This window comes from Streptomyces sp. H39-S7, from assembly GCF_027158205.1.
Taxonomy (GTDB): domain Bacteria; phylum Actinomycetota; class Actinomycetes; order Streptomycetales; family Streptomycetaceae; genus Actinacidiphila.
The window spans coordinates 1-50,660 of record NZ_JAPVLU010000056.1 but is presented as its reverse complement, the minus strand read 5'-3'; the positions used below and the strand labels follow the sequence as shown (position 1 = coordinate 50,660).

The following is a 50,660-nucleotide window of genomic DNA, read 5'->3' as shown; positions in this document are numbered from 1 at the left end:
GAAGAAAGTCCAATCGCCGTCGACCGGCATCTCCTGGCCGAAGTTCCGATACCAGTTCGGCGAGGACCTGATCCAGGGCGCCAGCGCTTCCAGGTACTGCTCAAGCGTGGGGTTCTCCCACTCGTCGTCACGGTGGAGGAAATCCGCCCGCAGGTCGAGGATGTGCGCCACCAGAGCTTCCCTGCTGTCGACTTCATTGGCCGGATTCGCTGGCAGCTCCATCATGTCGGCACCGTACCGCGCCACCGACGCCAAGCGCATGCGACCCCGGAACCCGATGTTTCTCCGCCCGTTCGCACAGGGGCAGACCGCGCGTTGTACGTCCTCCGGCATCCCGAAAATCCGTCGCGCTCTGTCGTACCCGCTGTGGCATCTTGAGCAGCATGATCGAAGTGACTGACCCGCGTAACCCGGCGGCCGCGTAGGGGACATCTACGAAGACTGCTCCTTCCACCCAGTCCTCTGCACAGAGATCGACAATGACGGCGGCGTGGTACTCAGCGGCATCTCGCTCATCGACGGCAGCTTTCCTCGGTCGTGCGATGGCCAGTACTGTGCACCCATCCGCATCCGGGTCGAAGAGGTCATGACCATCAAACGTGACCTGGCGAGCTACGTCAGCCGGCGGCAGATCGAGCTGGGCAGAGCCGACAACGTATGAAGGCCGGCTGAGTCCATCGTCCATCGCACGTGCTTCCCAAGTCCGTTTTCCCTGCTCAGAGGCTGACTCGCCCGGGTTCACCGGCGTTCAGACCGGGTCGGGGCGTCAGGCGCGGCAGCGACGCGTACGCCCTCGAACCGAGCCGCACGGCGGCGAATGAGACGGAGAATGAGACGGCCGCAGAGGCGCTCACCAGTCCCGCCACTGGTCCGTGAGTTCATGCCGGCCAAGCCCGCGCCTGGCGGTCAGGGCCCTGACATCGACCCCGTGCTCGGTGAGGGCCTCATCGATGTAGGCACACAACCGCTCGCGCTCATCCGTCTCGAAGGCGCTTTCGTCGTGGTCCTCGTTCACGGCGTTCAGGGCCAGGACAACGCGCTCCACTACGGCGAAGATCTGCGCGTCGTCTCCTCCGGCGACCGTGGGCAACTCGGCCTCGAACGTGTCGAGGACGGCATCGGTCTCCAGCAAGAGCTTCTCAGGGAAAAGTTCGACCCTGTAAGCACACTCGGGATCAAGTATGCCAGCGCTCAGCTCCGCAGCCTCCTCGGCCACACCCCTGCGCCAGTGCGTCGTTGGTCTCTCAGTCATGAAGCGGACCGTATAGCGCAGGTCTGACAGCGATGCCCGCTCCCACAATCCAGCTCATGACTGCGACGCGCTGGCCGTGATCTCAAATCCGGAGGACTCATCCCAGGGAACCGCCTTCCAGAGGCTGACTACCGCGGCCCATATTCGATTCACCAGGGGCCAGTCAGGGTTGTTTCCGCTGAGGGTGACCATGGCCAGCAGATCGCATCCCCAGATGCCCTGCTCATCGTTGGGCGACGTGGCGATCACCGCTTCCGCTATCGCTGCAACCCCCACGTGTACTTCAAGCATGAGCAAGTCTGCGACTGATCCGTCACTGGCACTGTTCTTGGTGCCCAGCTTGGCGCGGCCACCGGATCGACGTACGGGCCTTGCCACTCGCCTACCAGAGGTTCGCCCGTCTCCAACAGATAGTCCAGCAGGCGATCAAGTGCCTCGTCTCCCTTCGCTTCTCCTGAGCGGCAGAAAAAGTTGAGCTGATAGGCCATCGGTCCCCCGTCGTTCGACGAATGCTCACGCATCGCAGTCTCCGCTCCATGGCGCTGAACGGCCGGCAGCTGCCTTCGGCAACCACAACGATGCACGCACGGCACCTGACATCGCGGTACCCAGAGGGGCGTTCCGTAGCAAATGGATGGAGACACGCGAGGCCCCCGTTCCCAGCGTTGCCGCTGGTGGCGGGGTCTTCTGACACCGTTCCAAGGTGCCGCTGGAGGGATTCGAACCTGTGCACCCGGCTCCGGAGGCCGGAGGCGTCCCAGCGGTTCTCGCACTTCAGGCGGCCTGCGTGGCTTTGGGTGCCCTGCCCCATCCCGCAAATACGCCGCTTCTGGGAGGATGCGATGTGATCACCCTCGACGTCAGTACCGCCGCCGACGAACGTGAGCTGCGGCCATGCTCAGGCAAGCCCTCGACCACTACCAGGCTGACTACTGCCCTGGCTTCGTATCCGAGTACATATAGCTGGCCTTCCACTCCGTCGACAGAACCTGGGCTTGGGAATCACAGGCCAAGCAAGCGGCTAGTGGGGCGCTGAGCTGCGGAAACGAGGTCGCGATCGGGGCCCAGGACGCAGGGTACCCAGGCCCACGATTGACCGTGGTTTACCGCCCCACCGGGCACGCAACGGGCACGGTGCGCAGCTACACGTATACCTTCGCGGCGCTCAACGCCCGCGCGAGGAAAGTCCAATCGTCGTCGATCGGCATCTCCTGGCCGAAGTTCCGGTACCAGTTCGGCGACGACTCGATCCAGGCCGCCAGCGCTTCCAGGTACTGCTCAAGCGTGGGAATCTCCCACTCGTCGCTGCGGTCGAGAAGATCCGCCCGCAGGTCGAGGATGTGAGCTACAAGAGCTTCCCTGCTGTCGACTTCATTGGCCGGGTTGACTGGCAGCTCCATCATGGCGGCACCGTACCGCGCCACCGGCGTAACCCGCGCACCCATCCGCATCCGGACCGAAGAGGTCATGGCCATTGAACGCGACCTGGGCGGGGTGGCTCCACCTCGGAGCCTTCGGGTCCGCGGAAGGCGCGATGACTACAGCCGCCACCGCTTCTCGCGCGACCTGGCTTCGGACGGCGATGTCTCCCGGACCAGATGGTACAAATTCTCGAAGTAGACCTGCCAACGGATGGGGTCTTGCAGAGAGGGACTTCGCCTCGCGCGCTCCGCGCGAATCAGCGGCTCCATCTTCTCCCAAATCAGGATGACGGAGCCGCCCAAGTACCCCGAGACGGGCTCCACGTCGACCACGTTGTGGGTGACCAGGGCGCCGACGTTGTCGTAGAACCAAGCCAGGTCACGCACGAGTTTCTGCTTGTCCGGCGGGAGGGCGTCGAGCCCCTGTGACAAATCGAAGGTATCGAGCTCTCGGTAGACGAAGGCTCGGGCCTCGGTGAGGTTGTCGTCTCGATGCTCACTGAAGAGCCCAATGACGACCGGCAACGTGTTGGAGTGGCGGGCCAGCGTTAGTTGCCGGAGGGACACCAGCACCGAGACGACCACGGCCGTGATGGATAACGCCAACGCTACTACGTTCACTCAGGTCCTCCATGGGCCATGGACGGGCCGCAGGCTCAGCTGTCTTCAACCGCGGGAGCCTGCACCTTGCCGCGCATGGCGGCACTCCCTTGCCCGCCGGGCGACAGCATCACGATGCCGTCGTTGCCCATGCCGCCCAAGAAGGCCTCTTGGATGACGTACGGGGCACCTGCTAGGACGAAACGCACTGAACCATCGTCGTACGCGGTCACGCGCACCTTGCGGCCGTCCGGCAAATCCATGTGCTCGTTGAACACACGCGTGCGCTTCTCCGACATGTACCCCCCTGGGTGCCACCAACATTGAGCAGTCACGGTACCCGCCCCCGTAGTTGAGCGGCACTCCTCGCGCCATCGGTCTGCGGAGAGTGCCGCGCGACAAGGGCGCGTCGCGTGCTGGGGGGGCGCGGGTCTGGCTCACGTTGCTTGTCGGGCGTAGGGGGCGGGATGTTCAGGAGTGCTCAAAAAGCGCTACTGGTGTTCGTGGCATTGGTATTGCTCGCGGTGACCAGCGGCTCTCCGGCCGGGGCGCTCTCGCGGACGGCACGGGTCCCTGCGTCGTTGCCAGCGGCTCTGCCGACCAGAGCGCTGGCGGATCTTCCGAAGCCGCAGAAGGCGATGTCCCCCGCCTACGGCGAACAACCATCGCGGTCGTCATGACGGGGCGGGACCAATGATGGAACTACGATCATGGGAATCCGGTCATCGAAGCCGTCGAGGCAGCGGCCGTCGCGCTGTGTCGGTCCCGGGTGGCTCTCGGAGCGGCCGGACCTGATCGTGGATCCGTGGCCGTCAACGGGAACCGGGAGCTGCTCGCCGGGCGTCCGGTGTGGATCTTCGGTGTCTACATGCCGGGCGCTCTGCGCCGCCCCTGGAGGCCGCTGGCCGACAAGGAGGGGCACAAGGTGATCCGCAAGGTCCAGTCGGCCTTGCACCCTGGCGGACACCGCCTGTGCCTGGCATCGCCACCCGTGATCAGTTGCCGTGCACGGAGACCCGGATGTTCGGGCTGATGCGGCTGCCGGTACGGCGACCAGCGGGACTGGGACGTGAGCGACTTCTTCGGCGATGACACCGCGGCAACCCTGACGTAGCGGGCCATTGGGGCCGAGGGGCCCTGTCGCGCGGGCCGCACGGCCCTCGCGGTGGCTCCCTGGGCGCGGGCACGCTGGCTGTATATGTCGGTGGTGACCGTTCGACTCACTTCGAGAGCCGAGTTCGGCCATCGCCGTACCAAGGAGCTGATCGCCATGACATCCACGACTACGACGATGCCGGACTATCCGGTGCGGGTGGATGCGGTGCTGGACGCGCCGCTGTCGCGCTGGCTGTGGCTGGTGAAGTGGGTGCTGGTCATCCCGCACTGGATCGTGCTGTTCTTCCTGTGGATCGCCTTCATCGTCGTCAGCGTGATCGCCTTCTTCGCCATCCTGTTCACCGAGCGCTATCCGCGAACGCTGTTCGACTTCAACGTGGGTGTGCTGCGCTGGAGTTGGCGGGTCGCTTACTACTCCTACGGTGCGCTCGCCACCGACCGCTACCCGCCCTTCAGCCTGGGCGAGGAGCCCGACTACCCGGCCCGGCTGGACATCGCCTACCCGGAGCGGCTGTCACGTGGGCAGGTGCTGGTGAAGTGGTGGCTGCTGGCCATCCCGCACTACATCATCATCGGCTTCTTCCTCGGCGGCGACCATTTCGGCTGGTGGTCCGGCGGGCTCATCGGCGTCCTCGCGATCTTCGCAGGCTTTTTCCTGGCGTTCACCGAGAAGTACCCGAAGGACCTCTTCGACCTGGTCATGGGCCTCAACCGCTGGGTTCTGCGGGTAGCCGCCTACACGGCTCTGATGACGGACGTCTACCCGCCGTTCCGGCTGGACATGGGCGGCCGTGAGCCGGATGCCCAGCCGTGATCGCCGCTCTGGCCACAGCGCTCCTGAACGTGCACGCGTGCTGATCTGAAGGCGACTGGTTCCACCCCTGGCTGACCGTCGGGGCGCTGCTCGATGCTCCCGTCGCCTTCGCCGCAGCCCAATCGCGGCCCAGCGCCCGTACCGACCCCTGACCCCCGCCACCCGGCCGTACCGGCCATAGTCGCCCCGGAGGCGAGCATGACCCATATGTCCACCACGGTCTCCGGTCCGGTAAGGCCGGCCGGCCTGACCGAGGAAGAGGCCGCCAAGCGGCTGGCGGACCACGGTCCGAACGAAATGGCCCGGCAGCGCCGAATTCCGCTGCGGTCGCGGATCGTCGCGCAGCTGCGCGACCCGTTGATCCTGGTCCTGCTGGCGGCGGTGGTGCTCACCGTGGCAACGGGAGACCATCCGGATGCGGTCGTGATAGCCCTGGTGGTCCTGGTCAACACCACCGTCGGGGTGATCCAGGAGATACGGGCCGACAACGCGGTCGCGGCGCTGACCGCGATGACCGCACCGACCGCGCGGGTGCTGCGTGGCGGCACCGAACGAGAGGTGCCCTCGGCGGCCGTGGTGCCGGACGACATCCTGGTGCTAGGTGAGGGCGACATCGTCCCTGCGGACGCGGCTCTGGTTCAGGCCTCTGCCCTGCTCGTCGACGAGTCCGCACTGACCGGCGAGTCTGTGCCGGTGGACAAGGACCCGGACGCCGCCGACCGGGACGCCGGACAGCTGCAGGCGGGGACCGTCGTCCTACGCGGCCGGGCGGTCGCCACCGTTACCGCCACCGGGGCCCACAGCGCGCTCGGCCGGATCGCCGCCTTGCTGCACCCGCGGTCGGAACTCACGCCGATGCAGCGCCGGTTGGCCGGCCTCGGGCGGGTGCTGGCTCTGGTCACGGTCGCTCTGTGCCTGGTCGTCTTCGCTCTCGGACTGATGCGTGGCCAGTCTCCGGAGATCATGGCCGTGACAGCGATCAGCCTGGTGGTAGCAGCCGTCCCGGAGTCCCTGCCCGCTGTCGTCACCCTTGGCCTGGCAATCGGCGCACGGCGAATGGCGGCCCGTAACGCGATCGTCCGCAGACTGCCCGCTGTGGAGACCCTCGGCTCGGTCACTGTGCTGGCAACCGACAAGACCGGCACCCTCACCGAGGGCCAGATGGTCGTGGAGCGAGTCTGGACCACTGAGGGCACAGCCACCTTCACCGGCAGGGGGTATGAGCCCGTCGGCCGGTTCCTCGCGGATCCGGACGTCAGTCGTGCCGCACGGACGCTGCTTACCGCAACAACGCTGTGCAACGACGCGTCACTGCGCCCGCCCGGAGACGGTGAGGACCGGTGGAACGCGCTCGGTGACCCCACTGAGGCGGCTCTGCTCGCTGCCGCTGCGAAGGCGGGATGTGACCGTGAGGAACTGCTGAGCACCCGTCCCCGTATCGGCGAGGCTCCCTTCGACAGTCTGCGCAAGCGCATGTCCACCTGGCACCGCTTGCCCACCGGGCAGATCGAGGTCTGTCTCAAGGGCGCACCGGAGGCGGTGCTGGACGGCACGCTCCTGGAGGAGAGCCCCGAGGTTCTGGATCTTGCCCGCCGGGAGGCCGACCGGCTGTCCGCCGAGGGCTTCCGGGTGCTGGCCGTGGCATCGGCCGTGCATGGCGGCCTGCCTACCGGGTACGAGGATGCGGAGTCCGGACTGCGGCTGCTCGGCCTGACAGCGCTCAGCGACCCGCCCAAGGAAGCCGCTGCGGCCACCATCGCGGCCTGTCGCCGCGCGGGCATCACCCCGGTGCTGATCACCGGTGACCATCCGGCAACCGCACGCGCCATTGCCACCCGGGTGGGCATCCTCGGCGCGGAAGGCGACGGTGCGGTGATCAGCGGCCGCGAAATGACCGACGGGCAGATACCTGATCTCACCCGGGTACGGGTGTTCGCCCGCACCACCCCGCAGCAGAAGCTGGACATCGTGCAGGCATGGCGGGCCCAGGGCGCGGTCACCGCGATGACCGGCGACGGTGTCAACGACAGCCCGGCGCTGCGGCAGGCCGACATCGGTGTGGCGATGGGCCGCCGGGGCACCGAGGTCGCCCGGCAGGCCGCCGACCTGGTACTGGCCGACGACGAACTGGCCACCGTGGTCTCGGCGGTGGAGGAGGGCCGCCGGGTCTACGACAACATCCGACGCTTCCTCCTCTACGCCCTGGCCGGCGGCGCAGCCGAGATCCTCGTCATGCTGCTCGGCCCACTGCTCGGGCTCGCCCTACCCCTGCTGGCAGGCCAGATCCTCTGGATCAACCTGCTCACCCACGGCCTGACCGGAGTCGCCATGGGCGCCGAACCGGTCTCCGAGAACGCCATGCTGCGGCCGCCTCGCCCGCCCCACCAGCATGTGCTCGGGGACGGGCTGTGGCAGCGGGTGCTTCGTCTGGCAGCACTGGTCACCGTTGCGAGCCTCGCGGCGGCCGAATGGGCCCGGCACTCCGGACAGCCGTGGCAGACCACCCTGTTTCTCGCTCTGCTGATCGCCCAGCTCGGCGTCGTACTCGGTCTGCGCGAGCGGCTGTTCACCCGGGAGAACCCCTTCCTGCCCGCGGCTGTTCTGGCCTCGGTCGCCCTGGGTGCTGCGGCGCTGTACCTGCCGTTCCTGCAGACCGTGCTGCAGACCTCACCGCCGGCCTGGTCCGGTCTCACGGCCGCCGTGGTCGCCGGTCTGGCCGGCTTCTGCGCCGCCCGCGTCGAGAACCGGTCCGCACGGATCGGTTCTCGACGCGGGCGGCGGTGACGGCGGAGCGGAGAGCACATGGATGGGGCAATGGGGAACTCCGGCGAACTGACAGACCTCCTGGTGGACGACCGGGATCGACGTTGGGACCGCGGTTCGGAGCGCGGCGCCGCCGGGAAGGACGGTCACCGCTGATCGAGCCCCATGGGCGTCCGTTCACTCACGGCCAGTAGAGTCGCGCCGCTGGTGGTTCGGTGACGTGGAAAGGGCAGCGTGACGGTTGCACACGAGGGCCGGGCAGACGGAGCCCGAGTAGGTCTGGCAACGATCGCCCGGGAGTGGGGCCGGATCGGTTGCATCGGGTTCGGCGGTCCACCGACGCATATCGCGCTGCTGCGGCAGTTGTGTGTCGAGAGCCGGAAATGGATCGCGGCCGAGGATTTCGAGGACGGGATCGCGGCGACCAATCTACTGCCGGGGCCGGCGTCCACGCAGCTGGCGATCTTCTCCGCATGGCGGCTGCGGGGCCTTGTCGGCGCGTTGGTTGGCGGGGTGTGCTTCATCGTGCCGGGGCTAGTGCTGATCCTGGCGCTGGCCGCGCTGTTCCTGGCTGGGGATCCGCCCTTGTGGGTGCGGGGAGCGGCGGCGGGCGCGGGGTCGGCGGTGGCAGCAGTGGCTGTGCAGGCGGCATGGTCGCTGGTCCCGGCGAGCTGGAAGCGTGCCGGTCCGGCGCGGTCGGCGCGGACCCGATGGATCGGCTACGGCATGGCGGGCGGAACCACGGCGGCGCTGACCGGACCGTGGTTGGTCCTGGTGCTGGTCGCTGCCGGTCTGGTGGAGGTCGCGGTGCGCTCTGGCTCCGGGCCGGCTGTGGTCCGGCGGATGCGGTCGTGGCCGCTGCTGGCTGTCGCTCCGGTGGCGAGCGGTGGTCTGCTCGCGCTGGCTTGGGTGAGCCTGAAGGTCGGCGCGCTGTCCTACGGTGGCGGCTTCGTGATCATCCCGCTGATGCAGGCCGACGCGGTCGATCGCTACCACTGGATGAGCGACGGGCAGTTCCTGAACGCGGTGGCGCTGGGGCAGATCACCCCAGGGCCGGTGGTGCAGACCGTCGCAGTGGTCGGCTTTGCCGCTGCCGGGGTAGGAGGTGGTCTGCTGGCCGCCGCAGTGGCGTTCGCCCCGTCGTTTGTGTTCGTGATCCTCGGCGCACCCCGGTTCGACCGACTGCGAGTCAACCTGCGGGTACAGGCGTTCTTGACCGGAGCCGGTCCCGCGGTGATCGGTGCGATCGCCGGGTCCGCGATCCCGCTGGCTCTCGCGATGCAACACGTGTGGCAGTTCGGCGTACTCGCCGCCGCAGCCATCTGGTTGCTGACCGGGCGCCGGAGTGTAGTCACTGCCCTGCTGGGGGCAGGGGTGCTGGGGGTGGCCTTGGCACTGGCCGGCTGGCCAGTGACCTGACAGCCCCAAATGACGACCGATCAGCAGTTCGGTCCTTCTGCGCGGCACCTGTGCTCAATGGTGCGCGTGGTGCGGCTGCCGGGGCCGGGGCCGGGCCAAGACCACATCAGGGATCCGACGGATCTGCGACCGACGCGTGCGCCGAGCGGACAGCCGATCCACCAGTGCCTCGGCGGCCAAGGTCGCGACCAGCACCAGCAGCATTCCGGCGCACAGCAGGCACACGAAAAGCCTCCAGAAGTCCGCGGTCAGGGTCGTATACACGGCGGTCATCTCCTCACAGCTGATTATCAACAGGATCTTCCGCCCCTCAGCTTCCCCTCACTGCGCGCCCTCCGCCCGGGGCCGGAAGGGTCATTCGGGGCCCGTACGGCCGGTCATGTGTGGGCCGTACGGCCCCTGATGCGGTACAGCCGGGAACAGGATCCTGGAATCGCACCCGCACAGTCCGTGAACGTCCAAGGCGAGGAGGAAACGATGAGTGGGAAGCTGGAACGGCGCCAGGGATGGCCGCCGCTGCTGCCGGAACTGTTCGACTGGATCGAGGCCGGTATTCCCGCCGTGCCGGGCATGCGGAACGTGCCCGGACTGCACGGCATCCGCATCGAGCAGCAGCTGGCCGATAGCACGTACGTCGTGAAGGCCGAGTTGCCCGGAATCGACCCGGACCAGGACGTTGAGATCAGCATCGACGGTGATGTGCTGACGATTCGCGCCGAGCGCGCGGAAAAGACCGAGGGCAAGCACCACTCGGAGTTCCGTTACGGCGCGTTCGCCCGCTCCGTCCGGTTGCCCGCGAGCGCCCGCGCGGACGAGACCACGGCCGACTACAAGGACGGCGTCCTTACCGTGAACGTCCCGGTCGCAGAGCCGAAGACCGGGGCGCGCACCATCAAGGTGCAGCGCGCCGACGCGTGAGAACCGAGTGATTCCTCGGCACGGCCGGAACAAGGGACGACGGCCGCCCCGAACGCGCGACTCCGGTCCGCGGTCGGGGCGGCCGCACGCTCCCGGAGATGCCCGTCCCACGCCTGGATCCTCAAGCGGCGACCATCCACCAGAGCAGGGGGAGTTGCGTGCCCGGGTGGCCGAGGCCGGCAGGCACTTGCTGCCGGGGCTTGTCGTGCTGTCCGGCTACCAGCGGGCCTGGCTGCGCGGCGACCTGTCGGCAGGGGGACCGCAGCGGCTTACCTGATTCCTCAGGTGATGGCGTACGCGGGGCTGGCAGGACTGCCACCGGTCGCCGGCCTGTGGGCCATCGTGCTGCCGCTGTTGCTCTACGCGCTGCTGGGATCGTCCCGCAAACTGTCGGTCGGGCCGGAGTCCACCACCGCACTGATGACCGCCACCGTCATCGGACCGCTCGCCGCCGGGGACCCGGCCCGGTACGCGGTTCTGTCCGCCGCTCTCGCGGTCGCGGGCGGGCTGCTCTGCCTCGTCGCCTGGGCAGCGCGGTTGGGCTTCTTCGCCGATCTGCTGTCCCGGCCGGTTCTCGTCGGCTACATGGCGGGCGTAGCCCGGATCATGATCGTGAACCAGCTGCCCCGGCTGACCGGCGTACCCGTGCACGGGACGGAGTTCTTCCCACAGCTGTTCTCCTTCGCCCGGCACCTTCCGCAGGCCCATCTGGTCATGCTGGCCTTCACCGGAGTAGCCCTCGTCTTCCTCTTCGCGGTGCAGAGGTACTTCCGCCGCCTACCAGGGCCGCTACTCCTCGTCGTCCTGGGAACCGCCGTTGTCGCCGCCTTCGGGCTGGAGCACCACGGAATCACCGTCATCGGCGCCATCCCCTCGGGGTTGCCCCAGCCCGCGCTGCCGGACCCGGGCGACCTGCCACAGCTGATACTGCCCGCGCTCGGCGTCCTGCTGGTCGGCTACACGGACGTCATCCTCACCGCCCGGGCCTTCGCGACCCACGATGGCGGTCACCGGCTCGACACCAACCAGGAGCTGCTGGCACTGGGCGCCGCGAACCTCGGCGCCGGAGCCCTGCACGGCTTCCGGTGAGCAGCAGCGCCAGCCGTACGGCGCTCGCCGACGCGGCAGGCAGCCGCACGCAGGCATACTCCCTCGTAGCCCTCGGCGCCGTGCTCGCCGTGCTGCTCGTCGCGAGCCGGTTGCTGGCCCACATCCCGGGGGGCCGTGCTGGGCGCCATCGTCGTCTATGCCGGCCTGCGGCTGATCGACGCCGGTTCGGCGACCTTCAGGTGCGAGTCATCGAGCTGATACGTGAGCTTGCCGACCACGGCGACCACTCCGTCGATCAGCGGGGTGAGGCGCAGCGCGATGTCGATCTCGCTGCGGCGTTCCAGCCGCCCCTCCAGCTTCACCACCCCATCATCCACGGTGACGCCGGTGGTCTGCGGGACGACCCACAGGGTGCGGACCAGCACCTCGTCGATCACATCGCGGCGGATTTCACTGTCCGGCCGCAGGAAGACCTTCAGCAGGTCGCGGCGGGTGACGATGCCGATCAGGCAGTCCTGCTCGTCAACGACGGGCAGCCGCTCCACCTTCTGCTCCATCATGGTGCGGGCGGCCTCGGCGATGGAGTCCTCTGCGTGCACCGTGACCGCCGGCTGGGACATCAGTTGTCCCGCGGTCCGGGCCCGGACCTTGATCTGCTCCCGGCGGTGGGCACGGGAGAGCCGGCTCCACCGCGAAGCGGTGTCAGCGACGCTCGCGGCCTGGCGCATCATCAGGTCCGTCTCGGAGATGACGCCGATGACCCTGTCGTCGCCGTCGACGACGGGAAGTCCGCTGATGCCGTGCCGGGACAGCTGTTCGGCAACCACTTTGAACGGCGTTGCGTAGACGGGCTTCGGTGGTAGAACCGGCATCGACCCGGTCCTGTCACCGGCGGCGTGCGTCAGACCGGAACGAACGCCACCGGGCTCTCCGCGAACCCGGCGACCGCGTGCCCCACCGGGCCGAGCCCGTCCGGTCCGCGTCCCAACACGACCAGTCCCGCGTGCGCGGACGCGTTCACCAGAGCCCAGGACGCGGTGAACAGCCGCACATCCGGAAGAACATCCACCTCGGCGTACTTCTCCCGCCAGCCACGCAACGTGTCATGGAGGAGCTGCACTTCCTCGTCCTCCCATTCGGCCCGGTCCTCCTGCAAAACCGTGTAACGCGCACGACCCTTCACCGGCGCCGGCAGCCGCCAGGCGTGCACCACGCGCAGCCGACAGCCCTGCCGTTGCGCGCCGTCAAAAGCGAAGCCGGTCGCAGTTGCCGCCGGGTGGCGCGCGTCAAGCCCAAGAACGATCTCGCCGGCCGTGGTTCCCCGTACCAGCACCACGGGGCACTGCGCGCTGGCAGCAATCTGTCTGGCATCGCGGTTCATCGCACTGATCACGAGGAGGCCGGCACCAGCCGAAGCCGAAAGGAGGTCGGATTGCGGCGTTCATCTCGCTGAGTCGTCATCGACAGCGCGGGATGCCGCACCCTTACAGCGGCCAGCACCCCGTCAAGGCCACCAGGTAATCCGGAACCCATCAACCGTAACGCACCGGCGCCGTTGCGCCTCCACCGCTGCCCATTCAGCAGTCTCCAGACCCTGGACGGAACCGTCCAAACCAGCGACCACACAACGCTCCCCCATGGAGCTCACCTCCGGATTCCACTCTCGGCTCGTCATACGCGTTCCGCATGGGCCGGTTAGTTCCTGTCACGGGTCCAGCGGCCCCTGGGATCGAACAGCCACTGCACCGGTTGTCGCAGATGGCAGACGACCTGCCACAACGCGCCGAGGCCGACCTCGACCCCGTCCTCGCACGGCCAAGTGCCATCTCCGACCTCGACGTCCGTATCCGTCTGCTCCCCCAACAGACACACGACCCGCATCGGCTCGGGGTCCGCCGAGGACCAGCGACCCGCAGCGCACGCTCTTCGCCTACAGCAGCAAGAACGGGTCGACCGCCCAGATCGCCCGGTGAATCGGGCAGCCGCTGCACGAACAGCACATCGATGCCGACGTCGCGCCCATCTCCGATGTCCCCAGCGTCGCGGCGTACGACGCCGTGGTACTCGGAGCCGGCCTGCACGCGGGCCGCTGGCCGGGGGAAGCGCTCCGTTAGTCCGCCGCCACCGCCAGGCGCTGACCGAGCAGGAAGTCTCGCTGTTCAGCAGCGGACCACTCGACGGTTCTGCCACCAAGCGCGCCATCCCGGCCGTTCCTGCGGTTGTCCGCATCGCCACCAAGCTGGGTGTACACGGCCACGCCACCTTCGGCGGTCAGCTCACCGATGGGTCCCGTGGATTCATCGCCCGCCAGCTCAGGAAACAAGGCAGGGTCGGTGACTTCCGCGACCGCGAACACATCCGCGCCTGGGCCCGAGACATCGCATGTGCCCTGACCACCGTCCTCAACCAGGCTTGAACCGATTGCTTCGGTGCATGGCAACAAGTTCGCGGCCTCGGCGAAACAGAGCGGCACGGTCCGCGCCAATATTCTGCGTTTCCTGTCCTGCGCCCCACGGCTCTACTTCCGTTCTCCGTTCGCCGCGCGGGGGATCTGGTTGGTGTCGAAGGTACCGTCGGCGATTTCCCGGGCGAGGCTGGTGAGTTGGTAGCTGTGGCTGCGGGCGTAGCGGCGGAGGGCGGTGAAGGCGTCGTCGACGCTGGTGTTCCAGCGTTCGGCGAGGATGCCCTTGACCTGTTCAAGGACGATACGGCTGGTAAGGGCGTACTGGAGTTGTCCGCGTTCGAGTTCGCTGTGGGCCAGGGTGCGTTGTTGGAGGATCGCGATGGTTGCGACGTCCGCGAGCGCCTGGGCGAGGGTGAGGTCGGAGGCGGTGAGGGGGTCGGGGTCGGTCTGGAACAGGCCCATCGCGCCGATGGTCCGTCCGCGCAGTCGCAGGGGCAGGGCGCTGGCGACCACGAAGCCGGTGCCCTCGGCCTGGACGGCGAACTGCGGCCACTTCGCGGCAACCGTCCGGTCGGTGAGGTTGATGTTGGTGCGGACGTTGCCGCTGTTGTAGCAGTCCACACACGGGCCCTGGGCGTGCTGCTGGGCGAACAGTTCCAGCAGCCGGGTGTGTTCGTCAGAGGCCGCGATCGTCTGCAGGGTGCTGTTGCTGTCGGCCAGCATGATTCCCACCGCCGCGACGTTCAGCAGCTCCATGCAGCGCACCGACAGCTGCTGCAAGAAGTCGATCACGTCGAAATCGTCGGTCAGGGAGTCGGCGACCTCGACGAAGACCTCGGTCAGACGCTGCTCTCGGATCATGGAATCAGTCCTTCTCTACGACAGGCGGCGGGGTCGGCGAACCGTTGCTCCGGTGGGTCAGACGAAGACGACGATCCACGACGTCTTTCGCTACTTCGGTGAGGGAACGCCCGCTGCTGTAAGCGTGCCCCCGCAAACGCAGAAGAGCCTGCGGCAGGGGCAGGAGAAGTTGCGCGCTGACCATTCCGGTCGCCTGATGGACAACGGCATTCAGCATCTGCGGGAGCCCGTCCGGCTGACGGACGGTTTCGGCACTGCCATTCGCACCGTTTTGGGCACCGGTTTCGGGTGCTTGCAGTTCCTTGCCGTTCAAGCAGCGCATGGTCAGGACCGCGGCCAGCGCGATGGCGTCGTCGGCCTGCTGGGCGCTCATAGGTCCCGGGGTGCGGCGCACAGCGGTCAGGACCCCAACGCGGATCGCACCGAGGCCGAGTGGGAAGCAGTAGACCGCTCGGGCCTGTAGGTCCGGGGCCTCCATGCTCAGCGCCGGCCAGCGTTCGGTACGCACCTGGGCCAGGTCCGGAACCCACACCATCGCCCCTGTGCGCACCGCATCGGGCCCCGGGCCCTCCCCGAGTGTGTGCTGCATGTCCTCGAAGCACCGGGCGGCGTCGTCGGAGCACCACAGCAGCTCGGTCCGATCACCTTCGGTCACGAGCGACACCGACAATCCGTCCATCCCGAGGGCTTCGGCCGCCGCCACAGCGATATCGGCGCCGGCCTCGCTCCAAGGGTCCGGGTGTAGCAGACGCAACACCTCAGCCATTCGGTCACTGATCACGACAATCACCGCGCATCGTGCCCCGACCAGCCGGCCGGCTCCCGACGCGCCACGGAATCGGCCCTGTTGCCAGTGGGCGGGCGCCTGACACGTCCGCTGGGGTCCAGCGAAGGCAGCGGTCCTCCACAGCCGCGTGACCCGGCGGCGCCGCAGTCAAGTTCATCTCACACGCCAGGGTGATCGTGGTCCGGATTCCGTGGTCGTGTCGGTTGTGGTTCAGGCTGTGCGGAACTGGCATGGCGCCTCGGTTCATGGTGACCGCCAGGTGCACTGAGGGGGCGGACGGGCACGTGGCTCCGCCTGGCAGACATCCCTGAAGGCGCTCTTGGCGTCCGGGTCCGGCAGCCGAAGCGTTGGTCAGGCGATCCCCACTCCCAGGACCGCGCTATCAACAGCTTCGGCTGAAAAGGGTGCCATGGTGACAGACAGAAGCGTCCATTCATCACTGGCACATGGGCGTCAGTACGGGTCACGCCAGGGTCCGGGACGTGGAGCCAGCATAGTCCCCGGGTCTACGCCTACCTGGCGCTATTCCAAAGATCACCGATCAGCACCAGAGGCGGCGCGCGGACTGCGGTGCAGCTCAACCCCCGCAGGCTCGGTGCCCTAAAAGTGCGAGGGCCGGCGAGCGCCCCCGGTTACACGCCGCGGACAGCCCGGCAGCCGCAGGGTGCCAGCAGTACCCACAGCCCGGAGGACAGGCGGGCGGAGACGGTGTGCTCGGACTGTCCCAGGATCGTGGAGGTCCGGGCGCAGGATCGGTCCCCCAAGAGGTCGAGGGCGAGCTCGATCCGGTCCACGGGAGACGCGTCCTGAGGACAGCTGTGGTGAGACATGGAACCGGTGTCATGGCTTTGATCCTGCCGCAGCCGCCGAAGAACCCGGTCCGGAGAATCGGCGAGCAGTTCGGCCCAGGCCGAGGCGATGACACCTGGGTGATCCGCCGAAGGCGGAACGAGACCGCACAGTGCCATCAAGTGGCAGTCGCACCATGCGAAGACCGCACGCCGGCGCGCAATAAGTTCCTCGTCCCGCCGATGGGCAGGATCCCTCGGGGACTTCACCCAGGGAACGGTCGGCTGGCTCTCGTCCACCGACGACGCCTCGCCATGGCGCCTCGCGCTGACCGGCAGATTCGTGGGGCCAATGGGCGGTTGGGCTATCGCGTTCACGTATGGCTCCCGGATGCGGTCGCGTCCAGCGTGCTGCTGAACAGTGAACACGCCGGGGTCCGGGACGTCGAAGCCCCATTTTACTCTCATCGTGCTGGCCGTCGGAGAAATCAATGGCTCAATCACGCCCGTCCTGGCTCCTACCTCACGCCACACCGTGCAGGGGCAACAGGCGCCACGTCAGCAAGCTGACACGTCGCCTCGTACAACGCGACCGGACGCAAGGACCGGGAGGACCGACCGTGCGGCACCGAAACAGGCGGCGGATCGAGACCGACGCGAGGTGTCACGAGAAGAGAGGTGAAGCCGGTCAGGGCGAAGAGCCGGGCCACGGACCTACTGGGGTGATGCAGGCACAAAGCCCCGCCGGCAGCGGCAGTGCGCCGGCGGGCGGACAAGAAGAGGTTCAGCCCGCTGCAGTCGCAGAACGTGACGGCGCTCAGATCGACGTCGATGGAGCGGATACCGTCGAGCAGGCACTGCTCCAACGACACGCGCAGCAGAGGCGCAGAGTCAAGGTCGATGTCGCCGGCCACGGCGATCAGCGTCCGGCTCCCGTCGTCGTGACGATGGACATTGAGCAGGGACGGGACGGGCATAATGCCTCGGTTCCACAGACCGGCCGGTCCAGTGCCGCGGTGGAGCCGGAACCCCGGACCCGCCTGGCACTTCCGGTACATCCGTACGTCGGGATCGGCAGGCGAGAGAGCCGCTCCAGGAACCTATGATTCGGGCCACGGAACGCAATTGATTCGCCTCTGAGATGGGCAGGCCCGGTCTGCGGCAGGCCGCAGACCGATTAGGAGCATTACCGCTGATGCATCGTGGTCAGCGCGTTCATGAGCACCCGCGGGTCGCGCTGGCCCTTGTAGACCGGCGGCGGCTCGTTGCCAAGCTTGAGGAGGGTGTCGACGGCGGTCCAGGCGGTGCGTACCGCGTACTCCACCGTGAACACCACGTCGTCCGGAACCTCGGCGAACTGGCCGATGAAGGCCAGGTTGGTGGCGCCCTTCGGTACTACCTGTGGCCGGTCACCGTGCTCGCGGACCAGGAACTGGCTGGTGATGTAGGGCATCAGGCACGGGATGACGGTCGAGGCCTCCGCGATGCGGTCCAGGTTCGCTTCGAACTTCAGGTGGTACAGGACCTCGCGCAGGATCTCCTGCCCTGTGCGGTCGGTCATCGGCTTGCCGACGTAGTCACCGGGGCGATCCGGGAAGAGCCCGTAGCCCCACCAGACCGTGACGCCGTGGGGCTGCTCGCGGTACACGGGCTGGCGGTTCAGCACGATGGTGAGCAGCCAGTTGGAGGACGGGAAGGTCATCAAACCGCCCTCGCCGGCCTCGCGCCCGCTCAGCGCCTCCATCAGCTCGACGAACAGTGGGTCCTTGCAGGTGACCGTGAAGGACTCCCAAGTGGAGTCCTTCACGCTCCGGTCGAAGACGTGAGGGTTACCGAAGTCGTCGCGTCCTCGGGCCAGCCACTGCCAGAGCTGCCAGGACCCCGGCTGCTCGATCTTCCCGTCGCTGTCGACCAGGCGGCCAGCGTCGTCCCAGGGAAAGGCATCGTGAGCAGCGAAGGTGTCCTCAGTGACCGACTTCGACGGGTCGTCGGCGGAGGGGATCGACGACAGCAGATCGTAGGTACAACGGAACTGGCCCTCGAACATTCGGCCGCCCCGCATCGAGTACCCGGTCTCCGCGGTGCCTCCCGCATCCAGGCTGCCACCGATCACTTCCTGCTCCTCCAGCAGGTGGATGTCACGGCCCGCGAATCCGCCGTCGCGGATCAGGAAAGCGGCGGCCGACAGTGCAGCGATACCGCTCCCCACAAGATATGCCTTGGCCATAACATGCTCCTCTTCATCGTCAGTGCGCCCACAGCTGTCACCGGCTGAAACGCCATCTGCTGCGCGCCGCCGACGGCTCGTCCCCCGAGATCACCACTCTTCGCGGTGATCAATGCTGCGGCCAGGGCCTACTGGTTACCCCGGCCCGTCCGACCGGCCCAACGGTGCTCAGGAGATCGGGCTGCAGGGCCCGGAGCCGAGCCCGCTCGCGCCAGGGCCGCTCAGGCGTGCGGTACCACCGCGACCGGTGCCGAGCAGTGGTGGAGCACGGCCAGTGTGATGGGGCCGATGTGCCTGCCGATCGGTGAGTGGCTGGTGCGCCGTCCGACGACCAGAAGTGACGTGTCCGCGGAGGCCGTCAGCAGGTGCTCCGCAGGCCTTCCCGGCACGGACTCCGCCATCACCTCGACGGCGGAATACTTGTCCCGCCAGGGACGCAGCATCTCGGTCAGGGCATGCGTCTGTTGAGCTGCAAGAGCGGATTCCGGAGTGCTGCCGACCGTTGCGTCGCGGTACTTGTAGGCCGACGGCATCTTCCAGCAATGGATGACGCGCAGCCTCGCGGAGCGTTGCAGCGCGGCATCGAAGGCGAACTCCAGCAGTTCGTCGCATGGCCGCGCGAGATCGAGGCCGAGAACCACATCGCGGTACGGAGTGTCGGTCGACGGCAGCCCGGCTTTGTCGGGTTGATGTTCGTCCTCTGCGGTCTCACCGGCTCTTACGAGAACCACCGGCCGCTCGGCGCAGGCGACCGTTGCCAGCGATGCTGATCCGATGAGGAAGCCCGAAATGCCCTTGATCCGGGGGGACCCGAGGGCCAGGAGTTCGGCCTCTTCCGCGACGACCGGGAGAACAGCCGCGGGTTGCCCTCCCACCTGGTCGATGACGATTTCCAGCGCGGGGTACTGCCGGGTGAACTCAGCGGCGGCCTCGCGCGGTATCCGCTGGGCCCAGTGGCGTTGTGCTTCCAAGCCGTCAGATGTCTCGCCGGGATGGGGATGCCAGTTCCAGACATGGACGAGCCGCACTGGCAGGTTCCTGCGCAGCGCCTCACGGGCTGCCCAGCGAGCGCCGGCCATGCTTTCAGGGGAGCCGTCCAGGCCGACGGCAACGGGAGCGGACACGAGAGCTACCTCCAGAAGAGAGTTCCGGTGAACTCGTTCGACAGCAGCCTCCGGCTCTCCACACGCCCGGTACAGGGGCCGCACGGCCCGCTCCGGGGCCGATCGGCCTTACCCGCCGCCTTCTGGCGCGTGATCACCGGGATCACGCGGGGCCGGTCAGGCCCTTGTCAGGGCCCTGCAGCCCCTCCCCCCGCGAATTCACGGCCTTCACGCTGGAATGGAGCAGGTCCACCGACTCCGGCGCTCCGGTGTTGAAAGGAGTCGATCACGATCGACAGCAGGGGTCCGAGGGGACCATCATCTGTTCCACCGACGCTACTGAAGAGTGAGCGATGCACCGACACAACGGTTTCCGGAAGCTGGATCGCCGGGAGAGTCTGCGTCTGCTGTCTCTGGTGACGATCGGGCGTGTCATCTACACCGAGGATGCCTTGCCCACGATTCTGCCGGTGCACTTCCTCCTGGACCCGGACGGTGCCGTGTTGTTCCAGGCCTCCGCCGCCTCGCACATGGCGCGCGCGGTGCGGGGTGCGGTGGTCGCGTTCGAGGCGGACCACTTCGACGAGTCCGGCCACACCGGTTGGAGTGTGGTGATCACCGGCCGGGCCTCCGTGGTCACGAACCTGGTCAAGGACGCACGGTTGAGGTCGAGCGGTCCGCGGCCGTGGCTGGAGACGGGTGACGGGATCTTCATCCATGTCGAACCCGAACTCGTGGCAGGGCGCGTCGTCGACCGGAACGGATACGTGCCGGCAGAGCAAGTGAACCCTCCGCCGCCGACATGCCCTGACGACGAAGCCGGAATGCGCCCGCCCCGAACCGGCTATCCCCTCGGTACTGGCGTGTGCCAGACAAGAGTCGTTCCGCCCTCCGGCGGCCACATCAACTCCATGTCCCCGCCCAGTTGCAGGGCGCGCTCCCGCATGTTCCGCAGGCCGTTGCCGTTCCGCTCCGCCGGAAGTCCGACACCGTTATCGGTCGTCGTGAGGACGACGTGCCGGCCGTCGGTCTCCAGGGCCACCTGCGCCCGGGTGGCGTGGGCGTGCTTGGCGACGTTGGTCAGTGACTCCGTGAGCACGGCCAGCACATGGTCGGCGACCTCCCGCGGCACCTGAGTGTCGAGCAGTCCTTCCATCCGCACGCTCGGTGTGAAGCCCAGGACCGCGGAGGCGTCGGAGGCGGCCCGCACCGTACGCGCCCGGAGGGTGTGTTCGGCGCCCGTCTCACGGGACCGCAGACCGAAGATGGTCGACCGGATGATCTTGATGGTCTCGTCCAGGTCGTCGACAGCGCGCCGGACCCGTTCCGAGGCCTCGGGGTGCTCGATGAAGCGGCCCGAGCTCTGCAGCGTCATCCCGGTAGCGAAAAGGCGCTGGATCGCGAGGTCGTGCAGATCCCGGGCGATCCGGTCCCGGTCCTCCAACAGCGCTATCTGCTCGGCGCCGGCACGCCGTTCGGCCAACTCCATCGCCACCGCCGCCTGCCCGGCGAAGCCCTGCAGGTGCTCGATCTCCTCCTCGACAAAAGCTGTTCGTGTGGCCCCGCGGGCCAACAACAGCACACCGCGCAGCCCGTCCCCGATGCCGATGGGAACCGCCACCGCGGCCTCCAGCCCGGCGATGCGGGGCCAATCCACGGTCATCCGCTCGTCAGTGGTGATGTCTGCGCTGGTCAGAGGCTTTCCTGCAGCGTAGGCCGCACCCACCAGACTGCCCTCGATCGGCACCATCAGACCGCGAATCGCTTCCGCGTCGCGTCCGATGGCCAACTCGACCGAGAGCATCAACGGGTCCGGGACCGGTAGCGCGATGAGGGCGAGTTCCGCGCCGGTGATCTCTTTGGCCCGCTCTGCGATGAGGCTGATCACCTCGCTGCGTGGACTGCCCGCCATGAGCGTGTGGGTGATCTCCGCGTTGGCCTGGAGCCACCGCTCGCGCCGCCTGGACTCCTCGTACAGCCGGGCGTTTTCGATCGCCACCCCGGCGGCCACGGCCAGCGTGGCCAGGACGGACTCGTCCTCGGCGTCGAACTGCCCGCCGCCGCGCTTCTCCGTCAGGTACAGGTTGCCGAAGACGTGGTCGCGCACCCGGATCGGTACCCCGAGGAAGGAGTCCATCGGCGGGTGGTTCGGCGGAAAACCGTACGACGAGGGGTGATCGGAGATCCGCGGCAGCCGCAACGGGTGCGGATCGCGGATCAGCACACCCAGGATTCCGTGCCCCGACGGGTACGCGCCGATCGCGGCGATCTGCTCCGGCGTGAACCCGACCGTCACGAACTCGGCGAGCCGCTCGCCGTCCGGCCCGATCAACCCCAGCGCCGCGTACTCGGCCTTCACCAGCACCGCCGCCGCCTCGACGATATTGCGCAGCACCTGCTCCAGATCCAGCTCGCCCCCGACGGAGAGCACCGCCTCCAGCAGACTGCGGACCTGGTCCCGGGTGCCGCGCGCCACGTCCAGCCGGCTCTGCAACTCCTCGAGAAGCTCATCGAGCCGCAGCTGAGGAGACTGCCCGGTGCCCTCGTCGCCGTTACCCACCGATATGCCTCCAGATGCACGTGACGGAATGGAGTCGGTCCCTCAGCTCCGTCCACCGTACTCGCCCCTTAATCACCGCAAGGAGCCCTTCGTCCCTTCCTGGAAGCCCCGGGGGAACAGGAAGGGCCCGCCCAGGGCCCTCGGTAGGTGATCATGATGCTTTCGGCGCGAGGCTGGAAGCCTCGGAGAGGGTGACACCATGGAGCCGGGGCCACCTGGCCCCGGTCACAATCTGTGGTGAGCCGCAGACCGCTCGGTGAGCGCGGTTCGGGTGCTGTCCGCTGGACAGGGCGCCCGGCGCAGGATTCAGAAGCTCTTGATGTCCGACAGTGACCGTCCCTCCCCCGCGGCCGGGATCGCGGTCTTCCTCCTCGACGACCACGAAGTGGTACGGCGGGGAGTGCGGGACCTGCTGAACGACGAACCGGACATCACGGTGATCGGCGAGGCCGGCACCGTCGAACACGCCCTCATCCGCATTCCCGCGCTCCGCCCGCAGGTCGCCGTGCTGGACGTGCGACTGCCGGACGGAGACGGAGTGACCGTCTGCCGGGAACTCCGCTCCAAGATGCCCGAACTCGCCTGCCTGATGCTCACGTCCTTCGACGACGAGGAGGCGCTCCTCGACGCGATCATGGCCGGCGCCGCAGGGTTCGTGCTCAAGCAGATCCGCGGCTCCGACCTGGTCTCGGCCGTCCGCGCCGTCGCCGCCGGGCAGTCGACGCTCGACCCCAGCGCGGCGGCCAGGCTGATGGCCAAGCTGCGCGGCGCGGAGGAACCCGCACCGGAACTGGTCGCGCTGCCCAGCCTGACCGAAGGCGAGCGGGAGGTCCTGGCGCTGGTCGGCGAAGGGCTGACCAACCGACAGATCGGACAGCGGCTCTACCTCGCGGAGAAGACCGTCAAGAACCACATCTCACGGCTGCTCGCCAAGCTGGGCGTGGAACGACGCGTCCAGGCCGCCGTGATCGCGACCCAGGCCCAGGACCGGCTGAACCACGAAGGACATCACGACACCGGCAACCGACGGTGACCCGCGCACACTGACCGCTCGTCCCGGGGTCGGGCACCGGGCCATGCAAGGGGCCCACTGCGCGGGCGAGCGGGGCCAACCGGCCCTACCGCGTGCGGCACACCGCGTGTGAACTGACCAAAGGTGCGGTTTCGCACCCGCCGACGGATCGAGTCGGGCGACCAGTCGGCAGTCGTCGCATGCATGGCCGGAATCGGCCTGTCGAGGTGTGGAGAAGATCATGAGCATTGCATGCGTGGTGGCGGCCGTTGACGGCTCTCCGGAAAGTCTGCGAGCCGTGGACTGGGCGGTGGACGACGCCTTCCGCCGCGGAGTGGGGCTGCGGCTCGTCCACGCTTCTGCCTGGGAACAGTTCGAACAGCAAACCGTGGACGACATGGAACTCGCGCCCGAGCGTAAGGCCATCGAGGAGGTCCTGGACTCCGCGGCCGAGCGGGCGTCCGCGCGCCGGCCCGGCGTAGCGGTGGACACCGAACTGCTCGCCGAGGACGTCCTGTCCGCGTTGCTGGGCCTGCAGCGCTACTCCCCGCTGCTGGTGCTGGGAACCCGCGGCCGCGGCGGATTCCCCGGGTTGCTGCTCGGCTCGGTGAGCTTGCGGGTCGCCGCGAGGGCCGCGTACCCGGTCGTGGTGGTACGCGGTGAACGTGAACCCGCGGAGGTCGGGCGCCGTGTGGTGCTGGGTGTGGGGTCGCACGATGTTTCAGCGGCGGCGGAGTTCGCGGTCGAGGAAGCGGCGGCTGGACATGCCGATCTGGAGCTCGTGCACGCCTGGCGCCCCGAGATCGACATGTCGGGGGTGTCAGTGGTGATGGACGTCGGTGCGGCAGCCGACCGCGCACAGAACCTGCTGGGCGCCGTGCCCCTTCCCGAGACGGGAGTCAGCGGTCTGCGAGTACGGCGCAATGCCGTGCAGGGCAGGTCTGCCTCCAGCTTGCTGCGTGCGGCCGCCGGAGCAGACCTCCTGGTACTCGGCGCACGCCGCCGGCACGAGCATCCGGGCCTCCAACTCGGCTCGATGAACCACGCCATGCTGCACCACGCCCCCTGCCCGGTGGCGATCGTGCCCGCTCACTGACCCCCGGCGCCGGAGGCAATCGCCTTGCACCAGGGCCGTTCGGCAGCCCGGTGCCCGTTCCGCCCCTGCCGGGCGCACCGACACGGTCCCCTTCTCAGACTGGTCTACAAGGACCATTCGGCGTTCAGCGGGACCTTCGGCCCCTCACGCATCCGGGGACGGCAGAGCACGCTGGAGGCAGAACAACAGCAGCTACACATAGTTGAGTTGAGCCGAGACGCAGAACAAGAGGCACTCGCTCACAGCGCCACTGCCAACGCGGACATTCACCGGCAACTCCAGGACCTTTCGCACACGTTGTGCGTCTCCACCGGTCCACGAGATATCGACGCGGCGCTCGTCGTCGCACGCACGCAGACCCGGTCGATGCCGTCCGTCCCCCGAACACCCGCGGTGGTCCCATCACGGCGGCAGTCCCTCAGCCCGTCCCCGTAGAGCGCGGTCGGCTCGAAAAGCCGGCAGCGAACCAATCTCAGGAGATCGACATGCCGAAGCAGACCCAGGAACCCGCCGCCCGACGTGTGGTCGTCGGGGTGGACGGGTCGGAGTGTTCCACCTCAGCACTACGCTGGGCGATGGCCTACGCACAGCTGACCGACGCCACAGTCGAAGCCATCACCACATGGCATAACCCCGACATGTACGCGTACAGCTACGGGTGGGTCCCCGGCGTCATCGACCTCGGTGACATCGCCGCCAGCATCCAGAAGAACCTCGACGAGGTCGTCGCCAACGAATCGGAGCGCCTCGACCGGCCGGTCGAAGTGCTGGCCCGTGTGGTGGAAGGCCATCCCGCAGAGGTCCTGCTGGCCGCAGCAGCGGGAGCCCAGTTGCTGACCGTGGGCACCAGGGGACACGGCACCTTCGCCGGGATCCTCCTCGGCTCGGTCAGCCAGCACTGCGTTCAACACGCGCCGTGCCCGGTCGTCGTCGTTCCTGAATGAGATTCCTACCGGCCGGCTCCTCCGTACCGCCCCGCGAGAGAGAGCTTGGTCGGCCCCAACACCCATCGCCACACCGGCGCCATCGGATCCGTACACCATCGATCATGCCGGGAGGCAGCCATGATGAACACGACAGCAGTGAAAGCAGGACGGGGAGCCGTCGAACGGCATCCGGGCGAGCAGGTATCACTCGGCTCCTTCCCCACCTACGACGAGGCGCAGAGCGTCGTCGACTACCTCGCCGACCACGAATTCGAAGTGGAAACCACCCAGATCGTCGGAAGCGATCTCCGGATGGTGGAGCAGATCACCGGGCGGCTGAACTGGGGGCGCGCCCTGCTCTACGGAGCCACGAGCGGAGCATGGTTCGGAGTCTTCGTCGGCCTGCTACTGAGCATCCTGAGCGCGACAGCCTTCTGGAAGGCCATGGTCTGGGGCCTGAGCTGGGGCGTGCTGTTCGGTGGGATCTTCGCGCTGTTCCAGTTCGCGATGACCGCGGGACGCCGGGATTTCACGTCCAGAAGCGCCGTCATTCCCAGCCGCTATCAAGTACTGGTCATGGCGTCGCACGGCGATCACGCACGATCAGTACTCAGCACCCGGTGAGCACCCGGCAGGCCGAGACCACGGCCCGCCGCTGCCCTCGACGCCAGGACCTGTCTTCAAACTGGCGCCCGCCCGGCGGTGTCTGGCACGCACGCTCGCTGCGTTGTCGGGATCACCCCAGTACGTCCAGTACAGGGGCGACCCTCCGCCTTGCGATCGCACGCACCAGACACCGCCGGGCCCGCCCTCCGGGCGAACGCCGCCAGTTTGAAGACAGGTCCTAGGAGATTCGGGCTCGACGGAGCCGCCCGGCGGGTCCCCCGTCGGCCGGCTCACTGGCGCTTCGAAGTGCACCGGGTGGACGACATACTCACCGTGATCTGGCACCACCCAACCTGGTGATCAGGCCTTCTCCAGGCGGAAGCCGGTGATGAGACCGGGCCGAATGCTCAGCACACAGCCCATCGGGCCGCCGACCAACGGACGCAGCAGTTCTCCGTACCGCTGGCCGTCGCGGCTGTCGCGGCCGTCCGTAACGGGCAGCACGTAGCCGGTGACGACCACGCTCCAACCGAGGTCCGTCACCGGGTCGATGGCATCGGCCTCGTAGGCCACGACAATTCCGGGGCAGTCGTCGGGCGCCATGAGCGCAGCAATGTCCCCACCGTCGAACAACCGGAAGACGATGTCCCCGGCCTCGATGATGTGGTTGACCGGGCATACTGCCGGCAGTGCGTGGCGGGTGAAGACAATGCGGCCGAGAGAGACCGTGCCGAGCAGTTTCAGGGCTTCGTCAGGATCGAGCGTCGCCGTACGCCGCGGCCCGATTGCGGTGCTATCAGCCGTCGGCGTTCTCGGGGTGATCCCCTGGTACATCCTGATCGCCTCCCTCTCCAACTCCCCTACAGATCACCGCTGTGCCGAACACCGGGTGTTTCCTGAGCGGCTGGGGCCGTCGCCGTCGCGATCCTCAGCCGAGAGGAACCGTGATCACCGGGCAGTGTGCCCGGTGGAGCAGTCCGTGCACGACGGAGCCGAGCCGCATGCCGGTGTAGCCGCCCCGGCCTCGGCGGCCCACGACCACGGCCAGTGCGTGTTCGGCGGCGCCTGCGAGTTCCTCCACCGGGTGGCCGGTCGGTACCTCGTGCTTCAGCGCGACGTCCGGGTACTGCTGCGAAAAGCCGGCCGTCATCTCGGACAGCATCCGTCGCTGAGCCTGCAGTGCGTCCTCCTGGCCGCGGAGCGTGAAGATCGGCGGCTGCTGCCATACCGAGATCGCGCGCAGGCCGGCTCCTCTGAGATCGGCCTCTTCGAAAGCGAGCGCCACTGCCGCCTTCGATGGTTCGCTGCCGTCGATGCCCACGACCAAGTAGGTCGGCTGTTGCGTGATGTGCTCGGCGTCGCCCACGACGACGACCGGGCACTCTGCCTGTGCTGTGAAGGGGACGACCAGGGAGCCTGCGCTGAAGAACTCCGAGGTACGACTCAGGCGACGCGAGCCCAGCACGATCATGCGAGCCCGGACATTCGCCCGATCACCGGGGTGGGGAACCCATCGACCAGGTCCACGGCCTGATCGATCCCGGGGTAGCGCTCCCGGCTCCAGGCGGCGGACGCTCTGAGGACTTCCGATGCGGTCTGGTGCAGCGTGATGCTGCGGGAAGTGTCGTCAACGTGCTGCGTGTCGTGCCGCGGAGGAACAGCGACGACGAGCCGCAGCGCGAGCCCGCGCCGTCGGGCTTCGTCCACCGCCCAAGCCAGGGGAAGGTGCCAATCCCTCGCCGGGTCGATGCCTACGATGATCTCGTGTCGTTCGCCGACGTCGGTCATGACGTGCTCCTTTGCTCACGGTCGTGCCGCGGAATGAGCTGCACGGGACAGTGGGCGTGGTGCACCAGACTGTGCGTCACCCGCCCGAGAGTGGGTCCGATGTAGCCGGGCGACCGCCGGCCACCCATCACCAGCAGGTCCGCGTGCTGCGAGGCCTCGACCAGAACGCCGGCCACGGAAACGTTCTTCTCCGCGTCCAGCTGAACGGTCAGGCAAGGGAACTCCTGACGGATCCGATTCGCCACCGCGGCCAAGTGATGAACCTGCTCGCCGGCCATTTCCCCCAAGCCGTCGACCATGGTCACGACGTTCCCGACGGACTGCAGGACGTTCCACACCTGCAGCATGCGCAGCGAGGCTTTGCGAAGGACAGCCTCGCGCGCGCTCGATGCCCGCCTCCGAAACGTAGGCCTCTCGGCCGTCCGTGTCGACGGCGTACACGATGTGCAGGGCGCGCTCACGGTGCACGGCCTCGACCGCTGCCCACAGCGCTGCGTGACGGGCCGACTCCGAACCATCGACGCCGACGATGACGGAGCCGATTTCGGAGCCGCTGGTGGTGCTTTCCATGGTTCCTCCTCACCGAGAACCACCAAGGGTCCAGCTCTCACGCTGCCACAGCGGACTCTCCACGCGGAGGGCCGTTCAGGTCTCAGACATGGGCCAAGAGTCCCCGTGTACACCCTCCTCAACAGCGGGCTGCTGCGTGCGGAGTGCGTGATCCGGCGTCCCAGGCGGGCGGGGGGCTGGTCGGTCCGGCCAGGGGCCGTTTGGCCCCTCCTCCGCTTCCGTGTCCCGGGCCACTCTGAAAGACCGCAGACCCGCGGCGTCGCCAGCTACCGCTGGAACGTGCCCACAGGAGGTTCCCGCCATGAAACACCATGTGACCGTCGGCATCGACGGGTCACTCGAGAGCCGGGCAGCAGCCATGTGGGGTGCCAGGGAGGCGTCCTTGCGGGAGGTGCCGCTGCGACTCGTCCACGCGGTCGAGTGGCCCATAAGCCCTGCCATTCCGCGGTTGGGCCGGGAGAGCGCCGACCGTTGGGCCGACGAGGCGCTCACCGAGGCTTCGGAGGACGTACGCCGCCGGTACCCGAGCCTGGAGATCACCATCCGCTGTCTCTCCGGCAGGCCGGCCGCAGCCCTGGCAGCCGAGGCCAGCGACGCGGGGCTGCTCGTCCTCGGCTCCCGCGGCCTGGGCGGCCTGGTCGGCTTCTTCGTCGGTTCGGTGGGCATGCCGACGCTTGCGGCCACGGAAACCCCGGTGGCCCTCGTACGGCCGCCGCGGGAAACCGGGGACACGGAGCCCGCCGGTTACGGCGAGATCGTCGTGGGTGTGGACATCCACGAGGCTGCCGACAAACTCCTCTCCTTCGCCTTCGAGGAAGCCGCCCGCCGCAAGTGCGCCCTGCGGGCCGTGCATGGCTGGAAGCTCCCTCCCGCCTACGAGTACATCCCCTTCTTCGACCCCGAAAACGAACGGGACATCGGCCGGAGTGTCACGCAGATGCTGGACGACATGCTGAAGCCGTGGCGCGACAAGTTCCCCTCCGTTCGCGCCGACTCCCAGGCGTTCATGGGACCCGCCGGCAGCCGACTGGTCCAGGCCTCGGTGGGCGCCGACCTCGTCATCGTCGGCCGTCACCTGCGCCGCTCTCCCCTGGGCGCCCATCTCGGGCCGGTCGCCCACGCCGTGCTGCACCACGCCACCGCCCCTGTCGCCGTCATCGCCCACGACTGACAACGCGGGAGCACAGCCCCCGAACGGAGGCGGTGCGTCCACGGCCCAGGCCGTTGAGCTCACAACCGGTGTGCGCTGCGGCTGGTCGCCCTCCAGCTCCGACATCCTCATGCGCTTTGATAGAATTGCAAAAAATGGCAATTCATTACATGCTGTTGGTGCTGTGTCTGCAGTCGTCGATGGCACAGGACGAAGCCCAGTCCGGTGGGAGCCGGCGATGAGGAGGGCGCGCTGTGGCGGTTCCGCTGTATCAGGCCAAGGCAGACTTCTTCCGGATGCTCGCGCATCCGGTGCGGATCCGGGTGCTGGAGCTGCTGCAGGACGGGCCCGTACCGGTCCGGAAGCTGCTGACGGCGATCGAGGTGGAGCCGTCGAGTCTGTCGCAGCAGCTCGCCGTGCTGCGGCGGTCCGGGCTCGTCACGTCCGCCCGGGACGGTTCGACCGTGGTGTACGCGCTGGCCGGCGCAGATGTGGCCATGTTGATGTCCGTGGCGCGCACCATCCTCGCGCAGATCCTGACCGGTCAGAACGAGCTTCTTGGCGAGCTACGGAAGAGTGAGATCTCCCGGTGAGTACGGTGCTGCACGATTTCTGGGGTTCGATCCGCTCGCTGCTTCCGGTCCGGGCGGATTTCTCCGGGATGCGGCGGCAGCCGCGCCGGGATCTGCTGGCCGGGTTGACGGTGGCGATCGTGGCGTTGCCGCTGGCTTTGGGGTTCGGGGTTTCGTCCGGGCTCGGCGCGGAGGCGGGGCTGGCCACCGCGGTGGTGGCCGGCGCAATGGCGGCCGTCTTCGGCGGGTCGAATCTGCAGGTGTCCGGGCCGACCGGAGCCATGACCGTGGTGCTGGTCCCGATCGTGGCCCGGTACGGTCCGGGCGGGGTGCTCACCGTCGGGCTGATGGCCGGCCTCATCCTGATCGCACTGGCCGTGGCGAAAGCCGGCCGGTACATGAAGTACGTTCCGGCGCCGGTCGTGGAGGGTTTCACGCTGGGGATCGCCTGCGTGATCGGACTGCAGCAGGTGCCGGCCGCGCTGGGTGTCGCCACGCCGAAGGGCGAGAAGGTTCTCGTCGTGGCGTGGCGCGCGACGGAGGAATTCGCGGCGCATCCCAACTGGACGGCCATCGGCCTGTCGGCCGGTGTCGCGACGCTGATGCTGGCCGGTGCCCGTTGGCGTCCGACGGTGCCGTTCTCCATCGTCGGGGTCATCGCAGCGACCCTCGCGGCACAAGCGGCCCACTTCGACGTGGCCCGGATCGGGCATCTACCGGCCGGCCTTCCTGCGCCCTCCCTCGGGTTCCTGGAGCTGTCCACGGTGTCCTCGCTGCTGGCTCCCGCGATCGCGGTGGCCGCGCTCGCCGCGCTGGAGTCGCTGTTGTCGGCGACCGTGGCCGACGGCATGACGGTGGGGCAGAATCACGATCCGGACCGTGAACTGTTCGGGCAGGGCCTGGCCAACCTGGCCGCACCGCTGTTCGGCGGAGTCCCCGCGACGGCGGCCATCGCGCGCACCGCGGTCAACGTGCGCTCCGGGGCGGGTTCCCGGCTTGCCGCACTCACCCACGCCGTGGTCCTGGCGGCGATCGTGTTCGCGGCGGCGCCGCTGGTGGCACGGATCCCGTTGGCCGCGCTGGCGGGGGTGCTGTTGGCCACCGCGATCCGGATGGTCGAGGTCGGTTCGCTGCGGGCGATGGTCCGCGCCACCCGGGGTGACGCGCTGGTCCTGATCCTCACCGCGCTGGCGACACTGGCGCTCGACCTCGTGTACGCGGTAGTCCTGGGGCTGGTGGTCGCGGCGGTGGTCGCCCTGCGCGCGGTCGCCCTGCATGCCCGGTTGGACCAGGTCCCGTTGGAGCACGACCCGGCGGGCGATCACAGCGTCGAGGAGCATGAACTGCTGGCCGAGCACATCGTCGCGTATCGGATCGAGGGACCGCTGTTCTTCGCCGCCGCGCACCGCTTCCTGCTGGAGTTGACCGATGTCGCCGATGTGCGGGTGGTGATCCTGCGGCTGTCACGCATCACCGCCCTGGATGCCACAGGGGCCTTGGTCCTCAAGGACGCGGTGCACAAACTGAGTCGTCGAGGGATCACCGTGATGGCATCGGGCATCCAGTCCGGCCAGCGGCAGGCTCTGGACGCGCTCGGCGTCCTGGGCCCGTTGTACGCCGACGGCAGAGTCTTCAGCACCACGCCGGAGGCGATCCGCGCGGCCCGAACCCACCTGCAGCGCACGGGAGTTCTGGCAATTCCCGCGCAAGCTGCCAAAATCCCTACCGAGGAGCCGGCCGGATGACCTCAACGTCCCCCAGAATGACGGAAATGATGGCGCCCGAAGCCCTGTGGCTGCTCAGAGGCACCACCGGTGGCCGCCTGGTGTTCGTCCAACGCGGGCTGACCCAGGTGCGGCCCGCAGTCCATGTCCTGGAGCACGGGCGTCTCATCGTCCGCGTCCCGGCGCCCGAAGGTGCCCTCGCGGGACCGACCGTTGTGACGTACAACGCCGAGGAGATCGATGCGGCACGGCGCAGCGGGTGGTCGATCAGCGTCACCGGACCGGTCGGACTGATCGTTGACGTCGACGAGGCCGCACACTACCGCCGTACGCTCCCCGGCTGGGTCTTCGGCCCGCATGACACGCTCGCCCACATCAGCCCACAAACCGTTCGCGGCTATCGGCTTGCCGCTGCTACGGCCGCCGCTGCGGAGATTGCCGGTTCCGGAAGGTCGAACGGTTCGTGACCCGGATCGCTGACTTGCATCACCGGCACGTGATGACCCTTCCCATGGCGCCCGGTGCGAGAGCTGCGGCGATCGTGGCGAGGGCCCCGGGGGTGGCTGTCGCCACCGGCAGGGGGTGAATGTCCAGGCCGGTGGCACGGCGCAAATGGACCGCGGCGGACTCCAGAGCGGGCAGCACACAGGTGACCGGCAGCGGACCCAGGCCGGCGACTGCGGAGGCGTTGGACAACAGCGCGATGCGCCGACCCCGGCCGGTGTACCGGTCCACGTCACCGCGTTGAAGGAGCAGGTGCTCGATGACCCGCCGGTCCGCCGTACTGTCCAGCAGGGCACGATCGCGCTCAGAAGCGGCCGGCACGCACAGTCGCTGCGTGGTCTTGCCGGTGGCGGCCGCGTCGAACACGGGGTCCGCCAGGTGGATCAGGTCGTCGCCGAGCCGGTCACGCAGCAGGTGCAGGGTCTGCGGACCATCGGTGTCGACCAACACGCGCTGCGCACCGGTGTCCGGATGGATGTCCTCAGCGACCAGTGCCGCCCCTGCGGTCACGGCGAGGATCGCCGCCACCGTGGAGAACGCCGGACAGCGGAACGTCACCTCAAGGCTGTACTCGGGTCGCGTTCGGGCAGGGGGCTGGGTCATCGGGCATTCCGGCTGCTGGACTCTGCTGACCGGTGCAGCGCCCGGAGTGCGCCCGTCACCAGGCGTCGCGGGTGAGTCGGTAGCCAGTGATGCTCCGGGGGTGGATAAGCAGGAAGTGCTCGGCGTGCACCGTTGCCGTTGCACCCAGTCGCGCCCGGTAGTGCCTCAGGCGGGTGCCGGTGATCTGGTCGGCGAGACCGGTGACGATGACGGTCCATCCGGTGTGGTCCCGCATGTTGATCTGGTCGACCTGATACGTGAGCTGCCGGGGGAAGGCGAACCGGGATGCGGGGGCGGGCCGTTGCGCGCGCAGGATGAGCTGTCCGTCGTCGAGCAGGTGATGCTGGACAGGGATGGCCGCCAGGGCAGGATCGCAGCGTGTCAGCCGGCCGGCCCTGTCGGACGCCAGCAGGGACCGGGCCATGTCCGCAGAGACGGGAAGCAGGTTGGGCAGGGCTTGCGTCATCGGTGGGCTCCAATGTGGGAAGCGCTCTGTGGGCATGGGGCGGCCGAGGCCGCAAAGGCGCGCGGGCGAGTTCCTACGGCCGGGCCGCCTGCGGTGGAACAGGTCGGGCCGAGTACCCGCGCCTGCTGTCGCGTACGAGCCCACGCCATGGCTCGGCGCCAGATCCCCCTCGCCCTGGGCCCCGGCACGGGGATCCGCGGTGTGCGGCAGGAGGAGCCCGAACTGCGGCACGACGTCAAGATCACCTCTGCTTCGCTGCGGCAGGCTGTACCGGGACCGGCAGTTCGACATCGTGCGCCCGTCCCAACCGCTGCAGTTCCTCCATGTCGACCGAGTACACGGCGACCATCCAGGCGTCTCCCGCCTCGGCGGCATCAGCCAGCCCCTGACACAGCGTGGCCGCCTGCCGCTGCAGAGCGGCCCTGAATCCCTCGCCCATCAGCAACTCCCCTTGTTTTCCTCCTGTCCCCGCCAGCGGGGAAGGGCGGACCGGCAACAGCCGTCGGCGCACCTGTGCAGTCGGCGAGGTGGCCGCTCCGGATGTCAGGGCCTCGGAGCGGCCACTAGCTGCAAACCTTAGCACTTGCTAAGATTGGCAACTATGAACAATGGAATCAAGAGGCGGATGCGGATCACACCCCTCCGTGGCGACGAAGCTCCGGTCCTGTTCTGCCCCGCCTGCACCCTGCGCTGCAGGCCCGCCGCCCTCGACGGGAGCAGCCGCTGTCCGCGGTGTGGGAACGACCGCATGCTGCACCCGTTCTCCGCCACCGCACCCCGTGCTGGCCGGAGCGCTCAAGCGATGCCGCCCCATAAGAGCGGCGATGGCGACGGCGGTGAACATCGCCCCTGGCCAGGATGGCTCCCGTCCGCATGGGCGCGGCGCTTTCGCGACGGGCACCTGGCAGCAGGGCGACCAGTGGCCACCGCCGACCCTGCGGGTGCGATCCCCAGCGGTGAGGGACGGGGGCGGAAGTAGCCATGGAGTGGAATTTCGAAGACTGCAACGGCACCGGCGTGCTGCATCTGCACGGCCATCTGGGCCGGCGGGTAACCTCCCGGTTCACCGGAGCGGTCGGCTGGGCCCGGGCGCGAACCACGGGAACGCTGGTGCTGGACATGTCCGGGCTGATGGGCTGGAGCCCGGACGGAGAGGCCGCGATCCTCGCCGCCTCGCCCGCCGGCTTGGCGCTGTGCGGGCTCCGAGGTCGCTCCACCCCGCTGCTGACCGAGAATTCCCTGGTCGGCGTCCGAGTCTTTCCCGACCTGGATGCCGCTTTGACGGCTCTTGCCCAGGCTCCGGGGTCCGCGGACACCGGCCGACGGCGGCCGGCGGGGCCCTCGCGCGCCGCCTGAACGAGGAGAACCGCACGGAATTGCTAAAGTCGGCAAGAGATCAGTTCCTTGCTTCTCCCGGGTCGGGACAAGGTGCTCGCACGCCGTTGCTGCCCGGAACCCACCGACCATGTGCCGGGACCCGGCCCCGGAACCCTGGAGGCGGCCCACGTGAGCGCCCCGCTGTACCAACTCAAGGCCGACTTCTTCAAAACCCTCGGCCACCCGGTCCGCATCCGCGTGCTGGAACTGCTCAGCCAGCGGGAACACGCGGTGGCGGAAATGCTGCCCGAGGTGGGAATCGAAGCCGCCCACCTCTCTCAGCAACTCGCCGTACTGCGCCGCGCGAACCTCGTGGCGACCCGTAAAGAGGGCTCCACTGTCTATTACCGGCTCACCAGCCCCCAGGTGGCCGAGCTCCTGACGGTCGCCCGCACCATCCTCAGCGGCGTCCTGGCCGGCCAGGCCGAGCTCCTGCAAGACCTCCGTGCCACCAATCCCACCCTGACGACCTCGCCACCCGGACCCTCCTGACCGGCCCGCGGGCCCGAACCTTTCGGAGCCGACCATGACCGATGCCGCCCGCCCGACCGTCGCCGACGCCATGGCTCTCCCCGAGCTGCACGTGAGCGACCACACGACCATCGACCGAGCCCTCGCCGTGCTCCGCGGCGCCCGCACCGACCACGTCCTCATCCGCGACGACGAGGGTCACTGCGCCGGCATCGTCACCCGAGATCAGCTCACCGCCCACAGCGCCCAGCCCTGGTATACCGAGGCCACCCGCGTGCGCGACATCCCCCACGACTGCAGTCCCTTCGCCCGCCCCGACATGCCCCTCAGCGAGGCTGAGGCCACCATGCGCGAGAGGTCACTTGCCGTGTGGCCCGTCGTGGACGACGACGGCGTTGCGCTCGGCGTCCTCACCCTCGGTCCGAACCCAAGGACTGCGGCGTGACGGCCACCGGCGCAGCAGCTGGAAGCGGCCCCGCCGAAGAAACGCTCGCCTGCCATGCCATGGCAAACCTGCGGCCCGGGCGGGGAATTGAGCCCTACGGCCCGCAACATGCCGCCTAGCGGTGCCTGCCCCTGCATTGCGGTCCCACCGCAGGCACAGCGTGCGCTCTCCTGCTCTCCACAGGCCTTATAGTTGCCAACATTGGCAATTAATGAGTCTCGTAGATTCAGGTGACCAACGGATCACCCCAGAGGGCCGACTTCCCGCACCTGGTTCAACCTGACACCCACGAACGGCGGCCGCCCCGCAGGAGAACCCCCGCTCCAGCAATGCGGGGTGGCCGCTGCACCACTTGCAAGGCGGCCCGATCGATTGACGGGCAAGGATCTGGGTGAGTCCGCGGCGCGGGATCCGCGACACCAGGCGAGTCACGGAGGCCGCATCGCCACGACCCGGGCCGTATCCACCTCCCGGCACCCGGCACCCGGCACCCGGCACCCGGCACCCGGCACCCGGACGTAACCCTGGTCACCGGACCATGACACGGAGCATGGCCGAACCGCTGCACCGAACCGTCACGGCAACGCCCCAGTCCTGACTGACTGACTCATCAGTGCGAGTGGGCCCCCAGGTAGAAGAGCAGCCAGAGGAATCCGGCAAAAAGATGCCCCGCGACGACGTAGACCATCACTCGCAGAACGACTGCTTTCTCCTTGTATTTTTCGCTTCCGTTTCCCGCATTGCTGGCGTGGGGCCCAGCTGTCGTCTCGCCTGTCATATCCGGTCTCCATTCGTCTGCGGGAACGAGCGTCCGAGGTCAACCCTGTGGGGCGCGTTGGCATTCGCTTCTGCGGGCCTGGGTGGATCCGCAGGGCATACCGCCTCTGCAGCACGCACAGCAAACACACCGACTTCCCGGCCCCGCACAGGATTGGCGGCACCTGACCGAAATGGACAGCGAGCGCGATCTCTACGGCTGCCGACCGCGCTGCGCAATTGCGGATGGCTTCGCAGACCAGCCGACCGACGACCTGCTCTGGCCTGCCGGCGCTCCCCTACGACGCTTCAACGGATGACCTGATCCCCGTTGACTGCCGCATCCGCTTCCTGGTCCGCGTGAAGTTCTGCCAGCAGACCCTCCTGGCCCGCCAACAACTGCCCCAGGGTCCGCCGTGCGGCTTGCAGCAGATCCGCCACATCCGCGCCCGCCAACTCATAGTTCACGGTTGCCCCCGAACGGCTGGCGACCACGATCCCCGAACGTCGCAGAACAGCCAACTGCTGCGAAAGGTTCGACGGCTCAACCTCAATTGCGGCCAGGAGATCCCGAACCGGCATGGGCCCAGCCTGGAGGAGCTCCAGCACACGGATGCGTACCGGATGCCCCAGCATTCGAAAGAACTCCGCTTTCGCCTGATACAGCGGAATCTGCACGTTCAGCAACGTCTCGTCTCCCACCTTCTGCAGCGTTCGCTTGCGTCGAGCTCCGCCACGAACGCTGCGCGGCGTTCCCGTCCCCCGGCTGCCGCCCTCACGCCACGCGAGTCGACCTTTTCACACCTCACGTCGACGAATGGCCTCGTCACACCTCGCCACTCGAAACCCATCCATTACGCAGTCGGTTAAATGCCAAATTGAAGAACTCTTCAAGCATAAGTCATGTTGGGCGGGCCTGCTGGTCACCCGGCCCGCCCGCCAGGGTTCATGGGGCCGGTCGGGCCCTTGGCGGGGCCCTGCGGCCCCTCCCCCGGCAGGGGCACGGCCTTCACGCTGGAACGGAGCCGGTCCGCCGGCCACCCGGCGACCTCGGTGTCGGAACGCGCTGCCACGCCGCACCACATTCGCCGGCTGTGAAAGCTGTCAGGAGACCTGTGATGACCGAACGCGTACTCATCGCGTATGCATCGAAGAACGGCTCCACCGCGGGCATCGCCACGATGATCGCCGAGGCGCTGCGCGAGCAGGGTCTGGCGGCGGAGGCCCGGGCTGTCGGTGAAGTGGAGAGCGTCGGCCCCTACGACGCTGTTGTCCTCGGCGGCGCCCTGTACGCGGGCCGGTGGCGCCGTGAGGCGGTCCGCTTCGCCTGGCACCACGAGGCGGATCTGGCCGAGCGGCCCATCTGGCTGTTCAGCAGCGGGCCTCTCGACGCCACAGCCCGTGAAGGCCTGATCCCTCCGGTGCCAGGTGTCCAGCGCCTCGTCGACCGTCTCAAGGCCCGCGGACACGTCACGTTCGGCGGCTGCCTGCAGGACGGCGCCAAGGGCCGGATCGCCCGCATGATCGTCAAGTCCGGCCGGGGCGGTGACTTCCGCGACCCGGAGCAGATCCGGCTGTGGGCACGCGGTGTCGCACGCGAACTGGTCAAGGAGGTCGCGACACCGTGAAGAAGCAACTGTGGTGGCGGCAGCGGCGGAGCAATCCGCTGTGCCGCCGCTCGGACGTGATCGAAAGTTGGGTGAACCTGGTAACGGCGCTTGCGCTGTTGCTCCTTCTGCCCGCGGCCGCCTTCACCGCCGGCCGCGCCGCCCACACCGCCGGTGTCCAGGCGTCGAGGGAGCAGCGGGCGTCGCGGCACCCCGTGGCAGCGGTCCTGCTGGAGAACGCGCCGGAGGCGGTTCCGCGAGTGGGTGCCGGCAGTGTTCGCTATGACGTCAAGGTGCGCTGGACAGGTGTCGCCGGAACCGTGGGGACCGGCACGGTGAAGGCGGATTCCGGGAGTCTGCGCGGCTCGAGAGCCACGGTGTGGCTGGACCGGACCGGGCGGCAGGTTCCGGCGCCCGTAGCGGGCGAGGAGCTCATATCGCTGACGTGGGTCGGTGGTGCGCTGGGCGCCGTCTGCTCGGCACTCGCGATCGTCATGGTGCGCGGGCTGGTCCGCCGGGGTGCCGATCGGCGGCGCATGGGGGAATGGGAACGGGCGTGGGCGTTGACCGCTCCTGAGTGGGGCCGGCGTCCGGTGTGACGACGAACCGCGCCTCAACGCCAGCACCGAGCAGGTCGGACTTGACGTACCCGTTCGGCTGAACGGGCCCTCGGAGTAGGGACGTTCGGCCCGGTCGCCGGGACTGCGGGCCCCTGAGCTCCCGCTCCCGACGACGGCACATTGGGACCGGACGCGGTTGCCGCGTCCCTCCTCCAGATCCCGGAAGGGATAGCCACCATGGCAGTCCACGAGCACCCGCAACAGCGCACCGGGTTCCACCTGCCGGCACGACACAGGGTCGGAACCTCGGCAGAGTCCGGCACGGCGCAGGCTCTGGCCGCGATGTCGACCAGCACACGGGTCCTCGCCGGTGTCCGCATCCTGACCGGGTTCATCTTCCTGTGGGCCTTCCTCGACAAGGCGTACGGCTGGGGTTACGCGACCGCGTCCGGCAAGGGCTGGGTCGACGGCGGCTCGCCGACGAAGGGCTTCCTCAGCGGCGTCTCCGCCGGCCCCATGCAGTCCACCTTCCATTCCTGGGCGGGTGCCGGCTGGGCGAACTGGCTGTTCATGCTCGGTCTCCTGGGCGTCGGGGTGGCCCTGACGGCCGGCATCGCGCTGTGGTTCGCCGCCGTCGCGGGTACCGCCATGATGGCGCTGATGTGGATGGCGGAATGGCCGCCGGCCCGGCACGCCTCCGACGGCACGCTGAGCATGTCCAACAACCCGCTCGTCGACTACCACCTGCTGTACGCGGCCGTCATGATCGCGCTCGCCGTCACCTCCGCCGGCAGCGTCTGGGGCCTCGGCCGGATCTGGTCGCGACTGCCCGTCGTCCGCGACCACCGCTGGCTGCTCTGACCCCCACCCGGCACCCGCCCAGCCCCGTTGCGTCCTGCCACGTCGCACGACCCAGCGGTAAACGACGGACCATCACCGACCGAACGAGGAGACATCATCATGGCCATACGTGTGGGCATCAACGGGTTCGGCCGCATCGGGCGCAACTACCTGCGCTGTGTCCTGGACCGGGCCGACGGCGGCACCGCCCCGGTCGAGGTGGTGGCCATCAACGACATCGCCCCGGCCGCGACGCTGGCCCACCTGCTGGAGTTCGACTCGACCTTCGGACGCCTCGGACGGGCGATCAGCCACGACGAGGAGTCGATCACGATCGACGGCAGGCGCATCGTGGTGACCGCGGTCCGTGATCCGTCGGAACTGTCCTGGGGTACCTACGGGGTGGACATCGTCATCGAGTCCTCGGGCCGCTTCCGGACCCGCGACGAGGCATCGCTGCATCTGAAGGCAGGGGCCCGCAAGGTACTGATCTCCTCGCCGGCCAAGGACGTGGACCTCACCGTGGTCATGGGCGTCAACGAGACCGACTACGACCACGGCCGGCACCACATCGTGTCGAACGCGTCCTGCACGACCAACTGCGTCGTACCGATGGTCCACGTTCTGCACGAACGCTTCGGGATCATCAAGGGCATGATGACCACCGTTCACGGCTACACCAACGACCAGGCGCTGCTCGACGGTCCTCACAAGGACCTGCGGCGCGCCCGGGCCGCCGCCGTGAGCATCATCCCGACCAGCACCGGCGCCGCCCGCGCAGTGGGCATCGTGCTCCCCGAACTGGCCGGCGTCCTGGAGGGCATCGCAGTACGGGTTCCCGTGGAGGACGGGTCCCTGACCGACCTGACAGTGCTGCTCCGGCAGGACGTCACTTCCGAGGAGGTCAACGCGGCGTTCGCCGAGGCCGCCGAGGGGCCGTTGCAAGGCGTCCTGCGAGTGACCGACGCGCCGATCGTCTCGCGCGACATCATCGGCGACCCGGCGTCGTGCATCGTTGACGCGGGGCTCACCCAGGCGCAGGGTGATCTGGTGAAAGTCTTCGGCTGGTACGACAACGAGTGGGGTTACAGCAACCGCCTGCTGGACCTCACCACCTACGTCGCGGCCCGGCTGTGACGACGGCGGGCCGCGACGCGGCGCGACGGCCGAGCCCCTCCCCGGCGGAAGAGAACGCCGACGCGTCGGCGGCATCGCTGATGCTGTCGGTCCTCCGGTCGGTGCGGGCCGTGGTGTTCGACACCGACGGGGTCCTCACCGACTCGGCCCGGGTCCACGCCGCCGCCCGGCGGACCGCTTTCGACGCCTGCCTGCGGGCAGCGGGAGACGACCGCCCGTTCGATCCGGTGGAGGATTACCGGCGCTAGGTCGACGGCAGGAATCGGCTGGACGGCGCGGCCGCCTTCCTCGCCTCGCGCGACCTGCGGCTTCCCCCGGGCGATGCCGACGACCCACCCGGAACGGGCACTGTGCAGGCGGTCGCCGCCCGCAAGGAGCAACTGTTCACCCAGCAGCTGCGGTCCGGTGGCATCGCGGCTTGGCCGGGCACCGTACGGGTGCTGCACGCGCTGGGCGCCGCTGGTGTGCCCTGCGCCGCCGTATCCACCTCCCGCCACGCTCCCGAACTCCTGGCGGGCGCGGGCCCGTGATCGAGGACGCTCTGGCGGGCGTGGAAGCGGGCCGCCGGGGCGGCTTCGGCCTGGTCGTCGGTGTCGACCGCACGGCAGGACCGACCAGCGCCACCTCGCGAATCGCTGTGCACCCTCGGCAACGGTTACTTCGCCACCCGCGGCGCCGCCCCCGAGGAGGAGGCGGGCACCGCGCACTATCCGGGGACCTACGCGGCGGGCTACTACAACCGGCTGACCTCGACCGTATCCGGACGCACGGTCGAGAACGAGGACATCGTCAACCTGCCGAACTGGCTGCCACTGCGCTTCCGAGTCCGCGACACGGATCCCGACGGCCACACCGCACCCGGTCCCTGGTTCTCCCCGGACGACGGCTCACTTCCGGAGTATTCGGAGATCCTGGATCTACGCTGTGGCACGCTGACGCGACGCATGCGGCTGCGTGACGTGCAGGGGCGCCGGATCACCGTGGTGCAGTGCCGGCTGGTGCACATGGGCGATCCGCATCTGGCCGCCCTGCGGACCGAATTCACCGCCGAGGGCTGGGAGGGTGAGCTGGAGGTGGAATCCGCTCTCGACGGCGACATCAGAAACTCGGGCGTCGACCGCTACCGCGATCTGAACGGCCGGCACCTCGGCCGCTGGCACACCGAAGCCACCGAGCCGGACACGGTGTGGCTGGAGTGCCGCACCACCACCTCCGACATCCTCGTCGCGATGGCCGTCCGTACCCAGGTGACCGGGAGCATTGCCACCTCGGAGCGGCTCATCGTGGAGGATCGCACCGCCATCCATGCGCTGACGCTGCCGATCGGGCCGGACCGCCCTGTCATCGTCGAGAAGACCGTCGCGCTGCACACCTCGCACGACCCGGCGATCAGCGATCCGCTGCACGCGGCCATAGGCCGGACGCGGCGAGCCGGTGACTTCGCCGCGTTGCTCGCGTCCCATGAAGCCGCGTGGGAGCGTCTGTGGCAGCGGGCGGAGCTGGAGGTGCCGGGCGAGGCAGGACGCGTTCTGCGACTGCATCTGTTCCACGTCCTGCAGACCCTCTCACCGCACACCGCCGATCTCGATGTGGGCGTGCCGGCCCGCGGGCTGCACGGTGAGGCCTATCGCGGCCATGTCTTCTGGGACGAACTGTTCGTCCTGCCCTTCCTGAACCTGCACCTCCCAGAGGTCTCCCGGGCTCTGCTGTCCTACCGTTACCGGCGCCTGGGCCAGGCGTGCCGGGCGGCCGGCGCGGCCGGGCGGACCGGTGCCATGTATCCGTGGCAGAGCGGGAGCGACGGCCGCGAGGAGACGCAGACGCTGCATCTGAACCCCCACTCCGGGCGGTGGCTGCCCGACCACTCACGGCTCCAGCATCATGTCGGTTCCGCGGTCGCCTACAACGTCGTGCAGTACTGCCAGGCCAGCGGGGACACGGAGTTCCTGCACACAGCGGGCGCGGAGATGCTGCTGCAGATCGCCCGCTTCTGGGCGGACAGCGCGGTCTGGGACAAGGACCACGACCGATACCGGATCCGCGGTGTGGTCGGCCCGGACGAGTACCACGACGCGTACCCCGGTGCCGCAGAGCCGGGCCTCGATGACAACGCGTACACCAATGTGACAGCCGCATGGGTCCTGGCCCGTGCTCTGGAACTCGCCGGAAGCCTGCCCGCCCCACGCCGCCAGGCGCTCTTCGAGCGCATCGGGCTAAACGCGGGAGAACTCGAACTCTGGGAGGACGTCTCGCACCGGCTGCGGGTGCCCTTCCACCGCGGAGTCATCAGTCAGTTCGAGGACTATGGCGGCCTGGCCGAACTGGACTGGGACGGCTACCGCGCCCGGCACGGGGACATCCGGCGCCTCGACCGGATCCTGGAGGCCGAGGGCGACACCGTCAACGTTTACCAGGCGTCGAAACAGGCCGACGTATTGATGCTCGGCTACCTCTTCTCGCCGGCCGAACTCGCCACGCTCTTCCGGCGCCTCAGGTGCGGCCTCGACGACGACACCTGGCGCACAACTGTCGACTACTACCTGCGCAGGACGAGCCATGGTTCGACGCTCAGCTGTCTGGTCCACGGATGGGTACTGGCCCGGGCCCGCCGGGCCGGCGCCTGGAAGTACTGCCAGGAGGCGCTCACCGGAGACGTGGCCGACCTTCAGGGCGGCACCACCGCCGAGGGCATTCACCTGGGCGCCATGGCCGGCACGCTCGACCTCGTCCAGCGCGGCCTGACCGGCCTGGAGGTCCGCGAGGACGAGCTGTCACTCGACCCGGCGCCGCTCCCGGAACTGTCGGAATACGGCCCCTCCAACCGCTACCGAAGCCACTGGGGCATCGGACTGACCATGCACGCCGAAGCCTGAGCATCAACGTTCCGCCGTCCGACGAGCCTCCCGTCCGCATCCGGCTCGCGGGCCGCGCCCTCACCCTGGCGGTGAGACCACCTGTGAGCCCATCGGACATTGAAGGGGCGGTGCGGGTGTGCGTGGGCGACGGGATCGTCACTTTCTGTGGCGTGCTGGCAACAGTTTCGTACTCGGGGCCGCCCTGCCACCGGCTGAGGACGTTCGGCCCCTGCCCACGTCCGCGCCCCGGGGTGAGGATGAGAGGGCAGGCAGGAACGACGGTCGACCAGAGCGGCGAAGCGCGACCACGTCTGCACCCGTCGAAGACCGCGGAGCCGCGGAAACGGACAGTGCGATGTCCACCACACACTCCATTCTCGACAGGCTCACGACCGCACACCGTGACCGACTGATGGCGCTGTCCACACCGGTCGCCTTTCCCGCGGGCACCCGGATCTTCGACGCCGACCGGACCGCCGAACGCTTCTGGGTCCTGGACCGCGGCGAGGTGACCCTGGACCTGCACGTCCCCGGACGGCAAGCAGCCATGGTGCAGACCGTCGCGGCGGGCGAACTCCTCGGCTGGTCCTGGCTGTTCCCGCCGTTCCGGTGGCAACTCGGCGCCCAAGCGCACACCGCCGTGCAGGCCACGGAGTTTCCGGCAGCAGCGGTCCGTGACCTGTGTTCCGCCGATCCCGGTCTGGGGCATGAGTTCGTCCTGCTCTGCGCGGCGGTCATCGGAGGCCGACTGCACTCCACCCGCACCCGGCTGCTCGACCTGTACGGACCCTACGGCGTGACCCACGGTGCCTCCGTACCGGTGGGCGGCCCGGACGACGACATCGGCCCCCGCAACTGACATCGAGTCCGGGGAACCCACCGACATCACCAGGGAAGCGATTGGCCATGAACCAGCAGACGAGAACAGACGCCGCTTCCGTCCGGCCGCAGCCTGTCGGCGACATAGGACGGCGGCTGGCGCTGCGTCGCGAACAACTGGGCCTCACCCGCGAACAGGTGGCCGACCTGGCAGGTATGGCCACGCCCTATCTGGAGTACCTGGAGCAACAGCCGACCGCCGTCCCCAGCGCGGTCCTCCTCCTCAGCCTCGCCGACGCCCTGCAGACCACGGTGTCCGAGCTGCGCGGAGGCGGCACGGATCTGCCGCCCGGCCTCGGAAAGGAGGCCCGCCATCCGGAACTGGTGGAGATGACACCGGAGGAATGCCGAGCACGGCTGTCCACGCACGGGGTGGGACGCGTTGCCGTGACCGGGGACGACGGTCCCGCCATCGTCCCTGTCAACTACCAGATGGCGGACGGATCGCTGGTCTTCAGGACATCGCCGGGATCCGCGCCCGCACTGTCGATCGGGGCCCGGGTCGCCTTCGAGGTGGATCACATCGACGAGGCGTTGAGCCAGGGATGGAGCGTGCTCGTCGTCGGCAACGCCGAACATGTCACCGCCCCGGACAGCGTCCGGCACCTCATCGAACGGACCCACAGCGGGCCATGGGCCGGCGGTGACCGCGCCATGTGGGTGCGGATCAATCCGGACCGCATCACCGGACGCCGGATTCACGTCCGCTGACCTGAAGGCCGCGCCACCAGTCGTCACCTCACGTACGGCGAGGGTCGTTCGGCCCTACGGATGTCCCTCTTCGGCCCAAGAGCGGGGTCCGCACCGCGTCGCACAGTAGAAGCGACGCCGGTTCGGCTCTCACGAAGGAAGCGAAGATGCCTGGAACCGATCGGTCAGGGCCGAGCCGCTGACCTTGCTCGTCCCGCTCGCAGACCGCGGCCGGCCCGTCGGGTCGGCCGCCCTCATTCTCAGGAGAATCGACAATGCCGCAGCGGACCCCTGAACTTGCACGACGTGTGGTCGTCGGAGTCGACGGATCGGAGTGCTCCAAGTCTGCGCTGAAATGGGCGATGACGTACGCACGGCTGACCGACGCCACCGTTGAGGCGATCGCTACCTGGCAGAACCCCGACACCTACGTCGCCAGCTACGGCTGGACACCCGGGATCGTCGACACCGGTGAGATCGCCGCGAGCGTTCGCAAGAACCTCGACGCGGCCGTCGCCGACGTGTCAGGTCAGTTCGACCGGCCCGTCGAGGTACTCGCCCGAGTGGTGGAGGGACATCCGGCAGAGGTGCTTCTGGAGGCCGCGGTCGGTGCGCAGCTGCTGACCGTGGGCAGCCGGGGGCACGGGGCCTTCGCCGGGATCCTGCTCGGCTCGGTCAGTCAGCACTGTGTTCAGCACGCGCCATGCCCGGTCGTCGTTGTTCCTGCCTGACCCGGGGTGTGTTGTTGAACGGGGTCTTCGCCCTGTCCCGATCAGGAGACCGCCCGGCGGCAGCCCCGCCAGGCGGTCTCCTGACGTCCGGCCCGGCCGGTGGCGGTCACCAGTGCTAAGAAGTGTTTGAAATGTCGATAGGGCTTTGAATCCGACATAACCTCACGGAATGGTGCAGAGCAAGGCAAGGGACGTCGACGGCTACCTGACCGAGGGTCGACTTCTTCGAGCGGACGGGACTCGACTACGTCTCCTGCTCTCCATTCCGCCTCCCGGCTGCCCGCCTGAAGTCCGGACGCGCCGCACTGCGTGTGAACTCGCCCGAGGACAACGGTGCATAGCCCTGGAACCACTGCAGCCGGGTCCGGCCCGCAGGCCGGCCCCGGCTGTCGTCGACTGCTGTCGCCCTCAGAGGGCTTCCCACGGAGCCGCCTGGGTGGTGTGCCGAACCGACCTCGGGTCGGCCATCAGCTCTCGGACGCTCTGCCGGTTGTCCACGTCCGCCGCGGTGCACATCAGCCAGGAGGCGCGCTCGGGGTCGCACTCCGGCGGCACGATCAGCAGGCCCCAGCGCCCGACGGTGTAGGAGAGCAGCAGCAGGTCGTCGGGGTCCTGCTCGGCGTCGAACCATCCGACGCTCACGGTATGGATTCCCGCGGGCACCTTCTTCGGGATCTCCGGCCAGCTGCGGGGATTCACCGCGACCCGGGTGATCCGGCCCCAGCGCTCGTCCAGGACCGCGACCAGGGACGGCAGTTCACGGGCCAGGTCACGCGTGCGCGGCCACCAGGCACCGTCGACCATCCCCCGGTCGGCACACTGCGGTTTCAGCAGCATCCGGACCTCGGGGGTGGGTCAGGTCCGGGTGCGGAGCCTGCAACAAGCTGATGGCGGTCATGATGCGGAACCCGTCCCCGGGTCCGGGGCCCGGTGTCGTTGCGATCGGAGTTACGGGGCGTCGGGGTCGTCGCCGGGGACGACCAGGACCGGAAGGTGTGCGTGGTGCACGACCTCGGTGCTGGTCGAGCCGAGCCTGAGGCGCCCCCAGGAGCTCGCTCCCCGGGTGCCGACCACCAGCAGACAGGCGTCCGCACTGGCCTCGAGCAGCACCTGTGAGGGGCGTCCCGGTTCGACCACGACCTCCACTTCCACCGGGGTGCCGCCGAGCTCCTTCTGGAGTTCGGCGACGGTGTCCGTCACAGCCTGTTCCGCGATGTCACGCAGCTGTACGTACAGGCCGGCGTTGTCCGACGCGGTCAGCCACTCGTAGCCGGCATAGCGGTCGGGCCCGTAGTCGTAGGCACAGACAGCCCGCAGTCCGGTGCCGCGCATCTGTGCTTCGCGCAGTGCGACGAGCACGGCGTGCCGGGCGGGCGGTGAGCCGTCCGTGCCCACCACGATGGGGCGGTCGGAAGTGTTCGCGCTCGTGTCGGACATGGAGCCTCCGGAGAGTCGTCGGACCGCGGTCGATGGGATGTCGCGCGATGCCATGGAGTGATGTGCGGTCGCCCGCTCGCTTCCAGCCTCACAGGCCCAGGAGTGGATACCGAGGGGCCTTGCAGGTCCCTCCGGGGGCCGAACGTCCTTGCCGCCGATCTACACGGCCGGCACGCCGTGCTCCCGGAACTGACCTCGCACCCGTTCCAGGAGCGCGGGCCCCGGTGCGGGGGTGTCGCGCAGCACGAAGGGGATGCCGAGGTCGTCGTACTTGTGGGTGCCCATCGTGTGGAAGGGCAGCACGTCCACCCCTTCGACGTTGTCCAGTCCGGCGACGAAGGCGGCCAGGCCGTCCACCGCAGCCCGGTCGTCGGTCAGGCCCGGCACCAGCACATAGCGGATCCGGACCGGGATTCCCAGCCGGTCGAGCCGTCCGGCGAAGCTCAGGGTGGGGGCCAGGTGGCCGCCGGTGAGCCGGTGGTAGGCCTCGATGTCGAAGGACTTGATGTCGAGCAGGACCAGGTCGGTATCGGCGAGCAGCGTGTCACCGGCGCGGGCGCCGAGAGCGCCGGAGGTGTCGAGGGCAGTGTGAAGACCCATCTGGTGGCAGCGGTGGAAGACTTCGGCGGTGAAGTCGGCCTGCAGGAGCGGGTCACCTCCGCTGAGCGTGACTCCCCCGCCGGCGGTGTCGATGAAGGACCGGTATTTCGCGATCTCGTCCATCACCTCGTCGACGGTCATACTGCGCCCGTCGCGCAGTTTCCAGGTGTCGGGGTTGGCGCAGTACGAGCAGCGCAGCGGGCAGCCGTTCATGAAGAGCACGAACCGGGTGCCGGGCCCGTCCACGCCCGTGGACAGGTCCCAGGAATGGATCCGGCCGGTGCTCACATCGCACCGTGGAAGGTGCGGCTGATCACATCGAGCTGCTGCTCACGCGTCAGGCGGACGAAGTTTACGGCGTAACCGGAGACCCGGATGGTCAGCTCGGGATACTTCTCCGGATGCTCCATGGCGTCCTCCAGGGTGGCCCGGTCCAGAACGTTCACGTTCATGTGGAAGCCGCCGGAAGCCGTGTAGGCGTCGAGGATGCCGACCAGGTTGAGGGCACGTTCCGCGGGGTCGTGACCCAGCCCCTCGGGGGTGATCGTCGAGGTCAGCGAGATGCCGTCACGGGCCTGCTCGTACGGGATCTTGGCCACCGACAGGGCGGAGGCCGCCAGCCCGTGGCGGTCGCGGCCGTTCATGGGGTTGGCACCGGGCGCGAAGGGCAGCCCTGCGCGACGGCCGTCCGGGGTGTTGCCCGTGTGCTTGCCGTAGACCACGTTGGAGGTGATGGTGAGCACCGACTGGGTCTGCTCCGCACCCCGGTACGTGGGATGCCGGCGCAGCTTGGCCATGAAGGTGTGCACCAGGTCGACGGCGATGCTGTCGGCCCGGTCGTCGTGGTTCCCGTAGGCGGGGTACTCGCCCTCGACCTCGTAGTCCGTGGCCAGTCCCGAGTCGTCCCGGATCACCTTCACCCGGGCGTACTTGACGGCCGACAGGCTGTCGGCGGCCACCGACAGGCCGGCGATTCCGCAGGCCATGGTGCGCTGCACCGGGTAGTCGTGCAGCGCCATCTCGAGCCGCTCGTAGGCGTACTTGTCGTGCATGTAGTGGATGACGTTGAGGGCGTTGACGTACGTGCCGGCGAGCCAGTCGAGCATCCGGTCGTACGCGGCGGTCAGCTCATCAGGGTCGAGATACTCGCCGGTCAACGGAGTCGACACCGGTGCGACCTGCACGCCGGTCATCTCGTCCCGGCCGCCGTTGATCGCGTACAGCAGGGCCTTGGCGAGGTTCACCCGGGCGCCGAAGAACTGCATCTGCTTGCCGACCGCCATCGCCGAGACGCAGCAGGCGATCGCGGTGTCGTCACCGGTCCGCGGGCGCATCAGCTCATCGGACTCGTACTGGATGGAGCTGGTGTCGATCGACACCTGGGCGCAGAACCGCTTGAAGCCTTCCGGCAGCCGTGAGGACCACAGGACGGTGAGATTGGGCTCGGGGGCGGGGCCGAGGTTGGCGAGGGTCCGCAGGAACCGGAAGGAGGTACGGGTGACCAGCGGCCGACCGTCGTCGCCGATACCGCCGATGGACTCGGTGACCCACGTCGGGTCGCCGGAGAACAAGGCGTCGTATTCCGGGGTGCGCAGGAACCGGACGATGCGCAGCTTGATCACGAAGTCGTCGATCAGCTCCTGGGCGCGGCTCTCGTCGATCCGGCCCTCGGCCAGATCGCGGGCCAGATAGACGTCGAGGAACGTGGAGGTGCGGCCCAGGGACATCGCGGCGCCGTTCTGCTCCTTCACCGCCGCCAGATAGCCGAGATAGAGCCATTGCACGGCCTCGTGGGCGGTGGTTGCCGGGCGGGTGACGTCGCAGCCGTAGGAGGCCGCCATCTGTTCCAGTTCGCCCAACGCGCGGATCTGTTCGGCGATCTCCTCACGGTCGCGGATGACATCGGATGTGGAGGGCCGGGCGTCCAGCAGGGCCCGCTCGGCACGCTTGACCTCGATCAGCCGCGACGTGCCGTACAGGGCGACTCTCCGGTAGTCGCCGATGATCCGTCCCCGGCCGTAGGCGTCGGGCAGGCCGGTGATGAGGCCGGCCTTGCGCGCGCGGAGCATCTCCGGGGTGTAGGCGTCGAAGACGCCGGCGTTGTGGGTCTTCCGGTAGGTGCCGAACACCCTCGTGACGAACGGGTCGGGCTCGTATCCGTAGGCCCGCAGGCTGTTCTCGACCATCCGCAGGCCGCCGTTGGGCATGATCGCCCGCTTCAGCGGGGCGTCCGTCTGCAGACCGACGATCAGCTCACGCTCCCGGTCGATCCATCCGGGACGGTGCGAGGTGATGGCCGAAGGCGTCCGGGCGTCGATGTCGAGGACACCCCGGCGGCGTTCCTCGGGGAACAGCGCGGAGACCTTGTGCCATACCGCGAGGGTGCGCGACGTCGGTCCCGCCAGGAACGAGGCGTCGCCTTCGTACGGCGTGTAGTTGGTCTGGATGAAGTCGCGCACGTCGATGCGGTCGCGCCAGGACCGGCCGGAGAACCCCCGCCACGCGGCATCGGACACGCCCATGGTGGATGGCGTGGTCACAGTCATCGTCGCCTCACTCCTTCACAGTTCAGGTGTCTCCATGCTCGTTCGCCGACGCGAGGCCGCCCAGGGTCCGCAGGTCCCCGCGGAGCAGCCGTTCGGCCCTGCCCGACGCAGCTGTCGGGACCTCCGCACCGATCAGGGCCGAACGGCCCTCGCGGCTGCCCCGGCCAGCCCCTGCGCGCTGCCCACCGTCGGCCGGATCGTGGAACGGAACCCGAGGAGAGGGACCGTGATGACGGACACCGCACACCCCGTGCAGAAGACCCACGCGCTGCTGGCCGACGGCAGGACCGTCGCGATACGGCCCACCCGGCCGGAGGACCATGCCGCCGTGGTGTGGCTGTTCGACCGGCTGTCGGCCGAGAATCTGCGACTCCGGTTCCTCGGAGCGAGCCGCCGGGCCGGCCGGCAGGCCGCCGACCGCGTCTGCGCTCCCCCCACGCCCGGCCACCGCGCACTGCTGGCCCTGCTCGCGGGACAGGTCGTCGGCCTCGCCGAGTACGAAACCGGGACCGACCCCTGCTCCGCGGAGATCGCCCTGACCGTCGCCGACGACCTCCACCACCAGGGCGTGGGAACCCTGCTCCTGGAGCATCTCGTCGACCGAGCCGGACAGGACGGAATCACCACCT

General features: G+C 68.5%; 55 protein-coding genes and 5 pseudogenes. 29 read left to right on the top strand and 31 right to left on the bottom strand.

Features of this window, described 5'->3' with window-relative positions; all coding sequences use genetic code 11:
• The coding region (locus O3X23_RS36745; RefSeq protein WP_269277151.1) for a DUF7660 family protein at positions 1–225 on the bottom strand (225 nt) is incomplete at its 3' end.
• 265 nt (positions 226–490) lie between these two features.
• Between O3X23_RS36745 and O3X23_RS36740 the strand changes: the two genes are divergently transcribed.
• Positions 491–661, top strand: coding sequence for a hypothetical protein (locus tag O3X23_RS36740; RefSeq protein WP_269277148.1), 171 nt, complete (start codon positions 491–493; stop codon positions 659–661).
• A gap of 189 nt (positions 662–850) precedes the next feature.
• Here O3X23_RS36740 and O3X23_RS36735 read toward each other — a convergent pair whose 3' ends face one another.
• The 5 genes from O3X23_RS36735 to O3X23_RS36715 all read right to left on the bottom strand — a co-directional run bounded on the left by O3X23_RS36735 (position 851) and on the right by O3X23_RS36715 (position 3,572).
• A complete protein-coding gene (locus O3X23_RS36735) occupies positions 851–1,252 on the bottom strand; it encodes a hypothetical protein (RefSeq protein WP_198359045.1) in 402 nt (133 codons plus the stop codon).
• A 54-nt stretch (positions 1,253–1,306) separates the two neighbouring features.
• A complete protein-coding gene (locus O3X23_RS36730; RefSeq protein WP_269277145.1) occupies positions 1,307–1,543 on the bottom strand; it encodes a hypothetical protein in 237 nt (78 codons plus the stop codon).
• Positions 1,544–2,394: 851 nt separating this feature from the next.
• The gene (locus O3X23_RS36725; RefSeq protein WP_198359047.1) at positions 2,395–2,655 is read right to left on the bottom strand and encodes a DUF7660 family protein; all 261 of its coding nucleotides are present in this window, start codon (positions 2,653–2,655) and stop codon (positions 2,395–2,397) included.
• A 135-nt stretch (positions 2,656–2,790) separates the two neighbouring features.
• Positions 2,791–3,294, bottom strand: a complete 504-nt coding sequence (locus O3X23_RS36720; RefSeq protein WP_198359048.1) for a DUF4760 domain-containing protein — start codon at positions 3,292–3,294, stop codon at positions 2,791–2,793.
• 35 nt (positions 3,295–3,329) lie between these two features.
• The gene (locus O3X23_RS36715; RefSeq protein WP_198359049.1) at positions 3,330–3,572 is read right to left on the bottom strand and encodes a hypothetical protein; all 243 of its coding nucleotides are present in this window, start codon (positions 3,570–3,572) and stop codon (positions 3,330–3,332) included.
• Between the two features lie 971 nt (positions 3,573–4,543).
• On the opposite strand from O3X23_RS36715, the gene O3X23_RS36710 reads away from it, so the two are divergent.
• The 3 genes from O3X23_RS36710 to chrA all read left to right on the top strand — a co-directional run bounded on the left by O3X23_RS36710 (position 4,544) and on the right by chrA (position 9,385).
• Entirely contained in the window at positions 4,544–5,203 is a 660-nt protein-coding gene (locus O3X23_RS36710) for a DUF4389 domain-containing protein (protein ID WP_198359050.1), read from the top strand.
• A 198-nt stretch (positions 5,204–5,401) separates the two neighbouring features.
• The gene (locus O3X23_RS36705) at positions 5,402–7,987 is read left to right on the top strand and encodes a cation-translocating P-type ATPase (protein WP_232486055.1); all 2,586 of its coding nucleotides are present in this window, start codon (positions 5,402–5,404) and stop codon (positions 7,985–7,987) included.
• Between the two features lie 213 nt (positions 7,988–8,200).
• A complete protein-coding gene (gene chrA, locus O3X23_RS36700) occupies positions 8,201–9,385 on the top strand; it encodes a chromate efflux transporter (RefSeq protein WP_198359051.1) in 1,185 nt (394 codons plus the stop codon).
• 54 nt (positions 9,386–9,439) lie between these two features.
• Here chrA and O3X23_RS36695 read toward each other — a convergent pair whose 3' ends face one another.
• Positions 9,440–9,649: a hypothetical protein gene (locus O3X23_RS36695; protein ID WP_198359052.1), complete on the bottom strand. Its 210-nt coding sequence runs from the start codon at positions 9,647–9,649 to the stop codon at positions 9,440–9,442.
• 213 nt (positions 9,650–9,862) lie between these two features.
• Here O3X23_RS36695 and O3X23_RS36690 point away from each other — a divergent pair, with 213 nt between their 5' ends.
• Both O3X23_RS36690 and O3X23_RS36685 read left to right on the top strand, forming a co-directional pair.
• Positions 9,863–10,303 carry an Hsp20/alpha crystallin family protein gene (locus tag O3X23_RS36690; RefSeq protein WP_198359053.1) on the top strand — a complete coding sequence of 147 codons (441 nt, stop codon included), beginning with the start codon at positions 9,863–9,865 and terminating at the stop codon, positions 10,301–10,303.
• Positions 10,304–10,457: 154 nt separating this feature from the next.
• A pseudogene (locus O3X23_RS36685) lies at positions 10,458–11,572 on the top strand (SulP family inorganic anion transporter); the annotation flags it as partial.
• Here the strand turns inward: O3X23_RS36685 and O3X23_RS36680 are convergent.
• The 9 genes from O3X23_RS36680 to O3X23_RS36640 all read right to left on the bottom strand — a co-directional run bounded on the left by O3X23_RS36680 (position 11,548) and on the right by O3X23_RS36640 (position 19,544).
• Positions 11,548–12,225: a CBS domain-containing protein gene (locus tag O3X23_RS36680; protein WP_269277133.1), complete on the bottom strand. Its 678-nt coding sequence runs from the start codon at positions 12,223–12,225 to the stop codon at positions 11,548–11,550. The pseudogene O3X23_RS36685 and the gene O3X23_RS36680 sit on opposite strands and share 25 nt — an antisense overlap.
• 29 nt (positions 12,226–12,254) lie before the next feature.
• On the bottom strand, positions 12,255–12,734 hold the full coding sequence (locus O3X23_RS36675; RefSeq protein WP_269277130.1) for a universal stress protein: 480 nt from the start codon (positions 12,732–12,734) through the stop codon (positions 12,255–12,257).
• A gap of 729 nt (positions 12,735–13,463) precedes the next feature.
• Entirely contained in the window at positions 13,464–13,838 is a 375-nt protein-coding gene (locus O3X23_RS36670; protein ID WP_269277128.1) for a hypothetical protein, read from the bottom strand.
• Positions 13,839–13,871: 33 nt separating this feature from the next.
• Complete coding sequence (locus tag O3X23_RS36665; RefSeq protein WP_198359057.1) at positions 13,872–14,618, bottom strand: GAF and ANTAR domain-containing protein; 747 nt, start codon at positions 14,616–14,618, stop codon at positions 13,872–13,874.
• A 4-nt stretch (positions 14,619–14,622) separates the two neighbouring features.
• Positions 14,623–15,384, bottom strand: a complete 762-nt coding sequence (locus O3X23_RS36660; protein WP_269277124.1) for a GAF domain-containing protein — start codon at positions 15,382–15,384, stop codon at positions 14,623–14,625.
• A 653-nt stretch (positions 15,385–16,037) separates the two neighbouring features.
• Positions 16,038–16,199, bottom strand: a complete 162-nt coding sequence (locus tag O3X23_RS36655; protein ID WP_198359059.1) for a hypothetical protein — start codon at positions 16,197–16,199, stop codon at positions 16,038–16,040.
• A gap of 512 nt (positions 16,200–16,711) precedes the next feature.
• Complete coding sequence (locus O3X23_RS36650) at positions 16,712–17,170, bottom strand: STAS domain-containing protein (protein WP_198359060.1); 459 nt, start codon at positions 17,168–17,170, stop codon at positions 16,712–16,714.
• 209 nt (positions 17,171–17,379) lie between these two features.
• The gene (locus O3X23_RS36645; protein WP_269277120.1) at positions 17,380–18,420 is read right to left on the bottom strand and encodes an oleate hydratase; all 1,041 of its coding nucleotides are present in this window, start codon (positions 18,418–18,420) and stop codon (positions 17,380–17,382) included.
• Between the two features lie 221 nt (positions 18,421–18,641).
• Complete coding sequence (locus O3X23_RS36640; RefSeq protein ID WP_198359062.1) at positions 18,642–19,544, bottom strand: universal stress protein; 903 nt, start codon at positions 19,542–19,544, stop codon at positions 18,642–18,644.
• Positions 19,545–19,876: 332 nt separating this feature from the next.
• On the opposite strand from O3X23_RS36640, the pseudogene O3X23_RS36635 reads away from it, so the two are divergent.
• A pseudogene (locus O3X23_RS36635) lies at positions 19,877–20,161 on the top strand (pyridoxamine 5'-phosphate oxidase family protein); the annotation flags it as partial.
• A 206-nt stretch (positions 20,162–20,367) separates the two neighbouring features.
• Here the strand turns inward: O3X23_RS36635 and O3X23_RS36630 are convergent.
• The gene (locus O3X23_RS36630; RefSeq protein ID WP_269277117.1) at positions 20,368–22,083 is read right to left on the bottom strand and encodes a sensor histidine kinase; all 1,716 of its coding nucleotides are present in this window, start codon (positions 22,081–22,083) and stop codon (positions 20,368–20,370) included.
• Positions 22,084–22,402: 319 nt separating this feature from the next.
• Between O3X23_RS36630 and O3X23_RS36625 the strand changes: the two genes are divergently transcribed.
• The 5 genes from O3X23_RS36625 to O3X23_RS36605 all read left to right on the top strand — a co-directional run bounded on the left by O3X23_RS36625 (position 22,403) and on the right by O3X23_RS36605 (position 25,741).
• The gene (locus O3X23_RS36625; protein WP_198359064.1) at positions 22,403–23,116 is read left to right on the top strand and encodes a response regulator; all 714 of its coding nucleotides are present in this window, start codon (positions 22,403–22,405) and stop codon (positions 23,114–23,116) included.
• Between the two features lie 220 nt (positions 23,117–23,336).
• Positions 23,337–24,191, top strand: coding sequence for a universal stress protein (locus tag O3X23_RS36620; protein ID WP_198359065.1), 855 nt, complete (start codon positions 23,337–23,339; stop codon positions 24,189–24,191).
• A 24-nt stretch (positions 24,192–24,215) separates the two neighbouring features.
• The gene (locus tag O3X23_RS44060; protein WP_331283996.1) at positions 24,216–24,626 is read left to right on the top strand and encodes a DUF5133 domain-containing protein; all 411 of its coding nucleotides are present in this window, start codon (positions 24,216–24,218) and stop codon (positions 24,624–24,626) included.
• A 50-nt stretch (positions 24,627–24,676) separates the two neighbouring features.
• Positions 24,677–25,135 carry a universal stress protein gene (locus O3X23_RS36610; protein WP_198359066.1) on the top strand — a complete coding sequence of 153 codons (459 nt, stop codon included), beginning with the start codon at positions 24,677–24,679 and terminating at the stop codon, positions 25,133–25,135.
• A 120-nt stretch (positions 25,136–25,255) separates the two neighbouring features.
• Positions 25,256–25,741: a general stress protein gene (locus O3X23_RS36605; protein ID WP_232486058.1), complete on the top strand. Its 486-nt coding sequence runs from the start codon at positions 25,256–25,258 to the stop codon at positions 25,739–25,741.
• A 342-nt stretch (positions 25,742–26,083) separates the two neighbouring features.
• Here the strand turns inward: O3X23_RS36605 and O3X23_RS36600 are convergent, their stop codons facing one another.
• From O3X23_RS36600 to O3X23_RS44040, 5 genes and pseudogenes are all read right to left on the bottom strand, one after another.
• Entirely contained in the window at positions 26,084–26,557 is a 474-nt protein-coding gene (locus tag O3X23_RS36600) for a pyridoxamine 5'-phosphate oxidase family protein (RefSeq protein WP_198359067.1), read from the bottom strand.
• A 94-nt stretch (positions 26,558–26,651) separates the two neighbouring features.
• Positions 26,652–27,194 (bottom strand): universal stress protein, encoded by a 543-nt coding sequence (locus O3X23_RS44055; protein ID WP_306665053.1) that lies wholly within the window; start codon positions 27,192–27,194, stop codon positions 26,652–26,654.
• A complete protein-coding gene (locus O3X23_RS44050; protein WP_306665054.1) occupies positions 27,191–27,511 on the bottom strand; it encodes a hypothetical protein in 321 nt (106 codons plus the stop codon). The genes O3X23_RS44055 and O3X23_RS44050 overlap by 4 nt, the downstream gene beginning before the upstream one ends.
• On the bottom strand, positions 27,508–27,858 hold the full coding sequence (locus O3X23_RS44045; RefSeq protein WP_331283995.1) for a universal stress protein: 351 nt from the start codon (positions 27,856–27,858) through the stop codon (positions 27,508–27,510). Before O3X23_RS44045 ends, O3X23_RS44050 begins: the two co-directional genes overlap by 4 nt.
• Positions 27,859–28,015: 157 nt before the next feature.
• Positions 28,016–28,081: pseudogene (locus tag O3X23_RS44040) on the bottom strand (hypothetical protein); the annotation flags it as partial.
• Positions 28,082–28,382: 301 nt separating this feature from the next.
• On the opposite strand from O3X23_RS44040, the gene O3X23_RS36585 reads away from it, so the two are divergent.
• From O3X23_RS36585 to O3X23_RS36570, 4 genes are all read left to right on the top strand, one after another.
• Entirely contained in the window at positions 28,383–29,252 is an 870-nt protein-coding gene (locus tag O3X23_RS36585; RefSeq protein WP_198359068.1) for a universal stress protein, read from the top strand.
• Positions 29,253–29,485: 233 nt separating this feature from the next.
• Entirely contained in the window at positions 29,486–29,824 is a 339-nt protein-coding gene (locus O3X23_RS36580) for an ArsR/SmtB family transcription factor (protein WP_198359069.1), read from the top strand.
• Between the two features lie 68 nt (positions 29,825–29,892).
• Positions 29,893–31,548 carry a SulP family inorganic anion transporter gene (locus O3X23_RS36575; RefSeq protein ID WP_198359079.1) on the top strand — a complete coding sequence of 552 codons (1,656 nt, stop codon included), beginning with the start codon at positions 29,893–29,895 and terminating at the stop codon, positions 31,546–31,548.
• Complete coding sequence (locus O3X23_RS36570; protein WP_232486059.1) at positions 31,545–31,994, top strand: pyridoxamine 5'-phosphate oxidase family protein; 450 nt, start codon at positions 31,545–31,547, stop codon at positions 31,992–31,994. Before O3X23_RS36575 ends, O3X23_RS36570 begins: the two co-directional genes overlap by 4 nt.
• Before the next feature lie 19 nt (positions 31,995–32,013).
• Here the strand turns inward: O3X23_RS36570 and O3X23_RS36565 are convergent, their stop codons facing one another.
• The 3 genes from O3X23_RS36565 to O3X23_RS36555 form a co-directional block, all read right to left on the bottom strand.
• Positions 32,014–32,634, bottom strand: coding sequence for a hypothetical protein (locus O3X23_RS36565; RefSeq protein ID WP_198359070.1), 621 nt, complete (start codon positions 32,632–32,634; stop codon positions 32,014–32,016).
• 55 nt (positions 32,635–32,689) lie between these two features.
• Complete coding sequence (locus tag O3X23_RS36560) at positions 32,690–33,100, bottom strand: pyridoxamine 5'-phosphate oxidase family protein (RefSeq protein WP_198359071.1); 411 nt, start codon at positions 33,098–33,100, stop codon at positions 32,690–32,692.
• Positions 33,101–33,341: 241 nt separating this feature from the next.
• Positions 33,342–33,539, bottom strand: coding sequence for a hypothetical protein (locus O3X23_RS36555; RefSeq protein WP_198359072.1), 198 nt, complete (start codon positions 33,537–33,539; stop codon positions 33,342–33,344).
• 542 nt (positions 33,540–34,081) lie between these two features.
• On the opposite strand from O3X23_RS36555, the gene O3X23_RS36550 reads away from it, so the two are divergent.
• The 3 genes from O3X23_RS36550 to O3X23_RS36540 all read left to right on the top strand — a co-directional run bounded on the left by O3X23_RS36550 (position 34,082) and on the right by O3X23_RS36540 (position 35,393).
• Positions 34,082–34,456, top strand: coding sequence for a hypothetical protein (locus O3X23_RS36550; protein WP_198359073.1), 375 nt, complete (start codon positions 34,082–34,084; stop codon positions 34,454–34,456).
• Positions 34,457–34,606: 150 nt separating this feature from the next.
• Positions 34,607–34,969: an ArsR/SmtB family transcription factor gene (locus O3X23_RS36545; RefSeq protein WP_250989019.1), complete on the top strand. Its 363-nt coding sequence runs from the start codon at positions 34,607–34,609 to the stop codon at positions 34,967–34,969.
• A gap of 34 nt (positions 34,970–35,003) precedes the next feature.
• Complete coding sequence (locus tag O3X23_RS36540) at positions 35,004–35,393, top strand: CBS domain-containing protein (RefSeq protein ID WP_269277091.1); 390 nt, start codon at positions 35,004–35,006, stop codon at positions 35,391–35,393.
• A gap of 610 nt (positions 35,394–36,003) precedes the next feature.
• On the opposite strand, the gene O3X23_RS36535 is transcribed toward O3X23_RS36540, so the two are convergent.
• Positions 36,004–36,171 carry a DUF6126 family protein gene (locus tag O3X23_RS36535; RefSeq protein ID WP_269277088.1) on the bottom strand — a complete coding sequence of 56 codons (168 nt, stop codon included), beginning with the start codon at positions 36,169–36,171 and terminating at the stop codon, positions 36,004–36,006.
• Between the two features lie 287 nt (positions 36,172–36,458).
• The gene (locus O3X23_RS36530; RefSeq protein ID WP_198359569.1) at positions 36,459–36,827 is read right to left on the bottom strand and encodes an ArsR/SmtB family transcription factor; all 369 of its coding nucleotides are present in this window, start codon (positions 36,825–36,827) and stop codon (positions 36,459–36,461) included.
• Positions 36,828–37,267: 440 nt separating this feature from the next.
• On the opposite strand from O3X23_RS36530, the gene O3X23_RS36525 reads away from it, so the two are divergent.
• The 9 genes and pseudogenes from O3X23_RS36525 to O3X23_RS36485 all read left to right on the top strand — a co-directional run bounded on the left by O3X23_RS36525 (position 37,268) and on the right by O3X23_RS36485 (position 45,448).
• On the top strand, positions 37,268–37,777 hold the full coding sequence (locus tag O3X23_RS36525) for a flavodoxin domain-containing protein (RefSeq protein WP_198359567.1): 510 nt from the start codon (positions 37,268–37,270) through the stop codon (positions 37,775–37,777).
• Positions 37,774–38,355, top strand: a complete 582-nt coding sequence (locus tag O3X23_RS36520; RefSeq protein WP_198359566.1) for an Rv1733c family protein — start codon at positions 37,774–37,776, stop codon at positions 38,353–38,355. The genes O3X23_RS36525 and O3X23_RS36520 overlap by 4 nt, the downstream gene beginning before the upstream one ends.
• 198 nt (positions 38,356–38,553) lie before the next feature.
• On the top strand, positions 38,554–39,177 hold the full coding sequence (locus tag O3X23_RS36515) for a hypothetical protein (RefSeq protein WP_198359565.1): 624 nt from the start codon (positions 38,554–38,556) through the stop codon (positions 39,175–39,177).
• A 99-nt stretch (positions 39,178–39,276) separates the two neighbouring features.
• The gene (gap, locus tag O3X23_RS36510) at positions 39,277–40,293 is read left to right on the top strand and encodes a type I glyceraldehyde-3-phosphate dehydrogenase (protein ID WP_198359564.1); all 1,017 of its coding nucleotides are present in this window, start codon (positions 39,277–39,279) and stop codon (positions 40,291–40,293) included.
• Between the two features lie 80 nt (positions 40,294–40,373).
• Positions 40,374–40,915, top strand: a pseudogene (locus tag O3X23_RS36505) (HAD family hydrolase); the annotation flags it as partial.
• Positions 40,884–43,237, top strand: a pseudogene (locus O3X23_RS36500) (glycoside hydrolase family 65 protein); the annotation flags it as partial. The pseudogenes O3X23_RS36505 and O3X23_RS36500, both read left to right, overlap by 32 nt.
• 266 nt (positions 43,238–43,503) lie before the next feature.
• On the top strand, positions 43,504–44,007 hold the full coding sequence (locus tag O3X23_RS36495; RefSeq protein ID WP_269277084.1) for a Crp/Fnr family transcriptional regulator: 504 nt from the start codon (positions 43,504–43,506) through the stop codon (positions 44,005–44,007).
• Positions 44,008–44,054: 47 nt separating this feature from the next.
• Positions 44,055–44,738 (top strand): helix-turn-helix domain-containing protein, encoded by a 684-nt coding sequence (locus tag O3X23_RS36490; RefSeq protein ID WP_269277083.1) that lies wholly within the window; start codon positions 44,055–44,057, stop codon positions 44,736–44,738.
• A gap of 341 nt (positions 44,739–45,079) precedes the next feature.
• A complete protein-coding gene (locus O3X23_RS36485; protein WP_232486309.1) occupies positions 45,080–45,448 on the top strand; it encodes a universal stress protein in 369 nt (122 codons plus the stop codon).
• Positions 45,449–45,856: 408 nt separating this feature from the next.
• Here the strand turns inward: O3X23_RS36485 and O3X23_RS36480 are convergent, their stop codons facing one another.
• From O3X23_RS36480 to pflB, 4 genes are all read right to left on the bottom strand, one after another.
• Positions 45,857–46,285 (bottom strand): DUF5994 family protein, encoded by a 429-nt coding sequence (locus tag O3X23_RS36480; RefSeq protein WP_331283994.1) that lies wholly within the window; start codon positions 46,283–46,285, stop codon positions 45,857–45,859.
• A gap of 111 nt (positions 46,286–46,396) precedes the next feature.
• Positions 46,397–46,885 carry a universal stress protein gene (locus tag O3X23_RS36475; protein ID WP_269277080.1) on the bottom strand — a complete coding sequence of 163 codons (489 nt, stop codon included), beginning with the start codon at positions 46,883–46,885 and terminating at the stop codon, positions 46,397–46,399.
• 159 nt (positions 46,886–47,044) lie between these two features.
• Positions 47,045–47,773, bottom strand: coding sequence for a pyruvate formate-lyase-activating protein (gene pflA / locus O3X23_RS36470; protein WP_269277078.1), 729 nt, complete (start codon positions 47,771–47,773; stop codon positions 47,045–47,047).
• The gene (gene pflB / locus O3X23_RS36465; RefSeq protein ID WP_269277076.1) at positions 47,770–50,031 is read right to left on the bottom strand and encodes a formate C-acetyltransferase; all 2,262 of its coding nucleotides are present in this window, start codon (positions 50,029–50,031) and stop codon (positions 47,770–47,772) included. The genes pflA and pflB overlap by 4 nt, the downstream gene beginning before the upstream one ends.
• Before the next feature lie 229 nt (positions 50,032–50,260).
• Between pflB and O3X23_RS36460 the strand changes: the two genes are divergently transcribed.
• On the top strand, positions 50,261–50,660 hold a 400-nt coding region (locus O3X23_RS36460), incomplete at its 3' end, for a GNAT family N-acetyltransferase (protein ID WP_269277074.1).

Excerpts from the sequence above, each read along its gene's own strand:
- O3X23_RS36735 (WP_198359045.1), bottom strand. The coding sequence starts at position 1,252 with ATGACTGAGAGACCAACGACGCACTGGCGCAGGGGTGTGGCCGAGGAG.
- O3X23_RS36730 (WP_269277145.1), bottom strand. The coding sequence starts at position 1,543 with ATGCTTGAAGTACACGTGGGGGTTGCAGCGATAGCGGAAGCGGTGATC.
- O3X23_RS36725 (WP_198359047.1), bottom strand. The coding sequence starts at position 2,655 with ATGATGGAGCTGCCAGTCAACCCGGCCAATGAAGTCGACAGCAGGGAA.
- O3X23_RS36715 (WP_198359049.1), bottom strand. The coding sequence starts at position 3,572 with ATGTCGGAGAAGCGCACGCGTGTGTTCAACGAGCACATGGATTTGCCG.
- O3X23_RS36710 (WP_198359050.1), top strand. The coding sequence starts at position 4,544 with ATGACATCCACGACTACGACGATGCCGGACTATCCGGTGCGGGTGGAT.
- O3X23_RS36705 (WP_232486055.1), top strand. The coding sequence starts at position 5,402 with ATGACCCATATGTCCACCACGGTCTCCGGTCCGGTAAGGCCGGCCGGC.
- O3X23_RS36690 (WP_198359053.1), top strand. The coding sequence starts at position 9,863 with ATGAGTGGGAAGCTGGAACGGCGCCAGGGATGGCCGCCGCTGCTGCCG.
- O3X23_RS36680 (WP_269277133.1), bottom strand. The coding sequence starts at position 12,225 with ATGCCGGTTCTACCACCGAAGCCCGTCTACGCAACGCCGTTCAAAGTG.
- O3X23_RS36675 (WP_269277130.1), bottom strand. The coding sequence starts at position 12,734 with ATGAACCGCGATGCCAGACAGATTGCTGCCAGCGCGCAGTGCCCCGTG.
- O3X23_RS36665 (WP_198359057.1), bottom strand. The coding sequence starts at position 14,618 with ATGATCCGAGAGCAGCGTCTGACCGAGGTCTTCGTCGAGGTCGCCGAC.
- O3X23_RS36660 (WP_269277124.1), bottom strand. The coding sequence starts at position 15,384 with ATGGCTGAGGTGTTGCGTCTGCTACACCCGGACCCTTGGAGCGAGGCC.
- O3X23_RS36650 (WP_198359060.1), bottom strand. The coding sequence starts at position 17,170 with ATGCCCGTCCCGTCCCTGCTCAATGTCCATCGTCACGACGACGGGAGC.
- O3X23_RS36645 (WP_269277120.1), bottom strand. The coding sequence starts at position 18,420 with ATGGCCAAGGCATATCTTGTGGGGAGCGGTATCGCTGCACTGTCGGCC.
- O3X23_RS36625 (WP_198359064.1), top strand. The coding sequence starts at position 22,403 with ATGTCCGACAGTGACCGTCCCTCCCCCGCGGCCGGGATCGCGGTCTTC.
- O3X23_RS36620 (WP_198359065.1), top strand. The coding sequence starts at position 23,337 with ATGAGCATTGCATGCGTGGTGGCGGCCGTTGACGGCTCTCCGGAAAGT.
- O3X23_RS36610 (WP_198359066.1), top strand. The coding sequence starts at position 24,677 with ATGCCGAAGCAGACCCAGGAACCCGCCGCCCGACGTGTGGTCGTCGGG.
- O3X23_RS36605 (WP_232486058.1), top strand. The coding sequence starts at position 25,256 with ATGATGAACACGACAGCAGTGAAAGCAGGACGGGGAGCCGTCGAACGG.
- O3X23_RS36600 (WP_198359067.1), bottom strand. The coding sequence starts at position 26,557 with ATGTACCAGGGGATCACCCCGAGAACGCCGACGGCTGATAGCACCGCA.
- O3X23_RS44055 (WP_306665053.1), bottom strand. The coding sequence starts at position 27,194 with ATGATCGTGCTGGGCTCGCGTCGCCTGAGTCGTACCTCGGAGTTCTTC.
- O3X23_RS44050 (WP_306665054.1), bottom strand. The coding sequence starts at position 27,511 with ATGACCGACGTCGGCGAACGACACGAGATCATCGTAGGCATCGACCCG.
- O3X23_RS44045 (WP_331283995.1), bottom strand. The coding sequence starts at position 27,858 with ATGCTGCAGGTGTGGAACGTCCTGCAGTCCGTCGGGAACGTCGTGACC.
- O3X23_RS36585 (WP_198359068.1), top strand. The coding sequence starts at position 28,383 with ATGAAACACCATGTGACCGTCGGCATCGACGGGTCACTCGAGAGCCGG.
- O3X23_RS36575 (WP_198359079.1), top strand. The coding sequence starts at position 29,893 with ATGCGGCGGCAGCCGCGCCGGGATCTGCTGGCCGGGTTGACGGTGGCG.
- O3X23_RS36570 (WP_232486059.1), top strand. The coding sequence starts at position 31,545 with ATGACCTCAACGTCCCCCAGAATGACGGAAATGATGGCGCCCGAAGCC.
- O3X23_RS36565 (WP_198359070.1), bottom strand. The coding sequence starts at position 32,634 with ATGACCCAGCCCCCTGCCCGAACGCGACCCGAGTACAGCCTTGAGGTG.
- O3X23_RS36560 (WP_198359071.1), bottom strand. The coding sequence starts at position 33,100 with ATGACGCAAGCCCTGCCCAACCTGCTTCCCGTCTCTGCGGACATGGCC.
- O3X23_RS36555 (WP_198359072.1), bottom strand. The coding sequence starts at position 33,539 with ATGGGCGAGGGATTCAGGGCCGCTCTGCAGCGGCAGGCGGCCACGCTG.
- O3X23_RS36550 (WP_198359073.1), top strand. The coding sequence starts at position 34,082 with ATGGAGTGGAATTTCGAAGACTGCAACGGCACCGGCGTGCTGCATCTG.
- O3X23_RS36540 (WP_269277091.1), top strand. The coding sequence starts at position 35,004 with ATGACCGATGCCGCCCGCCCGACCGTCGCCGACGCCATGGCTCTCCCC.
- O3X23_RS36535 (WP_269277088.1), bottom strand. The coding sequence starts at position 36,171 with ATGACAGGCGAGACGACAGCTGGGCCCCACGCCAGCAATGCGGGAAAC.
- O3X23_RS36525 (WP_198359567.1), top strand. The coding sequence starts at position 37,268 with ATGACCGAACGCGTACTCATCGCGTATGCATCGAAGAACGGCTCCACC.
- O3X23_RS36515 (WP_198359565.1), top strand. The coding sequence starts at position 38,554 with ATGGCAGTCCACGAGCACCCGCAACAGCGCACCGGGTTCCACCTGCCG.
- gap (WP_198359564.1), top strand. The coding sequence starts at position 39,277 with ATGGCCATACGTGTGGGCATCAACGGGTTCGGCCGCATCGGGCGCAAC.
- O3X23_RS36495 (WP_269277084.1), top strand. The coding sequence starts at position 43,504 with ATGTCCACCACACACTCCATTCTCGACAGGCTCACGACCGCACACCGT.
- O3X23_RS36490 (WP_269277083.1), top strand. The coding sequence starts at position 44,055 with ATGAACCAGCAGACGAGAACAGACGCCGCTTCCGTCCGGCCGCAGCCT.
- O3X23_RS36485 (WP_232486309.1), top strand. The coding sequence starts at position 45,080 with ATGACGTACGCACGGCTGACCGACGCCACCGTTGAGGCGATCGCTACC.
- O3X23_RS36480 (WP_331283994.1), bottom strand. The coding sequence starts at position 46,285 with ATGCTGCTGAAACCGCAGTGTGCCGACCGGGGGATGGTCGACGGTGCC.
- O3X23_RS36475 (WP_269277080.1), bottom strand. The coding sequence starts at position 46,885 with ATGTCCGACACGAGCGCGAACACTTCCGACCGCCCCATCGTGGTGGGC.
- pflB (WP_269277076.1), bottom strand. The coding sequence starts at position 50,031 with ATGACTGTGACCACGCCATCCACCATGGGCGTGTCCGATGCCGCGTGG.